General features: G+C 41.8%; 58 protein-coding genes and 1 pseudogene. 42 read left to right on the top strand and 17 right to left on the bottom strand.

Annotation, left to right across the window (positions count from 1 at the left end):
- Positions 1-615: 615 nt before the first annotated feature.
- From ACERC6_RS05065 to ACERC6_RS05055, 3 genes and pseudogenes are all read right to left on the bottom strand, one after another.
- Positions 616-2,226: pseudogene (locus ACERC6_RS05065) on the bottom strand (SNF2-related protein); the annotation flags it as partial.
- Positions 2,226-3,236, bottom strand: a complete 1,011-nt coding sequence (locus ACERC6_RS05060; protein WP_373628028.1) for a hypothetical protein — start codon at positions 3,234-3,236, stop codon at positions 2,226-2,228. The gene ACERC6_RS05060 and the pseudogene ACERC6_RS05065, both read right to left, overlap by 1 nt.
- A 62-nt stretch (positions 3,237-3,298) precedes the next feature.
- Positions 3,299-3,613, bottom strand: coding sequence for a hypothetical protein (locus tag ACERC6_RS05055; RefSeq protein ID WP_373628027.1), 315 nt, complete (start codon positions 3,611-3,613; stop codon positions 3,299-3,301).
- Positions 3,614-4,052: 439 nt separating this feature from the next.
- Between ACERC6_RS05055 and ACERC6_RS05050 the strand changes: the two genes are divergently transcribed.
- Genes ACERC6_RS05050 through ACERC6_RS05035 form a run of 4 tightly spaced genes read left to right on the top strand, consistent with a single transcriptional unit; the run spans position 4,053 to position 7,145 of the window.
- The gene (locus tag ACERC6_RS05050) at positions 4,053-4,214 is read left to right on the top strand and encodes an AAA family ATPase (RefSeq protein WP_373628026.1); all 162 of its coding nucleotides are present in this window, start codon (positions 4,053-4,055) and stop codon (positions 4,212-4,214) included.
- Between the two features lie 60 nt (positions 4,215-4,274).
- Positions 4,275-5,777: an ATP-dependent endonuclease gene (locus tag ACERC6_RS05045; RefSeq protein WP_373628025.1), complete on the top strand. Its 1,503-nt coding sequence runs from the start codon at positions 4,275-4,277 to the stop codon at positions 5,775-5,777.
- Positions 5,770-6,687 carry a UvrD-helicase domain-containing protein gene (locus ACERC6_RS05040; RefSeq protein ID WP_373628024.1) on the top strand — a complete coding sequence of 306 codons (918 nt, stop codon included), beginning with the start codon at positions 5,770-5,772 and terminating at the stop codon, positions 6,685-6,687. Before ACERC6_RS05045 ends, ACERC6_RS05040 begins: the two co-directional genes overlap by 8 nt.
- Positions 6,630-7,145 carry an ATP-binding domain-containing protein gene (locus ACERC6_RS05035; RefSeq protein WP_373628022.1) on the top strand — a complete coding sequence of 172 codons (516 nt, stop codon included), beginning with the start codon at positions 6,630-6,632 and terminating at the stop codon, positions 7,143-7,145. The genes ACERC6_RS05040 and ACERC6_RS05035 overlap by 58 nt, the downstream gene beginning before the upstream one ends.
- A 66-nt stretch (positions 7,146-7,211) precedes the next feature.
- Here the strand turns inward: ACERC6_RS05035 and ACERC6_RS05030 are convergent, their stop codons facing one another.
- The 4 genes from ACERC6_RS05030 to ACERC6_RS05015 all read right to left on the bottom strand — a co-directional run bounded on the left by ACERC6_RS05030 (position 7,212) and on the right by ACERC6_RS05015 (position 9,889).
- Positions 7,212-7,874 carry a DUF4113 domain-containing protein gene (locus ACERC6_RS05030; protein ID WP_373628021.1) on the bottom strand — a complete coding sequence of 221 codons (663 nt, stop codon included), beginning with the start codon at positions 7,872-7,874 and terminating at the stop codon, positions 7,212-7,214.
- Between the two features lie 39 nt (positions 7,875-7,913).
- Positions 7,914-8,477 (bottom strand): hypothetical protein, encoded by a 564-nt coding sequence (locus ACERC6_RS05025; RefSeq protein WP_373628020.1) that lies wholly within the window; start codon positions 8,475-8,477, stop codon positions 7,914-7,916.
- Positions 8,440-8,898, bottom strand: a complete 459-nt coding sequence (locus ACERC6_RS05020; protein WP_373628019.1) for a LexA family protein — start codon at positions 8,896-8,898, stop codon at positions 8,440-8,442. Before ACERC6_RS05020 ends, ACERC6_RS05025 begins: the two co-directional genes overlap by 38 nt.
- A gap of 61 nt (positions 8,899-8,959) precedes the next feature.
- Complete coding sequence (locus tag ACERC6_RS05015) at positions 8,960-9,889, bottom strand: LysR substrate-binding domain-containing protein (RefSeq protein ID WP_373628018.1); 930 nt, start codon at positions 9,887-9,889, stop codon at positions 8,960-8,962.
- Between the two features lie 334 nt (positions 9,890-10,223).
- On the opposite strand from ACERC6_RS05015, the gene ACERC6_RS05010 reads away from it, so the two are divergent.
- From ACERC6_RS05010 to pcaD, 17 genes are all read left to right on the top strand, one after another.
- A complete protein-coding gene (locus ACERC6_RS05010) occupies positions 10,224-11,567 on the top strand; it encodes an MFS transporter (protein WP_373628017.1) in 1,344 nt (447 codons plus the stop codon).
- 205 nt (positions 11,568-11,772) lie between these two features.
- On the top strand, positions 11,773-12,885 hold the full coding sequence (locus tag ACERC6_RS05005; protein WP_373628016.1) for a muconate/chloromuconate family cycloisomerase: 1,113 nt from the start codon (positions 11,773-11,775) through the stop codon (positions 12,883-12,885).
- 37 nt (positions 12,886-12,922) lie between these two features.
- Positions 12,923-13,213, top strand: a complete 291-nt coding sequence (gene catC / locus ACERC6_RS05000) for a muconolactone Delta-isomerase (RefSeq protein WP_373628015.1) — start codon at positions 12,923-12,925, stop codon at positions 13,211-13,213.
- Between the two features lie 126 nt (positions 13,214-13,339).
- Positions 13,340-14,263 (top strand): catechol 1,2-dioxygenase, encoded by a 924-nt coding sequence (catA, locus tag ACERC6_RS04995; RefSeq protein ID WP_373628014.1) that lies wholly within the window; start codon positions 13,340-13,342, stop codon positions 14,261-14,263.
- A gap of 147 nt (positions 14,264-14,410) precedes the next feature.
- Entirely contained in the window at positions 14,411-15,439 is a 1,029-nt protein-coding gene (locus ACERC6_RS04990) for an MBL fold metallo-hydrolase (RefSeq protein ID WP_373628013.1), read from the top strand.
- 53 nt (positions 15,440-15,492) lie between these two features.
- The gene (benA, locus tag ACERC6_RS04985; RefSeq protein WP_373628012.1) at positions 15,493-16,878 is read left to right on the top strand and encodes a benzoate 1,2-dioxygenase large subunit; all 1,386 of its coding nucleotides are present in this window, start codon (positions 15,493-15,495) and stop codon (positions 16,876-16,878) included.
- Entirely contained in the window at positions 16,875-17,375 is a 501-nt protein-coding gene (benB, locus tag ACERC6_RS04980) for a benzoate 1,2-dioxygenase small subunit (protein ID WP_373628011.1), read from the top strand. Before benA ends, benB begins: the two co-directional genes overlap by 4 nt.
- 208 nt (positions 17,376-17,583) lie before the next feature.
- Positions 17,584-18,594: a benzoate 1,2-dioxygenase electron transfer component BenC gene (gene benC / locus ACERC6_RS04975; RefSeq protein ID WP_373628010.1), complete on the top strand. Its 1,011-nt coding sequence runs from the start codon at positions 17,584-17,586 to the stop codon at positions 18,592-18,594.
- A 116-nt stretch (positions 18,595-18,710) separates the two neighbouring features.
- Entirely contained in the window at positions 18,711-19,907 is a 1,197-nt protein-coding gene (locus ACERC6_RS04970; protein WP_373628009.1) for a M20 aminoacylase family protein, read from the top strand.
- Positions 19,908-19,926: 19 nt separating this feature from the next.
- Positions 19,927-21,321 (top strand): MFS transporter, encoded by a 1,395-nt coding sequence (locus ACERC6_RS04965; protein ID WP_373628008.1) that lies wholly within the window; start codon positions 19,927-19,929, stop codon positions 21,319-21,321.
- 77 nt (positions 21,322-21,398) lie between these two features.
- The gene (locus ACERC6_RS04960) at positions 21,399-22,199 is read left to right on the top strand and encodes a 1,6-dihydroxycyclohexa-2,4-diene-1-carboxylate dehydrogenase (protein WP_284673835.1); all 801 of its coding nucleotides are present in this window, start codon (positions 21,399-21,401) and stop codon (positions 22,197-22,199) included.
- 44 nt (positions 22,200-22,243) lie between these two features.
- Positions 22,244-23,425: a benzoate/H(+) symporter BenE family transporter gene (locus ACERC6_RS04955; protein ID WP_373628007.1), complete on the top strand. Its 1,182-nt coding sequence runs from the start codon at positions 22,244-22,246 to the stop codon at positions 23,423-23,425.
- 55 nt (positions 23,426-23,480) lie between these two features.
- Positions 23,481-24,887, top strand: a complete 1,407-nt coding sequence (locus tag ACERC6_RS04950) for an SLC13 family permease (RefSeq protein WP_373628006.1) — start codon at positions 23,481-23,483, stop codon at positions 24,885-24,887.
- A gap of 19 nt (positions 24,888-24,906) precedes the next feature.
- Entirely contained in the window at positions 24,907-25,593 is a 687-nt protein-coding gene (locus tag ACERC6_RS04945; RefSeq protein ID WP_373628005.1) for a 3-oxoacid CoA-transferase subunit A, read from the top strand.
- 11 nt (positions 25,594-25,604) lie between these two features.
- Positions 25,605-26,255: a 3-oxoacid CoA-transferase subunit B gene (locus tag ACERC6_RS04940; protein ID WP_284673839.1), complete on the top strand. Its 651-nt coding sequence runs from the start codon at positions 25,605-25,607 to the stop codon at positions 26,253-26,255.
- 23 nt (positions 26,256-26,278) lie between these two features.
- Entirely contained in the window at positions 26,279-27,484 is a 1,206-nt protein-coding gene (pcaF, locus tag ACERC6_RS04935) for a 3-oxoadipyl-CoA thiolase (protein WP_373628064.1), read from the top strand.
- Positions 27,485-27,494: 10 nt separating this feature from the next.
- The gene (gene pcaD / locus ACERC6_RS04930; protein WP_373628004.1) at positions 27,495-28,271 is read left to right on the top strand and encodes a 3-oxoadipate enol-lactonase; all 777 of its coding nucleotides are present in this window, start codon (positions 27,495-27,497) and stop codon (positions 28,269-28,271) included.
- 114 nt (positions 28,272-28,385) lie between these two features.
- Here pcaD and ACERC6_RS04925 read toward each other — a convergent pair whose 3' ends face one another.
- Together ACERC6_RS04925 and ACERC6_RS04920 are read right to left on the bottom strand one after the other, a co-directional pair.
- A complete protein-coding gene (locus ACERC6_RS04925) occupies positions 28,386-29,195 on the bottom strand; it encodes an IS3 family transposase (protein ID WP_373628063.1) in 810 nt (269 codons plus the stop codon).
- Positions 29,195-29,503: a transposase gene (locus ACERC6_RS04920; RefSeq protein WP_373628003.1), complete on the bottom strand. Its 309-nt coding sequence runs from the start codon at positions 29,501-29,503 to the stop codon at positions 29,195-29,197. The genes ACERC6_RS04925 and ACERC6_RS04920 overlap by 1 nt, the downstream gene beginning before the upstream one ends.
- A gap of 1,106 nt (positions 29,504-30,609) precedes the next feature.
- On the opposite strand from ACERC6_RS04920, the gene ACERC6_RS04915 reads away from it, so the two are divergent.
- Positions 30,610-30,738, top strand: a complete 129-nt coding sequence (locus ACERC6_RS04915; protein ID WP_373630508.1) for a hypothetical protein — start codon at positions 30,610-30,612, stop codon at positions 30,736-30,738.
- Positions 30,739-31,226: 488 nt separating this feature from the next.
- Positions 31,227-32,771, top strand: a complete 1,545-nt coding sequence (locus ACERC6_RS04910; RefSeq protein WP_373628002.1) for a peptide MFS transporter — start codon at positions 31,227-31,229, stop codon at positions 32,769-32,771.
- A gap of 136 nt (positions 32,772-32,907) precedes the next feature.
- Here ACERC6_RS04910 and asd read toward each other — a convergent pair whose 3' ends face one another.
- The gene (gene asd, locus ACERC6_RS04905) at positions 32,908-33,747 is read right to left on the bottom strand and encodes an archaetidylserine decarboxylase (protein WP_284673846.1); all 840 of its coding nucleotides are present in this window, start codon (positions 33,745-33,747) and stop codon (positions 32,908-32,910) included.
- A gap of 150 nt (positions 33,748-33,897) precedes the next feature.
- Here asd and dtd point away from each other — a divergent pair, with 150 nt between their 5' ends.
- Positions 33,898-34,350 (top strand): D-aminoacyl-tRNA deacylase, encoded by a 453-nt coding sequence (gene dtd, locus ACERC6_RS04900; RefSeq protein ID WP_373628001.1) that lies wholly within the window; start codon positions 33,898-33,900, stop codon positions 34,348-34,350.
- A 57-nt stretch (positions 34,351-34,407) separates the two neighbouring features.
- Here the strand turns inward: dtd and ACERC6_RS04895 are convergent, their stop codons facing one another.
- Together ACERC6_RS04895 and ACERC6_RS04890 are read right to left on the bottom strand one after the other, a co-directional pair.
- Positions 34,408-35,802 (bottom strand): D-amino acid dehydrogenase, encoded by a 1,395-nt coding sequence (locus ACERC6_RS04895; protein WP_373628000.1) that lies wholly within the window; start codon positions 35,800-35,802, stop codon positions 34,408-34,410.
- On the bottom strand, positions 35,735-36,472 hold the full coding sequence (locus ACERC6_RS04890; RefSeq protein ID WP_373630507.1) for a folate-binding protein YgfZ: 738 nt from the start codon (positions 36,470-36,472) through the stop codon (positions 35,735-35,737). Before ACERC6_RS04890 ends, ACERC6_RS04895 begins: the two co-directional genes overlap by 68 nt.
- A gap of 164 nt (positions 36,473-36,636) precedes the next feature.
- Between ACERC6_RS04890 and ACERC6_RS04885 the strand changes: the two genes are divergently transcribed.
- The 5 genes from ACERC6_RS04885 to lysM all read left to right on the top strand — a co-directional run bounded on the left by ACERC6_RS04885 (position 36,637) and on the right by lysM (position 42,569).
- Positions 36,637-36,975 carry a zinc ribbon domain-containing protein YjdM gene (locus tag ACERC6_RS04885; RefSeq protein WP_284673849.1) on the top strand — a complete coding sequence of 113 codons (339 nt, stop codon included), beginning with the start codon at positions 36,637-36,639 and terminating at the stop codon, positions 36,973-36,975.
- A gap of 70 nt (positions 36,976-37,045) precedes the next feature.
- A complete protein-coding gene (gene hemL, locus ACERC6_RS04880; RefSeq protein ID WP_373627998.1) occupies positions 37,046-38,341 on the top strand; it encodes a glutamate-1-semialdehyde 2,1-aminomutase in 1,296 nt (431 codons plus the stop codon).
- Positions 38,342-38,500: 159 nt separating this feature from the next.
- Positions 38,501-41,299, top strand: coding sequence for a preprotein translocase subunit SecA (secA, locus tag ACERC6_RS04875; protein ID WP_373627997.1), 2,799 nt, complete (start codon positions 38,501-38,503; stop codon positions 41,297-41,299).
- 192 nt (positions 41,300-41,491) lie between these two features.
- On the top strand, positions 41,492-41,764 hold the full coding sequence (locus ACERC6_RS04870) for a hypothetical protein (RefSeq protein ID WP_284673852.1): 273 nt from the start codon (positions 41,492-41,494) through the stop codon (positions 41,762-41,764).
- Between the two features lie 322 nt (positions 41,765-42,086).
- Complete coding sequence (gene lysM, locus ACERC6_RS04865) at positions 42,087-42,569, top strand: peptidoglycan-binding protein LysM (protein WP_373627996.1); 483 nt, start codon at positions 42,087-42,089, stop codon at positions 42,567-42,569.
- A 62-nt stretch (positions 42,570-42,631) separates the two neighbouring features.
- Here lysM and ACERC6_RS04860 read toward each other — a convergent pair whose 3' ends face one another.
- Complete coding sequence (locus tag ACERC6_RS04860) at positions 42,632-42,970, bottom strand: hypothetical protein (RefSeq protein WP_373627995.1); 339 nt, start codon at positions 42,968-42,970, stop codon at positions 42,632-42,634.
- Positions 42,971-43,465: 495 nt separating this feature from the next.
- Here ACERC6_RS04860 and ACERC6_RS04855 point away from each other — a divergent pair, with 495 nt between their 5' ends.
- From ACERC6_RS04855 to ACERC6_RS04810, 10 genes are all read left to right on the top strand, one after another.
- Entirely contained in the window at positions 43,466-45,244 is a 1,779-nt protein-coding gene (locus tag ACERC6_RS04855; RefSeq protein ID WP_373627994.1) for an acetolactate synthase 3 large subunit, read from the top strand.
- The gene (ilvN, locus tag ACERC6_RS04850; protein WP_373627993.1) at positions 45,244-45,756 is read left to right on the top strand and encodes an acetolactate synthase small subunit; all 513 of its coding nucleotides are present in this window, start codon (positions 45,244-45,246) and stop codon (positions 45,754-45,756) included. The genes ACERC6_RS04855 and ilvN overlap by 1 nt, the downstream gene beginning before the upstream one ends.
- Entirely contained in the window at positions 45,756-46,043 is a 288-nt protein-coding gene (locus ACERC6_RS04845) for a putative quinol monooxygenase (protein ID WP_373627992.1), read from the top strand. Before ilvN ends, ACERC6_RS04845 begins: the two co-directional genes overlap by 1 nt.
- A gap of 36 nt (positions 46,044-46,079) precedes the next feature.
- Entirely contained in the window at positions 46,080-46,322 is a 243-nt protein-coding gene (locus ACERC6_RS04840; protein ID WP_373627991.1) for a hypothetical protein, read from the top strand.
- Complete coding sequence (locus ACERC6_RS04835; RefSeq protein ID WP_373627990.1) at positions 46,313-46,681, top strand: PIN domain-containing protein; 369 nt, start codon at positions 46,313-46,315, stop codon at positions 46,679-46,681. Before ACERC6_RS04840 ends, ACERC6_RS04835 begins: the two co-directional genes overlap by 10 nt.
- 45 nt (positions 46,682-46,726) lie before the next feature.
- Entirely contained in the window at positions 46,727-47,749 is a 1,023-nt protein-coding gene (ilvC, locus tag ACERC6_RS04830; RefSeq protein WP_373627989.1) for a ketol-acid reductoisomerase, read from the top strand.
- Between the two features lie 156 nt (positions 47,750-47,905).
- Positions 47,906-48,325, top strand: a complete 420-nt coding sequence (locus ACERC6_RS04825; protein ID WP_373627988.1) for a hypothetical protein — start codon at positions 47,906-47,908, stop codon at positions 48,323-48,325.
- Between the two features lie 319 nt (positions 48,326-48,644).
- Positions 48,645-48,857, top strand: coding sequence for a cold-shock protein (locus ACERC6_RS04820; protein WP_284673859.1), 213 nt, complete (start codon positions 48,645-48,647; stop codon positions 48,855-48,857).
- A 379-nt stretch (positions 48,858-49,236) separates the two neighbouring features.
- Positions 49,237-49,986: an electron transfer flavoprotein subunit beta/FixA family protein gene (locus ACERC6_RS04815; RefSeq protein ID WP_373627987.1), complete on the top strand. Its 750-nt coding sequence runs from the start codon at positions 49,237-49,239 to the stop codon at positions 49,984-49,986.
- Between the two features lie 45 nt (positions 49,987-50,031).
- On the top strand, positions 50,032-50,964 hold the full coding sequence (locus ACERC6_RS04810) for an FAD-binding protein (RefSeq protein WP_373627986.1): 933 nt from the start codon (positions 50,032-50,034) through the stop codon (positions 50,962-50,964).
- 115 nt (positions 50,965-51,079) lie between these two features.
- On the opposite strand, the gene ACERC6_RS04805 is transcribed toward ACERC6_RS04810, so the two are convergent.
- The 4 genes from ACERC6_RS04805 to ACERC6_RS04790 form a co-directional block, all read right to left on the bottom strand.
- Positions 51,080-51,940 carry a metallophosphoesterase gene (locus ACERC6_RS04805; RefSeq protein WP_284673862.1) on the bottom strand — a complete coding sequence of 287 codons (861 nt, stop codon included), beginning with the start codon at positions 51,938-51,940 and terminating at the stop codon, positions 51,080-51,082.
- A gap of 6 nt (positions 51,941-51,946) precedes the next feature.
- Complete coding sequence (locus tag ACERC6_RS04800) at positions 51,947-52,738, bottom strand: TrmH family RNA methyltransferase (RefSeq protein WP_373627985.1); 792 nt, start codon at positions 52,736-52,738, stop codon at positions 51,947-51,949.
- A 71-nt stretch (positions 52,739-52,809) separates the two neighbouring features.
- A complete protein-coding gene (locus tag ACERC6_RS04795) occupies positions 52,810-53,808 on the bottom strand; it encodes a class 1 fructose-bisphosphatase (RefSeq protein ID WP_284673864.1) in 999 nt (332 codons plus the stop codon).
- 473 nt (positions 53,809-54,281) lie between these two features.
- On the bottom strand, positions 54,282-55,163 hold the full coding sequence (locus ACERC6_RS04790) for a helix-turn-helix domain-containing protein (RefSeq protein ID WP_373627984.1): 882 nt from the start codon (positions 55,161-55,163) through the stop codon (positions 54,282-54,284).
- Positions 55,164-55,312: 149 nt separating this feature from the next.
- On the opposite strand from ACERC6_RS04790, the gene ACERC6_RS04785 reads away from it, so the two are divergent.
- The 3 genes from ACERC6_RS04785 (at position 55,313) to ACERC6_RS04775 (ending at position 57,598) form a co-directional block, all read left to right on the top strand.
- Positions 55,313-55,651 carry a carboxymuconolactone decarboxylase family protein gene (locus tag ACERC6_RS04785; RefSeq protein WP_373627982.1) on the top strand — a complete coding sequence of 113 codons (339 nt, stop codon included), beginning with the start codon at positions 55,313-55,315 and terminating at the stop codon, positions 55,649-55,651.
- A 69-nt stretch (positions 55,652-55,720) separates the two neighbouring features.
- Positions 55,721-56,584, top strand: coding sequence for a cysteine hydrolase (locus tag ACERC6_RS04780; RefSeq protein ID WP_284673867.1), 864 nt, complete (start codon positions 55,721-55,723; stop codon positions 56,582-56,584).
- A 75-nt stretch (positions 56,585-56,659) separates the two neighbouring features.
- The gene (locus ACERC6_RS04775; RefSeq protein ID WP_373627981.1) at positions 56,660-57,598 is read left to right on the top strand and encodes a dicarboxylate transporter/tellurite-resistance protein TehA; all 939 of its coding nucleotides are present in this window, start codon (positions 56,660-56,662) and stop codon (positions 57,596-57,598) included.
- Positions 57,599-57,671 lie beyond the last annotated feature (73 nt).

Raw genomic sequence — 57,671 nt, 5'->3', positions numbered from 1 at the left:
ATAATCAAATATCAAAGAAGCAATTGGCGTATCGGTATTTTGACACACTTGCAAACAATATTCGCCCAATGGGTGATTTAAGCGATAATCATAGCCTTGCTGCCCATTTTTGGCTTGCAAAATATAAGTACCAGCCTGAAAATCTTGTGGCGGTCTATGTAAATAAAATTGACGATTTTGTGTATCAAAATTGGCATTATCATTTAAAGCAAATAGCGTTGCCCACCAAAAATAACGACTGGTTTTGTCAAGCAGACTTTGGCTTTGTGATAATTGTAATTTGAGTTTTTCTTGCACATCTTCATCAAAATAATCCAAAATTTGACTGTTAGCTCGTTCTAAATTGGCTTGAATTTGGCTTTCTAACTCTTTTTGCAATTCATCAAAAGCGGTTTTGATTTCATCTGAAGTACAGCAATTTTCATAAATTTGATGAATGCGTTTTTCAAAATCCATACCATTTTCTATACGCCCCAATATTTCATCGGATACACCAAAGACGCCATCAAATAATTTGAATTTTTCATCTAATAATTGCAAAATGCGTTGGTCGGCTTCATTTCTTTGATTTAAAAAATTGATGACCACCACATCAAATAATTGCCCATAACGATGACACCGTCCAATTATTTGTTCCACCCTTTGTGGATTCCACGGCAAATCATAGTTAATTAGTAAAGAACAAAATTGTAAATTTACGCCTTCGGAAGCTGATTCTGTGGCAATCATAATTTGGGCGGTATTTTCAAATTCATCAATCAAAGCACTTCTAACATCTACTGCTTTTGAACCTGTGATTTTATGTTCATTGTTTGGATTGTTTTTCCATTGTTGGTAAATTCGCTGACTATTTTTGTCATTATTGCTGCCTGAAAAATAAACAATTTTATTGTCATAACCATTATGACTCAAAAACTCAAATAAAAAGGCTTGTGTACGCACACTTTCGGTAAAAATAATGGCTTTTTGTTTTGCACCCAATTCACGCATTTTATCAAAACCTGTTTTTAAAGCGTTTAATAAGGATTGGGCTTTACTGTCATTTTTTAATGCACTGGTTGCTTTGATAAAAGATTGAATTTGAGCAATTTCTTGATTTAAAAGAGAAACATCAGTTTCATCAAAAACATCTTGATTGTCATCATCATTTTCCCATTCATCAAATTCTTGAGTAAAATCTCCTTCAATTTTATCTAATTGTGATAATAAATCTTTTTGCGGTAATTGATTTTTAATTGCCAGCAGTCTATCTAAAATCACTTGCAAAGTATCGGCAATGGCATAAGGGCTAGATGCCAAAAGTTTTCTTAAAATCAAGCCAATCAAATGGCGTTGGCGTTTTGGTAGAGCAATGCTGTGTTCTTTACGAATAAAATCAGAAATGGCTTCATAAAGCTGTTGTTCATCGTCATTGGGATAAAAGTTTTGGGTAATGGTGTGGCGTTTGGTATAGCGAATGTATTCACTCACATCTTTTCTTAAAGTGCGTTTGACAACTGGTTTTAGGCGTGTTTTTAATTCAGCATTGTTGTGCCCATTGGCAAATTCACGGCGAAAGCCTTTTTCATCGCCAAATAATTCATCGTCCAATAAAGTGGATAAACCATATAATTCCATTAAACTGTTTTGTAGCGGTGTGGCGGTGAGTAATAATTTCTTACGCCCATTAAATGCCGTTTTTAAGGCTTGCCCCATTTTATTGCTAGAACGATGGGCATTTCTTAATTTATGAGCTTCGTCAATAATCACACAATCAAAATAATGCCCTGCCAAAGTATCGGCAAATTTACTGGCATATTGATAAGAAACAATGACAATTTCTTTGCCCACTTTATCAGACAAGAATTGAAAAACATCATTGCCAAACGATTTTAATATCGGCTTATCCAAAATAATGCTGGGCAAACCAAATTTATTTGCCAATTCATTTTGCCATTGTGTTCTTAATACAGCAGGGCAAACGACCAACAATCGCCGTTTGCATTCTGCCCATAATTGACACAGCACCAAGCCTGCTTCAATGGTTTTGCCCAAGCCCACTTCGTCCGCCAATAAAACGCCTCTGTCCAACGGATTGTGCAGGGCAAAAATGGCGGCATCAATCTGATGTGGATTTAAATCCACTTTGGCATTAAACAAACCTTGGCTAATGCGTTCTACACCAGTATCAGATTGACATAAAATGGCATTGGCAAAATATTTGGCTTGGTGTGGCGTAATGTTCATTATGTTTCCCAAGTAACTGTATTCAAATAGTTATCGTCCAAAATGGCATTGAATAAATGCTGTAAATAATCTATGCCATTGATATTTTCCATAAACAAAATATGTTTATCAGCAAAGTCTTGATAAGTTTTACCAAAATGATTTAATGCTCCTGTTTCTGCTGTATCGGTGCTTGGGGTAATGGATAAAATAAAACTATTTAAAGTCAATTTATCCAAATTTAGGCTGCCTGAAAATTTCTTTAATTCATCAAACAACATAAATTTAGGGTCATCAAATGACAACTGGCGTATGCCTTTGGGGTCAATAAAGCTAAGCCATTGTTCATTGCTGTTTTTATCCACCAGCCACAATAAAAAATCAGGATAAAAATCGCCCGCCAAGACAAATCCCAAGCCTTTGGCTTTATTAGACGCATTACGAAGCAGATACAGCTCTTTATCGCCTATCCACTGTTGTAATTTGCCTGTATTGCAAGCATTTTGCAGATCTTGCACAAATTTTCGTTCACTTTTTTCTTGCATTAGCAAAGGTTTTAATGAAAATGGCACATTGTCTTTATCGGCAAGACTGATGATTGGATAAAACAAATGCCTATCAAAACAAATGGCGTGTACATTACCGTCCTTCTCAAAGCCCATTACTTTTGCCAAATCTCCAATCTCTACGCAATCTTTTAATTGGTTTAATTTGCTTTCATAGCTTGGCACGCCATCATCTTCATTGGGGCGTATTTCAAACACATAATTTTCCAATAAGGCTTTATGATGATTGCCAATTTCTTGCATTTGATAAAATTGCCCTTCATATGCCCCTTTGAGTTTTTTATAAAAGGCTTCCACATAAATCAACAGCAAATCCAAAAGGATTTTCTCTTGTTTTTGAATGTCGGCAAAACTTTGTATTTGTAATTCACTTTGGGGAACATACAATTTATACCAGTCGGTTTGTTTGGCAAAAGTTTTTAATCTGTCTTTATCTAATTTTAAATTATTAAACGATTGCCACATTTTGTGGTTTAACAATGCCAAATAGAGTTTATCCCAATTCACAAAATCAAAAATAAACGCATTTAAATGCCCTTTTGTTTTTGGTTTTCGGTGATTTTTAAGGCATTATCACGACTGGTAATCGCTTGGATTTTGGGATATAAATCCAAAACCGCCACAGGCATTTTGATATTGGCGTATTTTTGGGGAATTTCAAATAGCGTTACCGTTTCACGGCGTTTAAAACTTTTTTCACGATTGCCTTTATAGGCTTCGTCCAATTGCAAAGTTTTTAGGGCAATATCTTTGGGCAAATTGGGCTTGGTATCAAAAGAGATGGTAATCACTTCGCTGGTATCTATGCCTTCATAGGATAAATAATCACGGAAAGTCTGCATATAAATCGCCCAAAAAAGGTGAGCAAATGGCGATACACGGCGTTTTGAATGTCGCTGTTTTCTTTGAGTTTTTTATTGGCGACTTGGGGAAGTGTGTGGTTGAGATAGTGCTCAATTTGCTCGTTTCGGCTGTTTAAAATGCGGTAAATGCCAAAGTCCAAATCGGCACGGTCAATTTGAAAGATTTCGGATAATTTTTGGGTGAGTTCGGTTAAGGCAGATATGGCGGTTCCTGTGTTTAGAGTAGTGGTATTTTATTGTACTATATAATGCCATATCTGTGAGATGCTATTCACTTATAGATTTTTCTGAGAACTTCAGCCCTGATCATGAAAGCCCTATTGTCGATGTTGTGCTATTTTTTATTCTGTGGTAAAAAAGTAAAATGATAGAATTGAAGATTGGCACACATTGATTTGTGGTAGATTAAAGGTGATGTATGAAGCTCAAAAAATTAAAAATTAAGAATTTTAGGAATTTTGATAATTGTGAAATTGAATTGTCAAATAAAAACCTAATTTTTGGCATGAATGATGTTGGTAAAAGCAATTTAATTTATGCTTTGCGCTTACTATTTGATCGCCGCACGAGAAATAGTTAAATTTTTGATACAGATTTCCATGCCTGTACTACATTTAAGCCTATAGAAATATCTTGTTATTTGGACATATCAGAAGAAAATGAATTTAATGATATTATTATTGCTAAGGCTGAAAATGCGAGTGCGGACGATAATCAATATTTTATTATCAAATTGTCTATTGAGTTAGAAGATAATAAATTTATTAGCAATTTGTACTGGGGTTCTGAGAATGAAAATTTATTAGCAATTCCCATGCGCGGATTAAATCGTACCGTGCTAGATGATATCTTTTATTGCGTATTTATTCCATCGCAAAATGACATGACATCTAAATTTAAAGAATTTAAAAAAGAATTGTTAGGCAGCCATGAGAAACATGTCGATGACAAAGATATTGAGCAAACAATACGAAATTTAAATAATTCAATCAATGCTGAGATATCAAAGCTGTCTACAGTAAAAACTATGGAATCAGATTTAAATGAACAGTTTGAAGTATTTGATAAAAATTATCAAATAAAGATATCACCAAATCATACTTTCGGTGATTTTCATAATAATTTAGATATTTATATGTTTGATGCAAAGCATGCAGAAGATGGGGTTGAAGCAAAAATATATCCCACATCAGGCGATGGAAGAGTCAGGAAGGTAATGTATTCTCTTATAAGTTATCTGCTTAATAAGGGCCAAGCTGCCGATGGCAAGATTCCAATTTTATTAATAGAAGAGCCTGAAAATCATCTTTTTATTTCATCACAGATTGAGTTATCCAAAACTATTTTTAATAAAGAATTCAGCCCTTATTTATTTTTGGTCACTCATTCACCACAATTATTTTTTAAAATTAGTGATGAGGCTAATTTAATTCGTTTGTTTAAGCAAAAACAAAAGATAGCAATTCATTCAGAAATTGCCAATATAGGAGCTCAATACAACAGCCTTAAAAATATTTTAATGGAAAACTTAGCACAATGTTTATTTGTTAATAGAGTTTTATTGATTGAGGGACCATCTGAGAAATTACTTTTTGAATGGGTATTAGATACATTAGGGTGCGATAGAACAGATATCATTGTGCAAAGTATTGCGGGCATCTATTTTGATAAGTATATTCAAATATTAAAAGGATTAGGTATTAAGATTATTATTAAAACAGATAATGATATTACTAAAGTTTCACGAAAAGATGAATTAACCGCATTAGGATTTAATCGTTGCATTGATTTATTCAATTTACTCTGTGATTGCGAAGAAAAAGAAAAGTTAGACAATATTGCCTTGGGACCTGATGCATCAGAATCTACCATTTTAGAAGCAAAAGAAGATTTTAGAAACAAAATTTTAAGCAATAAAAATTGTTTTGATGAGTTTTCTCGCTTAGGAATATATCTATCAAAAATTGATTTGGAGCATGATTTGGCAACATGCCTTGATAAAGACGATAAATTTGTTAAAGATTTGCAGGAGTCAAAATGGATAAATATGTGGGCATTTACCAAAAATGCCACACATGCTGAAGCCAAGAAAATTTTTTATCATGAGAACTTTAAATGCTTAAAGGATTTGGTTGATGAATAATTTTAATCTAACAGATGAGCAAAAAGATATCGTTGAGCCAGAACAATTTTCATCAGCCATGATTATTGCTAATGCGGGTTCGGGAAAAACCAATGCATTGGTTAGAAGAGCAATCAATCAGACCAAAGGAATTAAACCTTGGAAAAATATTGCAATTATTAGTTTTACTAACAAAAGTGCTGATGATATTTTGAAAAAAGTAAAAGAATTAAATGGAAGTCAAATTATTGCTATGACATTTCATTCGTTCTTGTTGCATCATGTTTTAGCGTTTAATGAATCTTTTAGAAGCCAAAAAATCTTATTTGATTTTAATCCAGATAATAGCTCAAGTAGTTTAAAAGAGTGGTTAAGTAAGGTTATTGATAGAAAAATTATGACATCTAGTGGTGGAAAGTCAAAAAATGATTACTTATTTGAATACGCAATCAAATGCCTTGAACAAAATAAATATATCAGAAGATACTTAAAAATAAAATTTGAAGCAATATACATTGATGAGGCACAAGATAATAATTTCTTGCAGTATAAAATTGTAGAGTTATTTTTATCTTATGGTATACAAGTTGTTTTGGTTGGGGACCCACAACAAGCTATTTATGGATTTAGAGGGGCTGATTCGCAAAAATTTAAAAGCATGGCAAACAATCCATATTTCAAAGACCAAGTTTATCAATTAAGCAGAAATTTTCGTTGCCATTCTTTAATTGATAGTTGTGCAAAAAGCTATGTTATCCCACAAGCAAATAGTATATCTTGTGAGGATGGAACTTCATACGGAGTATTTGCTGATATATCCGCTGAAAAACTTGTTGAGAAATTTAGCGAAGAAAAATTTAATAGTGAAGGATTGTGTTTTTATTTTGGAGTACAGGAAAAAGTCGAGCCATTATCAAGGAGCTTGATTTAGCTTTAGTAAAAATTCCTGATTTTATTGAAAGCCAACAAGACCCGCAGTATCAAAATTATTTAGATTCATTATTTAAATTGTATTTCTCAAAATCAATAGAAGAAGTATACTTTAAGGAGAAGTTTTTATCCCATATTCATACAAGAATAGCTAGAAAATTAATACAAGACTTTAAAAACGATCTATGTATTGATACACTAAAATCATTAAATGATCATGTTGGAATAATAAATCCCAGTCATTTTTCAGAAATTATAGATTGCATCAACCTTGATACTACAAAACAGTTTTATCAGTTGGATAAAACACAGAATATTGCAATGACCATACATTCTGCCAAGGGGTTGGAGTTTAGAAATGTTGTTTTGCAGGAAAATGATTTTGGGGGGATGGATAGAAATGCCGAAATGTTTTATGTAGCGTGTACTAGGGCTGAAAAACGCTTGTTTTTTGTATAAAAATATATCTTAATAAAGAGTTGTCCGGCTCTGAAAAATAGTTAAGCTAGAACGCAATAAAGAGACTTATCTAACCACAAGCAGCCCATTAATATCCGTTGTAAAGCAAGGACTCAAATGATCTCTTCTCATCTGCCAGTCTTTGTTTAATAATCCTGTGCCAAGGGTGATGCTGTTCTTTCCAAAGCGTGTCATCACCCCATCCCAAGCTGTTATTAATCTATCATCGTCAGATGCTTCATCAAACAGCAATGACTGCTCAAAAGGTCCTTGGCTTAATCCACCAAGCATAATGCCGCACTTTTTATAACGATATTGAGGTTTGTATATCTGCTTTAATAATTCTTGAGCTGCTTGATGAAGGCGTATCACATCATCACTGGCATGAGGCAATCCGATGGTTTTTAACCCACTGTACTGCTCATCTTGTCTAAATCTGTCTGTATGGATAAACACACTGATGGTATGAGCTTTGCTGTGCTCTTTTCTAAGTGCTTGCACACCGCTTTTAACATGATGCGTCACTGCTGACTGTAAAGCTTGTAAATCACCAACCAACTTACCAAAACTTCGACTGCGCACAATATGACGTCTGCTTTGTGCTTCTTCTAATGCCAAGCAGGATAAGCCTTTCATCTCTAAATGTATCTTTGCCACAGTGATGTTAAAGTGATGTCTAATAAAGCTTTCGTCTGCTTGTACAAAATCCCAAGCTGAATGGATGTTCATTGCTGCCAATTCCCCAGATTTCACCCACAGGCTCGCTTTTTAAAGCGCGCTGCTGCACTCAAAAGACCAATCAGTCCACACCACAACCTCGCCAAAGTGCTTAGGGTGTTTTTTAGCAAGGTGATTGCAGAATTTGGCCAATGTCTTGGTCGGAGCAATGCCAACACAGGTGGGTATGCCCACCCACTGCATGACACGCTGTTTGATCTGTCTGCCCAGCCCTTGTAAGTCTTTGATGCCGCTTAATTGCGCAAAGCATTCATCAATCGAATAAATCTCAACAGCAGGCACCATACCCTCAATGGTTTTCACCATGCGATTAGACATGTCGCCATACAGTTCATAATTGCTGCTAAAAGCAAACAATGAGCCTTGAGACACCAGATGCTTAACCTGAAAGTAAGGCACGCCTATCTTAATGCCCAAAGCTTTGGCTTGTGCGGTGCGTGATACCACACAACCATCGTTATTGGATAAAACAACAACCACTTTATCTTTTAAGGCAGGTCTAAATACTTGCTCACAAGAACAATAAAAACTGTTACCATCAATCAAGGCATACATTCTAGCGACCCCATGCGCCCCGTGTTTTTTTAATGACATGAGACACCACGCCCACAATGGACCATTCATCACCATCACTGGGTATGAAGTTAGGATAATCGCCACTGTTGTTCTCAGAATGTAGCTCAAAGCCATGTGCACCTTTTACCAAGCGTTTAATGGTAAACTCATTGTTCACATTTGCCAGCACAATGTCATTATGCTCTGCCATGGGCGATCGATCAACAATAAGCAGATCATCTAAATCAATGCCTGTATCTAGCATGGACAAACCACCACAGCGAATCATGATGGTTGCAGGTGGGTTAGTCACCAAAAGCTCATTTAAGTCAATCTCATTGGATAAATACCCTTCAGCAGGACTGGGGAAGCCTGCAGCAACTTTCTCTTGATACAAAGGGATGTCTAATTTGCTTGGTGTGTTTGATAAATAAAGCACATCATCAGGCAATCTGCCCATGTACTTTGATGGCTTAAGGTGATAAGAGGCTCTTTTGGTAGCCAATTATCATGGAAGGATTCTAAGGGTTGGGTGGGCAGTTTAAAGTTATTTGTTTATTAATTCCGATTTGTTGGTAGATTATTTCAATAGTTTTTAGTAATAACTGAATGAATTCACCATCATCCCCATTTCGGAAAGACAAAAATATAGGGCTGACTGCACCGGCATCTAGTATGGGTAGATATTTTAGGTTTGCCATTGAGATGGCTTTACTGTTTTGTGGCACAATGGATATACCTTCGCCAGATGCTACCATCCCAAGTGCGAGTTGGATGTTGGAAATATAACGAATGCCTTTTGGACTAAGACCGTGTTCAGCAAAAACATTTTTAATGTAGTTTGCGAAGGTGTGGTCGCCAACATTTGGATAGCACCAAAGCACTTCATCAGTGACATCACTCAAATATACCCCGTCAAAACCGATAAAACGTGGTTCGCGTTCATTGACTGCTAGCACCAAGGATTCATCTCTGAGCAAAATTCTTGCGATGGAAGGATCGCTAAATTTTAACCGACCAAAACCTACATCAATTTTTCCCGATTTGAGCGCCTCGATTTGTTCTAAAGTGCCCATTTCAACGAGTTCGATATTGATGTTGGGCAGCAGTTTTCTGAATTCAAAAATAACTTGTGGTAATAACCCTAAAAGCAGCGAGCCGACAAAACCTACCTTTAAGGTTTTATCGGCTTGTCCAACTCTTCTTGTCATGGAAACCATCTGCTCCATATTGCCCAAAATTCTTTTGGCATATTGATAAAAAAATTGCCCTGCTTCAGTTGTCTTAATAGGTCGGCTACCGCGTTCTAATAGTGGCAAGCCTAACTCATCTTCTAGATTTTGGATTTGTCGACTTAGCGGTGGTTGAGCGATGAATAGTCGTTCGGAGGCCTTAGTAAAACTTTGCTCTTCTACAACAGCAACAAAGTATTTAAGATGACGAATATCCATGTCTTAATTCCATAATTTTGTATTTATATCTATAAGATATCAAAAATATTATATTTTTAAAGTATTTTTTTATAGGAGGTTCATCTTAAAATTATTGAAAAAAATAAAAAATTAATAATTTCAATTAATTACATAATATATTTATTTTTTCTTGTTTAAACAAGTATGGTTTTATACCAAAATAGTCTAAATCCATATTTATTTGATTTTGCAATTTGTTTAAAAATCAAATAAATTTGCACCTACAGCTAGTCAAAATTTGACAAAATTTAGCTAGTTGAATTGTAAAGAGATTTTTTGAAAATTTTACCATATTTTTAACTAAGGAGTGGTTATGAGTGAACAGGTTCTCCAAACAGTAGCCAATACACCCGAGCGGGTGAGTATTGATGATTTTATTGACCATGCTAAATTTACACCATTTCATTGGAAGGTGTTGTTGTGGTGTTTACTTATTATTATTTTTGATGGATATGATTTGGCTATTTACGGGGTGGCACTACCCTTGTTGATGGAGCAATGGAGTTTGACATCGGTGGAAGCTGGATGGCTTGCCAGTTCTGCATTGTTTAGTATGATGTTTGGAGCGATTGGCTTTGGGACATTATCCGATAAGCTGGGGCGCAAAAAAACGATTATGCTGTGCATTTTGCTTTTTGCAGGGTTTACTTTTTTGGGTGCATTTGCTGAGACTCCCGTACAGTTTGCTGTATTGCGTTTCATTGCTGGGCTAGGGATTGGTGGTGTTATGCCTAATGTGGTTGCGCTGACAACCGAGTTTGCTCCAAAGCGCATGAAAAGTACGCTAGTGGCGGTGATGTTTAGTGGTTATGCCATTGGAGGCATGGCATCAGCTTTGCTTGGTAAGGCTCTTGTGCCAGTGCATGGTTGGCAGATTGTGTTTATGCTGGCCGGTATTCCTGTGCTTTTATTGCCAATCATTTGGGCGATGTTGCCAGAATCGTTATTTTATCTAAAACGCAAGGGGCGTGATGCAGAGGCTAAAAAGATCATTGCTAAAATAGACCCTGCGTACGCTAATAAAGATTATGAGATTGAACCGATTGTTGTAACTTCAGAGGATTCTGCTCCTTTAAAAGCTTTGTTTCAGCAGGGCAGAACGGTCAGCACCATCATGTTTTGGGTTGCTTTCTTTATGTGCCTGTTAATGGTTTATGCGCTTGCGAGCTGGTTGCCTAAGCTGATGATTGGTGCAGGGTATTCATTGGGGGCGAGTATGCTGTTTTTGTTTGCTTTGAATATCGGTGGTATGATTGGCGCGATTGGCGGCGGTGTTCTTGCTGACCGTTTTCATATCAAGCCTGTATTGGTATCGATGTTTGCGCTAGGTGCGGCCTCACTTATTCTGTTGGGGTTCAATAGTCCAGCTCCTGTATTATATACACTTATTGCCATTGCTGGTGCAGCGACCATTGGTTCTCAAATTTTACTTTATACTTTTGTTTCGCAATACTATCCATCTGCGGTACGTTCGACAGGCATGGGATTTGCCTCTGGTGTAGGAAGGATTGGAGCAATCGTTGGTCCTGTGCTTACAGGTGCTTTGCTTGGCTTGCAGCTTGCTCATCAAATGAACTTTATGGCAATTGCAATTCCTGGTCTAATTGCAGCAGTGGCGATATTCTTGGTGGACATCAAAAATTCTAGCACTAAGTAAGACTTGGATGCTAAAAAAACCGCTTTTAAAGCGGTTTTTTGTTGGTGAAAAATTGAGTGTTTATACTCAATAACTATACTTATAAAGTATAAAAAAATGCAAAAATGATATTTGTTTTTTTATTTATATTCTTTTAGAGTATAAATATGCCCATCCCAAGCAAGGAAGGCAATATAAATTGAGTTAAAAAATAATCGGGAATACTGTGTATCAATTAGAAACGTTCATCTTGGACATACCAACCATTCGTCCACATAAGATGTCAGTGGCAACCATGCAAAAGCAAACCCTTGTGTTAGTGAAGATAACCTCTGCTGAAGGGATTGTGGGTTGGGGTGAGGCGACAACCATTGGTGGTTTGTCCTATGGCGAAGAAAGTCCTGAGAGTATCAAAACCAATCTGGACATGTATTTCGCTCCCTCATTAACCAGTATCAGCGGCGAGATGAACATTGCTCAAATTACGCAGATGCTTAATAAAAACATCATTGGCAATCGCTTTGCCAAATGCGCGGTACAAACAGCATTGTTTGATATTTGGGGTAAAAAATTAGGTTTACCTGTTAGTGAGTTGTTAGGCGGTCGTTTGCGTGATAGTTTGCCAGTATTGTGGGTCTTGGCATCTGGAGATACACAAAAAGACATCACTGAGGCAAAAAAGATGATTGAGCTTAAACGCCACAATGCCTTTAAACTCAAAATTGGTTCGCGTTCGGTAGAAGAAGACGTGGAGCATGTGGTTGCTATCAAAAAAGCACTTGGGCGGGATGTAAGTATCCGTGTGGATGTTAATCGTGCGTGGAGTAAAATGCAATGCATTAAGGGTATACAAGCATTGCAAGATGGTGGCATTGATTTAATTGAACAACCCTGTGCTATTTTTGATACCGAACTTTTAAAATATCTAACCGACCGTTTTGATGTGGCGATTATGGCAGACGAAGCAGTTATGGCACCACAAAACGCCTACACACTTGCCAAAAATCGCTGTGCTGATGTGTTTGCTGTCAAGATAGAGCAAGCGGGCGGACTAATGGAGGCATGTGATATTGCCAAAATCGCTCAATTTGCAGGAATTGATTTGTACGGTGGTACAATGCTTGAAGGTGCAGTCGGCACAATAGCGTCCGCCCATGCATTTAGTACTTTTGACAATTTGGCATATGGCACAGAGCTGTTTGCACCGTTGCTTTTGACCGAAGAAATTCTAAAAACTCCTCTGGCTTATGAGAATTTTGAATTAAAAGTACCAAAGGGTGTAGGGCTTGGCATTGAGCTGGATGAGGAAAAAATATTGTCATTAGCACGACATTCGTAAGATGTTAATATAGTTAGACAAAACATAAGGAGGTATTATGCTTTATCATGTAAAAATGGATGTCAACATTCCACTTGACTTTGACAAACAAAAAGCTGATGAGATTAAGGCAATCGAAAAAGCCTACTCGCAGGAGCTTCAAAGACAAGGTAAATGGCGACATTTATGGCGAATCTCTGGCCAATACTCCAATATCAGTATTTTTGATGTGGAGAGTAATGAGGAGTTGCACACCATCTTACAGGGATTACCACTCTACTCTTTTATGAACATAGAGGTTATGCCTTTAAACCGTCATCCGTCATCTATTCGTGATGATGATAGCTAAGGATAAAAAATTGTTGTAAAACAATGTGGCTATGCACTCTCATAGCAAGCAGTAAAACAATCATTTCACCAATCGTAGCTAGCCTAAAGCCAGCTACAAAACCCATCAACATACAAGGAGTTATGTATGAACCGTGAACAAATTGACGCTTTGGTCAAAAAGATGAATGTAGATACCGCCACAGGCGAAGTGGATGTTCGTGTACAGCAAATTGTTGTGCGTCTACTTGGCGATTTGTTTGAAGCGATTGTGGACTTGGGTATTAGCCAAACCGAGCTTTGGAAAGGTATGGAATACCTATCTGATTTGGGTCAAGCTAACGAAGTAGGACTTTTGGTGCCAGGGTTGGGTCTTGAACATTTTATGGATTTGCTTGAAGATGAAAAGGATAAGCAAGCAGGCGTAGAGCAAGGTGGTACACCTCGCACCATTGAAGGCCCCTTATATGTGGCAGGTGCACCTGAATCAGTTGGTTTTGCCCGCATGGATGATGGCAGCGAAGAGGGCGTGGTAGATACGCTTATCATAGAAGGCGTAGTTACTGATGTGGACGGCAACATTATCCCCAATGCTAAAGTAGAGATGTGGCACGCCAACGGTCAAGGCAATTATTCATTTTTTGACAAATCGCAGTCGGAATTTAATTTACGCCGTACTATTTTTACCGATGAAAATGGTCGTTACAAAGCCCAGACCACAATGCCTGTTGGCTACGGCTGTCCGCCAAATGGACCGACCCAAGCATTGTTGAGCAAGTTGGGTCGCCACGGTCAGCGTCCATCGCATGTGCATTATTTTATCAGTGCAGACGGATTTAGAAAATTGACCACACAATTTAACATTGAAGGCGACAAATACCTGTGGGACGATTTTGCCTTTGGTACACGAGAAGGCTTGGTTGCTACTGCTACCGACAAATCAAGTCCAGAAGAGCTTGCCAGATATGGACTAGACAAGCCATTTAAGCACATCAATTTTGATTTTAAATTGACAAAAGACACCAGTCAATCTCCAAGCACCGAAGTTGACCGTCGCCGTGCACAAGGCTAAAAAGTAAATTTAGTGTGAGTGGTGCGATGATTTAAAAGGGCTAAAGGGCTTGCTCTATTATAAGAGTAGGTCTTGCCTAAACATAGTCCAACAACTCATAACTTTTTAGCCAATCAATCAAATAATTAACCTAAGCAAGGAGCAATTATGGTTTATCAAATTGTAAAGGGATGTTGTATTGGCGTGCTATCTTTGAGTGTGGCCGCTTGCACAACCCTTAATCAATCCACCGAAACCAAAGTCCAAAATTTCGAGTATTTACACGCCCCAAGCAATCACCCTGCTAGTAGTAACCTGCAAGCTGACCAAATGCGTGTTACCCTGCTAGGCACAGGCAGTCCCGTTCCCAGTCCCACGCGCTTTGGTATGTCCACCTTAGTACAAGCAGGCGGTTATAACTTTGTGTTTGATGCAGGGCGTGGTAATGTCGTGCGTTTGACCCAAGCTGGCGTGCCACTGGGTAAAATTGATGGCGTGTTTTTGACCCATTATCATTCCGACCATGTCAATGGACTTAGCGACTTGTGGATGACAGGCTATATTCCTGCTTTTGGTGGACGAGAAGGTGGCTTACATATTTATGGCCCAAAAGGTGCAAGACAGCTGGTAGAAGGTCTTAAAATCGCTCACGAGGACGATGTGCGCGTCAGAGTGGCAGACAAAGAGCTAAAAAGTGATGCCACACACATCATTGCCCATGAGTTTGACGGACAAGGTGTGGTCTTTAATAAAAATGGCGTGGTGGTAACCGCCTTTGATGTAGAACACGACCATAATGGTGCGATACAACCTGCCATGGGTTATCGTGTAGATTATGCAGGTTTGTCGGTGTTACTAAGTGGCGATACCATTCCTACTGCCAATGTCATCAAATACGGCAAAGGCGTGGATCTGCTCATTCACGAAGTAGCGGAGTTTGAAGATATTAATGCTTTGCCACAGGTGTACGCTCACCATACAAACCCACGCCAAGCAGGTGAGATATTTAGCCAAACCAAGCCAAAAATGGCGGTATATAGCCATATTGTTAATGGTGTATCACCCAAGGTTGTTGGTGTACCTGATGATGAACTCATTCGTCGTACTCGTGCCAATTATCAAGGCGAGCTTAAAGTTGGATATGATTTGATGAGTTTTTTAATCACACCCAAAGGGGTGGAAACTTACGAGCCTTAAAAATCAACTTGTCTTTTTAATAGTAACCCCAGCAATTATGCAAGGAAAAAAATATGCCACGCATTCCTGTTATCAACACCAGTCATTTAGACCGTATTCACGAATTTTTGGTAGAAAATCCTAACACGGGTGAGTACAAAGTTCACCGTTCGGTCTTTACCGATCAGACCTTATTTGACCTTGAAATAAAATACATTTTTGAAGGTAATTGGGTATATTTGGCACACGAAAGCCAAATCCCAGAAGTTAACGACTACTACACCACCCATATCGGTCGTCAGCCAATCATTATTGCTCGCAATAAAGACGGTGAACTCAATGCTATGATTAATGCCTGCTCACACCGTGGTGCTCAGCTTTGCCGTTACAAAAAAGGCAATAAATCATCTTATACTTGCCCCTTTCACGGTTGGACTTTTAACAATTCAGGCAAACTCTTAAAAGTCAAAGACCCTAAAGACGCAGGCTACCCAGACAGCTTTAACAAAGATGGCTCTCATGACCTAAAAAAAGTTGCCAGATTTGAAAGCTATAAAGGCTTTTTGTTTGGCAGTCTAAACGCTGATGTTTTGCCATTAACAGAATATCTTGGCGAAACCACCAAAATCATTGATATGATTGTGGATCAAGCATCAGACGGCTTGGAAGTGCTTCGTGGCTCATCTACTTATACTTATGAAGGCAACTGGAAGCTGACTGCCGAAAATGGTGCAGATGGCTATCATGTCTCGGCAGTGCATTGGAACTATGCTGCCACCACCCAGCAACGCAAAGAAAAGCAAGCTGAAGCAGACGGTATCCGTGCAATGAGTGCAGGTGATTGGGGCAAACAAGGCGGTGGCAGTTATGGCTTTGACAACGGTCATATGCTTCTTTGGACACAATGGGCAAATCCAGAAGACCGCCCAAACTTTGCCAATTATGACAAATATCGTGAAGACTTTGGCGAAGCAACTGCCAAATGGATGATTGAGCGTTCTCGAAATTTGTGCCTATATCCCAATGTCTATCTTATGGATCAGTTCGGCTCGCAAATTCGTGTACTTCGTCCGATTGCAGTAAACAAAACAGAAGTTACCATTTACTGCATTGCACCAAAAGGCGAAAGCCGTGAGAATAGAACTCATCGCATCCGCCAATACGAAGATTTTTTTAATGCATCAGGTATGGCCACTCCAGACGATTTAGAAGAGTTTCGCTCTTGTCAAATTGGCTATGCAGGCATTGAGCTTGAATGGAATGATATGTGCCGTGGTGCAACGCATTGGGTGCAAGGTGCTGATGAAGTTGCCCAAGAAATTAGTTTAAAACCAAAACTAAGTGGTGTCAAGACCGAAGATGAAGGCTTGTATCTTACTCAGCACGAACATTGGTTAGAAGTGATGAAAAAAGCTATCGCAACCGAACAAAAATTAGCCGAACAAGGAGAGATTGTATGAGCTTAGTCAATGAACAATTGCAGCATAAAATCAGTCAATTTTTGTACCAAGAAGCCCGTTTTTTGGATGATGAACAATGGGATGACTGGCTAAATTGCTATGCACCAACAGCTTCGTTTTGGATGCCTGCGTGGGATGATGATGACACACTCACCATCGACCCTAGTACCGAGATCTCCTTGATTTATTACCCTAATCGTCAAGGGCTTGAAGACCGAGTGTTTCGTATCAAAACTGAGCGTTCATCAGCAACCATTCCTGACACTCGCACCAGCCACAATATCAGCAATATTGAGATAGAGAAACTGGATGATAATAAAGCAACTGTGCGATTTAATTGGCTGACAATGAGTTTTCGCTATAAGACTATCTATCAGCATTTTGGAATGTCTCGTTATGAAATTGATATCAGTACTGATGACTTTAAAATTTTAAGCAAATATGTCGTCCTAAAAAATGACTACATTCATCAAGTGATTGATGTTTATCATATCTAATCCACATACTTCTTAATGGTGCGTGGGTTTGACAAGAAGTGCAGTTAATTAAGTTGGACCCATTCACTCCAGAAGCATTTGATGTATTTAGACTGATGAAGCTGTTTAATTGTTTTAAAATAATTATTCTAACATCAGTCATCGAATGTTATTACCAAAACTAGCTAGTTGCCAGTTTATTAATTTTTTTAAGATAAGGATATTAGCCATGTATAATGTTGCTTTACAGTTTGAAGATGGGGTTACACGTTTTATTCAAGTGGGGGAAGGGGAAGTCTTATCTGATGCCGCTTATCGCCAAAAAATGAACATTCCGCTAGATTGCCGAGACGGAGCGTGTGGCACTTGCCGAGCTTTTTATGAGTCTGGGACTTATGACATGGATAGCGACATGTACATCGAGGACGCCCTAAGCCCTGAAGATGCTGAAAAAGGCTATGTTTTGGCGTGTCAATGTTATCCAACTTCAGATTCGGTCATTCAGATTTTGGCAAGTTCTGCTGTGTGCAAAACCCAAATCCATGCTTTTAGTGGTACGCTGACCGATTTACAAAAAGTCTCCGATAGCACCATTTGTTTTGAAATTGAATTGGATAACAATGAACCAGAAATCAGCTTTTTGGCAGGGCAATATGTTAATGTGAAAATTCCAAATACTGATGAAACTCGTTCTTATTCTTTCAGTTCAAAGCCAAACGACCGCAAAACCAGCTTTGTGGTGCGAAATGTCCCCAATGGCAAGATGAGTTCGTTCTTGGCAAATACCGCCAAAGTGGGCGACAAAATGAGCTTTACAGGACCTTTTGGCAGTTTTTATCTGCGTCCGATGGTTCGCCCAACGCTGTTTTTGGCAGGTGGTACGGGGATTGCGCCGTTTTTATCCATGCTTAAAGTGCTTGACGAAAAAGGTTCGGATTTTCCTATTCGCATGGTGTTTGGCGTGACCAATGATGAGGATTTGGTCGGCATTGATGCGCTAGATGACTCTAAGGCGAAACATGACTGGTTTGATTATCGTACAGTTGTGGTCAATGAGATGTCCACCCATGAGCGTAAAGGCTATGTCACTGCTCATATTGATGATGACTGGCTAAATGGCGGCGATGTGGATATTTATCTGTGTGGACCTGTGGCAATGGTTGATTCGGTGCGTGATTGGTTGGAAGTTCAGAACATCACGGCGCAAAACTTCTTGCTTGAGAAGTTCTCAGCCAATTAAGATGGCGGCAAAATGGATTGCTTGTAAATTTCATAAAAGTCATTAAAATCTTTTTTACCCCTAGTGGTCAGTACCTAATGGCTGAAATTTGTCATCATCTATCAAAAGGAGTAAATATGTCCCTGTCTAATACCATTGCTATAAACCCGCAGCATTTGAGTGATTTGATGAGCGAACAGGCGTTTTTTGCGAACATTCGCCAAACCATCCACCAAAATCCTGAGCTGGGTTTTGAAGAGGTTGAAACCAGTAATCTCATCGCCAAGTACCTGACCGAATGGGGCTATACGCTACATCGTGGACTTGCCAAAACAGGCATTGTCGCCACCCTAAAAAACGGTAACGGCGATAAAGTCATCGGACTGCGTGCCGACATGGACGCTTTGCCCATCGTGGAAAAGACGGGCAAACCTTATGCCAGCCAAGTCGCAGGCAAATTTCATGGCTGTGGGCATGACGGACACAGCACCATTTTGCTTGCTTGTGCCAAACAGCTTGCCAAAACTCGCAATTTTAATGGTACGGTGCATTTGATTTTTCAGCCTGCTGAAGAGCTGCTTTATGGCGGTCGTGTCATGTTAGAGGACGGCTTGTTTGACAAATTTCCTTGCGATGTGATTTTTGCCATGCACAACATGCCACGCCTAGCGACAGGCGAGTTTTATTTTAAAACTGGGGCGGTCATGGCGTCCTCCGACACTTTGCATGTCCATGTCAAAGGCGTGGGCAGTCATGGGGCGATGCCTGAATACGGCATTGATGCGACTTTGGTGGCGTGTCATATCGCCATTGCCCTCCAAAGCATTGTCTCTCGCAATGTCAGTCCGCTTGAGCAAGCGGTGATTACGGTGGGGCAACTCACCTCTGGCAATGTCCCCAATGTGGTCAATGATTCTGCCCTGTTAAAATTAAGCGTTCGCACCCTAAATGCTGAAGTGCGCAAAAAGGTGCTATCTCGCATTACAGAAGTGGTGGAATTTCAAGCCAAAAGTTTTGGAGCAAGTGCCGAAGTCGAACATATCAACGGCTGTCCGCCCACCGTCAATGGCAGTGATGCGACCGAATTTGCCGTCAAAGTCGCCCAAAATTTGGTGGGCGAGGACAAAGTGCATACAGGCATTGCTCCGCTTATGGGAAGCGAGGATTTTGCCTTTATGCTAGAGGCTAACCCCAACGGCAATTACTGCTTTGTCGGCAATGGGGGTGGTGATTCTGCGTGCATGGTGCATCACCCAGAATACGATTTTAATGATGAGATTATCGCTACGGCTGGGGCGTACTTTTGTGGTCTTGTGGAAAACTATTTGAAGTGATTTAAAAAAAGGATTTTTTATGACAACAACACAAACACAAAATGGGTTTCGTGGCAACGACAAACTGCTCATCGGCATGGTGCTGGGGGTTTTGACCTTTTGGCTGTTTTATCAGTCGATGTTTAATGTCGTGCCGTCCATTCAAAAAGATTTGGGCATGTCAGATACCTCACTCAATGCGGTGATTAGCTTAGGCTCGCTGTTTTCTGGCTGTTTTATCATTTTAATGGGCGGATTGGCGGATAAATTTGGGCGAGTGCGTTTGACTTATGTGGGCTTTACTCTAAACATCATCGCCTGTTTGGTGCTGTATTTTAGCACCAATCCTTTCATCTTTGGGCTTGGGCGAGTGCTTCAAGGTCTGTCGTCCGCCTGTATCATGCCAGCGACTTTGTCCATCATCAAAAATTATTATCACGGAGCCGAACGACAAAGGGCGTTTAGCTTTTGGTCGATTGGCTCGTTCGGTGGTTCAGGGCTTTCGTCTTTTGTCGGTGGAGCAATCGCCACGAGCATGGGCTGGAAAAGCATTTTCTTGCTGTCAATCGCCATTTCGGTGGTCGGTATGCTTCTCATCAAAGGCACGCCAGAGAGCAAATCGCACGAGGTTTCTACCAGTCGTTATGACTATGTGGGGCTGTTTAGCTGTGTGATTGGGCTTTTGTGTTTAAATTTGCTCATCACCAAAGGGTTTGGGCTTGGGTTTACGAATGGTTTTACGCTAACCATGCTCGCTGGGGCGGTGGTGATGGGGATTGTGTTTTTTCGCACCGAAATCAAGAAAAAACATCAGGCATTTTTGGATTTTTCGCTGTTCAACAGTCGTGGTTATAGTGGGGCGTGTTTGTCCAACTTCTTATTAAACTGCATGGCAGGCACGATTATCATTATCAATACCTATTTGCAAAAAGGACATGGCTTGACTGCATTTCAAGCAGGGGTCAAATCTTTGGGCTATGTCGTCATGGTCATGATTATGATTCGTGTGAGCGAAAAACTGCTACAAAAATTCGGCTACAAAACCCCAATGTGGCTCGGCACGGCAATCACGGCGGTTGGAGCATTGGGGCTGTCCATGACCTTTGTGTCGCATGAAGTGTATATGTGGTGGGTCATTGTGTCTTTTGCGGTGTTTGGCTTTGGTTTGGGTTGTTATTCTACCCCTGCGGCGGACTGTGCGATGGTCAATGTACCTCTTGATAAAGCAGGCGTGGCGGCAGGTGTGTTTAAAATGGCAAGTGCTTTGGGTGCGTCCTTTGGCATCGCCACAGGAGCGACTATTTTTAGCACCTTTAAGGATGCTGGCGTGCATTTGGCAGGTCAATATGCCCTCTTGACGATGGTGGCTTTTGGTGTACTAGCAACATTGGCAGTGCTGGTAATGATTCCTAAAAAGACTGCGCAATCGGTTTAACGCCGCTATGTAGGGATTTAAAAGACCCTTCTATTTTAAATCAAAGCATGACAACATGAAGTATAACAGGAGTAATCATGTCGAGAACCAAGCGTTTTAAAGATAAGGTGGTGATTGTGACAGGTGCAGCTCAGGGAATTGGGCGTGGCGTGGCTTTGCAAGTCGCCAAAGAGGGGGCAAATGTGGTGCTGGTGGATTTTTCGGATTTTGTGCAAGAAACCGCCGATGAGATTGCCAAATTACAAAAAACTGGCAAAAAGGGCGATCATCTCATCGTCAAAGCCGATTTGGAACAGTATGCAGGAGCCCAAGAAGTTGCCAAGCAAACCCTTGAAAAATTTGGTCGTATTGATGTGCTGATTAACAATGTCGGTGGGGCGATTTGGATGAAGCCGTTTGAGGAATTTGCCGAAAATGAAATCATCAAAGAAATCAACCGCTCGTTGTTTCCAACTTTGTGGTGTTGTCATGCGGTGCTACCTTGTATGATTAGCCAGCAGTCAGGCGTGATTGTCAATGTGTCGTCCATCGCCACTCGTGGCATTCATCGCATTCCTTATTCTGCGGCAAAAGGCGGGGTAAATGCCTTGACCGCAAGTTTGGCATTTGAACACGCCAAAGACGGCATTCGTGTCAATGCGGTGGCGACAGGCGGTACAGACGCTCCGCCACGCAAAATCCCAAGAAACACCAATCCCCAAAGCGAGGACGAAAAACGCTGGATGCAAGAGGTGGTTGAACAAACCATTGACCGCACCTTTTTGGGGCGTTATGGCACGATCGACGAGCAGGTTAATGCGATTTTGTTTTTGGCGTCCGATGAGTCGTCCTATATGACAGGCGCGGTCATGCCTGTGGGCGGTGGTGATCAAGGATAGCTTTTTACCCATCACTGGAAAAATATGGCTGACACGGAGTGTGGATGATGAGTGTATTTAGGGATTTTAAGCAAGATTTTTCTTTGTCGGCAATGGTGGCGGGTTTGCTTGCGGTAACGATTTCTTACGCAGGACCGTTGGTGATATTTTTTCAGGTGGGGCAGTCGGCAGGTGTGGATAACGCCATGATGATTTCATGGATTTGGGCGGTGTCAATTAGCTCGGCAGTTGGCAGTATTTTTTTATCTTTACGCCACAAAGTGCCGATTTTGCTCGCTTGGTCAATCCCTGGAACGGCACTTTTGGTCAGCCTGTTTCCCAGCATTAGCCTTAATGAAGCGGTGGGGGCGTATCTCATCGCAGGCGTGATGAGCCTTGCCATTGGCATGAGTGGCTATTTTGATAAGGTATTGCATTGCATTCCGCAGGGCATTGCAGGTGGTATGATGGCAGGGATTTTGTTTGGTTTTGGCGTGGGAGCGTTTTCGTCATTTAGCAGTGAACCGATGTTAGCCTGTGCCATGCTGGCAAGTTTTTTGGTTGCCAAACGCTTTTTGCCTCGTTATGCGATTGTGTGGGTGCTTTTGATAGGGCTTTTGGTGGCGTGGTTATTGGGACTCATAAATGGTAGCCAAGCTTTTGAATTGAGTGTTGCCAAGCCCATATTTATCGCCCCAGAATTCTCGTGGCAGGCAGTGTTTAATTTGGCATTGCCGTTGGTGATTTTAAATTTAACAGGGCAATTTTTACCTGGAATGGCACTCATTAAGCTTAATAATTATCAAGTATCCAGCCAGCCCATCATCAATAGTGCAAGCCTACTGTCGCTCGCTGTGGCGGTGTTTGGGGGCATTAGTATTGTGCTGGCGGCGGTAACATCGGCTTTGTGCATGGGCAAAGATTGCCACGAAAACTCTGACAAACGCTACATCGGCGGTGTGTTTAATGGCGTGTTTTATCTGGTGGGGGCGGTGTTTGCAGGTTCTTTGGTGGGCTTGTTTGCCATGCTTCCCAAAAGTTTAATCGCCATGCTGGCAGGCTTGGCGTTGCTTGGGGCATTATTGACCAATCTTGGCATTGCCATGCAACACAGCGAACAAAAAGAGCCTGCGTTAATCACCTTTTTGGTAACAGCCTCAGGCATGAGCTTGTTTGGGCTAAGTTCGGTGTTTTGGGGCATTGTATTTGGCATGGCGAGTTTTTATTTTTATAAGCTGAGATGGTAAAAATAAAAAGGATTGATTTATTGATGTGGTAAATGATTTGGCAATGGAGTGAATTATGGCGCAACAAAACGAAACTTTGTATCAAGGAGGTTTTGCCAAAACCCTAAAAAAGATCTATCGTGGCATTGGTATTATTTCCATAGCAGCAGTCGTTGCCTATCTTTTATATGCTGTGATTTTACCATTTGATGCTAATGCCAATAAAGGGCTTGCCATTTTGTTTTTTATTGGGGTGTTATGGTTGACTGAAGCAGTGCATATCACCGCAACAGCTCTGTTTGTTCCTGTTTTGGCGGTATTGGCTGGTGTGCCAGAATTTAATACCAAGTCGGCGTTTGCTAATTTTGCGGATCCAATTATTTATGTGTTTGTCGGCGGGTTTGCGCTAGCAGCAGCGTTAAGTGTGCAAAAACTTGACCGAAAAATTGCCCTTTGGATTATGCGTCTATCAAATGGACATTTGGGACGAGCGGTAATGATGATGTTTTTGGCGACCGCAGGACTGTCGATGTGGATTAGTAATACCGCCACAGCGGCGATGATGGTGCCATTGTCACTGGGGTTGCTTACACAGCTTGATAGAGAAAAAGACAGAAATACCTGCATTTTCATCTTGCTTGGTGTGGCCTATTCGGCAGGGATTGGTGGCATTGGGCTGCTTGTGGGTTCACCACCCAATGGCATTGCTGCCAAACAGCTTGGCATGGATTTTATGGATTGGCTAAAAGTGGCTTTACCATTACTTGTGGTGTTATTGCCCACCTTGATCGCTACCATGTATTTGATTTTAAAACCAAATTTGAATCAAAAAATCGTGGTTAGTGATGAAGAAATTCCTTGGACGCCTGCTAGAATTTTAACGATTGTTGTTTTTGTCATAACGGCGACCTGTTGGATTTTTGGTAAGCAGATTTCAGGGTATTTTGGTTTTGATAGCCCTGACACCATGATTGGTATGATGGGAGCCTTAAGTGTGATGGTACTTGGTCTTGCTACTTGGAAACAGGTCAGCGAGCGTACCGAATGGGGTGTTTTATTGTTGATTGGTGGCGGTTTTACCTTATCAAATGTGATGAAGCATTCAGGAGCTTCAGCGGTGCTGGGCGAACAACTTGCCACGCATTTGGCGGGTATGCCTGTGATTTTTATTATTTTTGTGACCGCTTGTTTTATGATTTTCTTGACTGAATTTACCAGCAATACAGGTTCAACCGCCTTGATGGTGCCAATTTTTGCGTCTGTTGCCACACAGCTTGGTTTGCCAAATGAGCTTTTGGTGATGGTTATTGCCATTGGTGCATCTTGTGCCTTTATGATGCCTGTTGCTGCCCCGCCTAATGGCATTGCTTTTGCTACTGCTACGGGCTATATGGCTCAAAAAGAGATGGTAAAGGTCGGTTTTTTCTTAAACTGGGTTGCTATTGGAATTGTTACGCTGTGGGCGTATGTGTTGTTGATATAATTTTTAAAAGGAGTAAACAATGATTGATAAATCCAGCCAATCACTCACCCAGGTGATGAGTCAAATCAAAGACGGCTTAATCATTCTCATCGGCGGTTTTGGACCGGCAGGTCAGCCTACCGAGCTGATTGATGCACTCATTGATTGTAATGTCAAAGATTTGACAATTGTGAGTAACAATGCAGGCAATGGCGATTATGGATTGGCACGCCTGCTAAAAACAGGAGCGGTGAAAAAAATCATCTGCTCATTTCCTCGTCAAGCTGACTCGTATGTCTTTGATGAGTTGTATCGTGCCGGTAAGATTGAGCTTGAAGTTGTTCCGCAGGGCAACCTAGCTTGCCGTATTCAGGCGGCAGGTATGGGGCTTGGGGCGATTTATACGCCAACAGGGTTTGGTACACTGCTTGCCGAAGGTAAAGAGACTCGTCATATTGAGGGCAAGGATTATGTGCTTGAATACCCAATCAAAGCCGATTTTGCCCTTATCAAAGCCCATAAAGGCGACCGTTGGGGCAATTTGGTGTACAACAAATCGGCTCGTAACTTCGGTCCTATCATGGCAATGGCGGCTGATGTTACCATTGCTCAGGTGGGTGAAGTGGTAGAGCTTGGTGAGCTTGACCCTGAACACATCATCACGCCAGGTATCTTTGTGCAGCATATCGTTGAGCTAACCTCTGTAACGCACGCCATGACAGAATAAGGGAAAATATCATGACTTATCAAAAACTAAGCCGGGACCAAATCGCAAGCCGTATCGCCAAAGACATTCCAGAAGGGGCGTATGTCAATCTAGGTATAGGACTGCCAACCAAAGTGGCCAGCCACTTACCCAAAGACAAAGAGATTTTTTTACATTCTGAAAACGGTTTGCTCGCCTTTGGTCCGCCCCCAGAAGCGGGGCAAGAAGACCCAGAGCTTATCAATGCTGGTAAAGAGTTTGTTACCATGCTCACAGGTGGTTCGTTCTTTCATCATGGCGATTCGTTTACGATGATGCGTGGCGGTCATTTGGATATTTGTGTATTGGGTGCTTTTCAAGTTGATGAAGATGGCGACCTTGCCAACTGGCACACAGGCGAGAGTGATGCTATTCCTGCGGTAGGCGGAGCGATGGATTTGGCAGTGGGAGCAAAACAGGTGTTTGTTGCAACCGAACATACAACCAAAAAGGGCGACCCCAAAATTGTCAAAAACCTCACCTACCCAGTAACGGGCAAAAAATGCGTGGATAGAATCTACACTGACCTATGTGTGATTGATGTTACACCGGAGGGTCTAAAAGTCATTGAAAAAATTGAAGGTTTGGCTTTTGGGGAATTACAACGACTCACAGGGGCAAGTCTGATTGATGCAACCATTTAAATAAAAAATTAAGGGGAATTATGATGCAAAACGCTTATATTATTGATGCCATTCGCACACCATTTGGGCGTTATGGTGGGGCATTGTCAGGCATTCGTGCTGATGACTTGGGGGCAACTGTTATCAAGGCAATCATGGAACGCAATGGCAATGTAGATTTTAGTCAGGTTGATGATGTGATTTTTGGTTGTGCCAACCAAGCAGGTGAGGACAACCGCAATGTTGGTAGAATGTCTGCTCTACTGGCAGGAATGCCAACAACGGTACCTGCAACGACCATAAACCGTCTATGCGGTTCATCACTTGATGCCATTGCAACCGCCAATCGTGCCATTAAATCAGGCGAGATGAATCTCATCATCGCAGGTGGGGTGGAGAGCATGAGCCGAGCCCCTTTTGTGATGGGTAAGGCACAGACGGCGTTTGGGCGGTCTCATCAACTAGAAGATACCACGATGGGTTGGCGGTTTATTAACCCTAAACTAAAAGAGCTTTATGGCGTGGATACCATGCCACAGACCGCAGAAAATGTCGCCGAGCAGTTTAACATCAGCCGAGCAGACCAAGATAAATTTGCTCTAAGAAGCCAGACACTTACCAAAACCGCCCAAGATAAAGGTTTTTTTGATAAAGAAATCATTTCGGTGTCTATTCCACAAAAAAAGGGCGAGCCAATTTTGGTGGATAAAGATGAACACCCACGAGCCGATACAACCCAAGACGCTTTGGCAAAACTCAAACCTGTGGTTAAGCCAGATGGCACGGTTACCGCCGGCAATGCCTCAGGTATCAATGATGGGGCGTGTGCGGTACTGATAGCCTCTGATGAAACGGTAGAAAGATTTAATCTTGTCCCACGAGCCAAAATTATTGCTAGTACAACCGTTGGTATTGAGCCACGCATTATGGGTTTTGCCCCTGCTCCTGCCATTAAAAAACTGCTTGCCATGACTGGGCTTGGTCTTGATGACATGGACGTGATTGAGCTTAACGAGGCTTTTGCTGCCCAAGCCCTAGCGTGTACTCGTGAGTTAGGTTTGGCTGATGATGATAGCCGTGTCAATCCCAATGGCGGTGCGATTGCCTTAGGACACCCATTGGGTGCGTCAGGGGCAAGGCTGGTAACAACTGCTTTAAATCAGCTTGAACAGACAGGTGGTAAATATGCTCTATGCAGTATGTGCATTGGGGTGGGTCAAGGGATTGCGTTGATTATTGAGCGAGTTTAAAGGGTGCAATATGCCAATTTTTACCAATAATGAAGTCAGTTTAAATTACCAAACTTTTGGTGATAAGACAAAACCGGTCTTGATTTTTTCCAATTCATTGGGAACAAATCAAAACATGTGGCAAGCCCAAATTGACGCTCTACAAACAGACTTTTTTATTGTCTGTTATGACACACGTGGACATGGCGACAGCTCCACACCAGAGGGGAGCTACACCATAGCACAACTTGGGCAAGATGTGGTGGATTTGTTGGATTATCTTGACATTAGACAGGCGAATTTTTGTGGTATTTCTATGGGTGGTTTGACGGGTATCTGGCTTGCCATTCATCACCCAAGCTACTTTAATAAGATCATCGTCTCAAATACCGCCGCCAAAATTGGCAACCAAACCGCTTGGCAAGAACGAGCAGACAGCGTACGTGCTAATGGCTTGCAAGGCATTGCTGATACCGCCCCCAGCCGATGGTTTACTGATACTTTTATCAAAAACAACCCTGAGAATGTCAAACATCTTAGCCAAAACCTTGCCAAAGGCGACAAAGATGGTTATGCCAACTGTTGTGAAGCATTGGCGATTGCCGATTTGCGTGATGACCTAAAAGATTCGCAAGTGCCAATGCTGGTCATCACGGGCAGTGCTGACCCTGTAACCACTGTCGCCGATGGTGAATTTATTGTGGAGCATGCCCCCAATACCAAACTTACCATTATTGAGGCTTCGCATATTGCTAATGTTGAGAAAGCAGAGGTATTTAATCAGACTATTAAATCTTTTTTAAATTAATTAAGGTTAGGTGAGGTAATTAGCATAGCTAAATTCAGCCTGTACCAGCCAGCTATTTTCAAACAACCTCTAAGAAGGTTTTGTTAAAAAACTGTCGTTCTTTTTCGACAGGGCTTAGGTAGTTATTAAAGCTGTGGGTCTGATTTGACTGTAATAGCCATGGATATAACTTGCCGCATCTACTTTTGCTTCATGAATGTTCTCATAGCCATGTTTTGGCATCCATTCGGTTTTAAAACTTCGAAAGAAACGTTCTGTTGGTGCATTATCCCAGCAATTGCCTTTTCTACTCATACTGTGTGTCATCTTACATCTGGCAATAGCATCGGCAAAGGTTCGACTGGTGTAATGCGTTCCTTGATCTGAATGAAATAACACACCAGTTGGTTGAAAGCGTATGGTATAAGCCATAGCCAATGCTTTAGTGGTCAGCTCAATGTTTGGACGATCACTCATGGCAAAGCCAATGATGTGTCTGGCATATAAATCCATCACCATTGCCAAATAACAAAATCCTGCTTTGGTGTGAATATACGTCACATCCGATACCCACACTTGATTGGGTGCAGCTGGTGCAAACTGTCGTTTTAGCAAGTTGTCATGCACTGTATGTGCTTGATCAGCCATACGATAGCGATGCTTGATGCTTTGGCGACTGATGAGTCCTTGTGCTCTCATTAATTGACGCGCTTTATAGCGTGTTAGTTTAATCTGATGAGCACGACCGACCATAGCAGCAATACTTCTAGATCCTGCCGATCCTTTAGAGCAATCAAAGGCTTGTTTTACCCATAAGCGTAGCTCAATCTCTTTGCGTGTTGGCAATCTGATTCTTTGCTTGGCATAATAAGTACTTCGGTAAATACCAAATAACTGACACAGCTTTGCTTTACTGATGCTGTATTGCCCCATCAATTGCTCTATTAGCGGGATAGTAAGTTGTCTTGAGCCAATAGAGCGGATGCCTTTTTTAAAATATCTCGCTCAAGTCTTAGCTGGGCATTTTCTTTACGAAGTCGTTCAAGCTCTCGTTGTTCTGGTGTTAGAGCATGACCTGTGGCTAATGGCTTGCCTTGAAGTTCAAGACGATAACGTTTAAGCCAGTTTTCTAAAGTAGATTTACCGATATCATATTGCTTAGCAACATCAACAACACGCTGATTCTGCTCTTCAATGAGTTTTACCATTTCTAGTTTAAATTCGGTGCTGTACTGCTTACGCTGTTTTGTCATGAGAGATTACTCCTAGTTTGGGGTAATATAACCTCTTATGGGGTTATCATTCTTAAGGGGGATGCAAATCCCCATGAATTCGACATTAGTCAGGGAGGCAAGTGCCAAAAAATATTCCCGTAATAAGTAAGCGTGACTATTGTTATTGGGCAATAAATGAGCCAATACGAATCGGATATCATGCTCATCCATGTAGACTCTCCTCAATAAGATCAGCAAAGGTGGGCATGGGGATGTTCTTTGGGGCTTTGGCTAGATAGTAATCCCAGCTTTTCCTGCTAATATTTTTTTGGTTAAAATTTTTTGAATGGTGGGCTTGCCACCGAGTATATCAATAACTGTACTAGAGGGGCATTCGGACAGTAATTTTGGGAAGATGTGCAAACTAACATTTGACACAAGAAACACGTCAAACAAATGATTCCAAGCCTTCTTATTGACTTCGTTATCGCTAAGCGTTACTTCCTTGACGTAGATTTTATCCCCATTCTTTATTTTTAGGCAGGATGAAAAATTGGTATAGAAGTAATAGCGACTCTCTCGGTGAACTACTTCGATATAGGAAGTGTCAGAGGTGGAGAGTGGTAGATTGGCAGAATTTTCAATACAAATTGATAGCACTTTTTTGCATGTTGATGGACTATCAGATTGTCGTGGACAATTATCGATTTGACGTGCGTTTTTTTGTTAGCGGGTTTTATTTTTTGTGCGCAATTAAAATTAGGTTGGTATAATTTTACCCTAAATTTAGGGTGTCTGCAACGACACAAAATTAAATAAATTATGTATTAGTAAATGAAAATATATTAAAAAAAATTCCATCAAGAGCCTTTAAAATACTAGCTTTACATATAATATAGGTTTATATAATTTAGGTGGCTGACATTGCCAAGGTTGGGGTCGCGAGTTCGAATCTCGTTTCCCGCTCCAAATTCTAAAAAGCCTAAATCAAAAGATTGAGGCTTTTTTGTTATTTAGCCTGACTAAACTAGAAAAATTAATAAGATGTAACTTGAGTGCCATCATTTGCTAGCAGAATAACAATCTGGTGGGTCTAGCATGGGCATTCTCCAATGATGATAACTTAAAATTCATTGGCAACGACAGTGATGGATAATAAATTGATGGATGGTTTGGCGGTATCCTTAGATTATGACGCCCTTGCTTTTATTAACAAAATGGCAAAAGTTACTGACTTTGATAATCATACTTTTATTGTTCATTGCCACCGCTAGGCTAAATGATGAGATTGAGCGAATGATGAATAACCGATAGATAAATACGATAATGTTAGCTTTGCTGATGCAATGATTAATCAAGTGCAAGTTTCCATCAAAACATCATAAAAAATACAGCAAGATTATCAGCTTGTCAAAGCATTAGTAAGATTGACTGAGGATGGTTTTGATGTATAAATACAATCTTGACGGCATGTTAAGATTTAATTGTGACAAAAAGTGTTTGTTGGAGTCAAAATTGCATTGTTATCGTAAATTAGGCAGTTCGCTTCATCTGCCAAGACCGGCTTTTAAAGCTGTTATACCCAAGATTATTAAGGATTTAATGCAAATAGTTATACAAAAGTAAGCCGATAACCATCACCAAATTTTTATAAAAATAAAAAGGAGTTACAGATTTTATTTTGGATTATGATACAATGTCTGGCATTCTTTTGCACCTTGCGTGCTTGTAATTCACCAACTGATTTAGGGATAAACAATTTATGAATGAAAATTCTAAATCAAGCGATTTTAAAACGCTTGACACCGCCTTTATGGGGCACCCAAAACCCTTGCGTTCTTTATTTTTCACTGAGATGTGGGAGCGTTTTTCTTATTATGGTATTCGTCCGCTTCTTGTATTGTTTATGACGGCGGCCATTGCACAAGGTGGCTTGGGTATTGACGATGCCAATGCGTCAGCGATTTATGGTATTTTTGCTGGGTCAATGTATTTGATGCCGATTTTAGGAGGTTGGCTTGCCGATAATTGGCTTGGGCAGGAGCGAGCGTTGTGGTGGGGGAGTATCATCATTGCGTTAGGGCATTTGTCCATTGGTATGTCAGCATTTTTGTCTATTCAGTTTTTCTTTTTGGGGCTTGTGCTTTTAGTCATTGGCTCAGGATTATTTAAAACATGTATTTCAGTCATGGTTGGGGCATTATATGATAAAAATGACGCTAGGCGTGATGCAGGCTTTACACTATTTTATATGGGAATTAATTTAGGGGCGTTCTTAGCACCTTTAATTACAGGGATTTTTAAAGAGCAACAAATGTGGCACGCAGGCTTTACAGTGGGCGGTGTGGGCATGCTGATCTCTTTGGCAATTTATAAACTTTTTGGTAAAAAAAATCTCACCGAATTTGCTAACGCTAAAAATACAGCCGCCAGTTGGGAGCAGCCCAAGCAGGTGAGAGCCAATGTTGGTAAATTTGTTGGGGTTGGCGTCATTGCTTTATCAGCATTTATCATACTGGTGATGATGGGTGTGATAACGCTAAATCCTGTTTTGATTGCATCTGTTATGACCTATGTGATTGCAGGGTCGGTAAGCCTTTATTTTGCCTATTGTTTTGTGTCGCCAGTTTTTACTAAACCTGAAAAATTACGATTGCTTGTGTGCTTTTTGCTTGTGGTTGGTTCAACCTTTTTTTGGTCAAGTTTTGAGCAACAGCCAACCTCTTTTAATTTATTTGCTGAGCGTTATACTGATTTAAATGCTTTTGGCATGAAGATTCCTACTGTATGGTTTCAGTCGTTAAACTCTTTGTTTATTTTGGTATTTGCACCGATTGTGAGTATCATGTGGGTAAGACTTGCTGCCAAAAAAATCCAGCCTAACAGCATGGTTAAGTTTGCCTTAGGTATGTTTTTTGCCGCTGCAGGTTTTGTCCTAATGATTATTGCCAGTCAAGGCGTGGTGAATAACGGTGGCTTAGCATCGCCTTGGTGGCTTGTAGGTAGCTTGTTTTTATTGACAATTGGTGAGCTTATGTTAAGTCCTGCGGGACTATCTAGCATGACCAAACTTGCTCCCGACCGTATGCAGGGTGTGGTGATGGGATTATTTTTTGCATCTATTGCATTGGGCAGTCTTGTGGCATCATTCTCTGGTGGCTCGGTATCGGCAGATACGATTGAAAACTTGCCAAAACTATTCACCACACTGACCATTTTCTTAGTGGTGTGTGGCGTAATTTTAATAGCGGTAAGTCGTCCTGTAGCACGAATGTTGAAAGAAGCTGATAATAATGTAGAAATATAAAATATTAAAAATCCGCCTGAAGGCGGATTTTTTTGATTAATACTGGTGTTATATTGATTAAGTATTATTAATAAATACTTGTGGGATTTATCATCTTATATGGTTAAGATGAAGACAGCAAAAAAAGATAATAAAACTAGTATAAGCTGTTCACCCGCCCAATCTTTTGCCCCATTTTTACGACCGACCTATGAATGAATTCATCGCCCCATACGGCATGGGCAGACTTTGGTAAGACGATGATGGCGGTAGAACCCAAGTAGAATCGTCCAAGTTCATCGCCTTTTTTTAGGGCGATGTCATGTGTGCGGTGCTGAATATAAGGCGTGCGTTTGATGTCGCCTGTTGCTACTGAGCTAATCCCTGCAACAATCATCGCTCCAACCAACACGACGAATGCACGCCCAAATTTGGTCTCAAATTCACACACCAAGCGTTCATTGCGAGCAAATAGGTCGGGTACATGTAAGGCGGTGGTGTTATTGACCGAAAACAGTGTTCCTGGCACATAGCGTGTGGCGACTAGTCGACCATCAAAAGGCATATGCACACGGTGATAGTTCGTTGGGGCAAGATAAATGGTGGCAAACGAGCCATCGGTAAACGCCTTGCCTACTTCAAAATCTGCCAATAACTGACCGACATCATAATCACGCCCCTTAGCTTGAATCAGCTGACCATGTTTGATGGCTCCAATCTGGCTGATTTTGCCGTCAGCAGGGCAAGCAATGCCATCTGGTGTGCTGTCTATGAGACGAGCACCTGCCTTTAATTCACGAGTAAAAAAGTCGTTGAAGCTGTCATAATCATCAAGACTGCCACGCTCGTATTCTGCCAAATCAATACCATAAGCACGGGCAAAGCCATGCACAAAGGCTTTTTTGATGATGGGGTTGTCGCTTTTGGCAAGATGACCTGCTACTTTAGATAATGTTTGTTGTGGGACGATGTTTTGGGCAATCGTAAATAGGTTCATGGTATTTCCAACTGGTTAAATTGTTTTATTTTAACCGATATTTGCTATAATGGATATTTTTATTTGTATCACACCAAGCTAAGCGTCTAGGTATGCCTATCAGTGTCAATGATTGCTTAACCAAATATTTTTAACTGACAAGGTGAAAACATGAAAGCCTTAATTCAACGAGTCAAGTCTGCTCATGTGGCGGTAGATGGTCAAATCATCGGTAAAATTGATGCTGGCGTGCTTGCCTATATCGGTATTGGCAAAGAAGATGATAATGAGACAGCACGCAAGCTCATTGATAAGATTTTGACCTATCGAATTTTTGAAAATACCACCGAAGCTGACAAATTGGGCAAAATGGATAAATCCGTATCTGATGTTCAAGGTGGTTTATTGCTGGTTTCGCAATTTACGCTGATGGCTAAGACGGATAAGGGTCGCCGTCCTGATTTTGCTCCTGCCATGCCACCAAGTGATGCCAAAGCATTATTTGAACAATTGGTGGATTATGCCAGATCGGTTTACCCTAATGTCCAAACTGGTGAATTTGGGGCAATGATGGCGGTCAGTAGCATCAATGATGGACCAATTAACTTTTTGTTGGAAGTGTAGTCTCTTTGGTTTGTCTCGCCCCAATTCGCTTAGCTGTCATTGTTTTGGTTGTTTGTGCTATTTATGACCGACAAAAGCAAAATCTACAGGCGGTGTTTGCCCTGTCATTAAGTGCGATAACGCCCTTGCTGAACCGCACGCATGGGTAAAGCCAAGTGTGCCATGCCCTGTGTTTATCCACAGATTATCAATCAGATTATCAGAAGTCCTGCCGTGCCAAACATTGCCCAAATAAGCACGCCCAATCAGTGGCACATTTGATGGGGTCATCGGACGCAGACCCGCCCAATAGTTCGGCTCGTCATAGTTTAGGGCATCACCAAACAGTGCTTGTACTCGCTGAGTTAGTGCCTGACAGCGAGTCGGGTCAAGGTCGGTATTATAGCCATTAAACTCTGCCGTGCCTGCCACACGCAAAACATCACGCTCATAAGTAGTAAAGCGACTCATCACCAGTTTGTATTCATCATCAATTAGACTAATCTGTGGCACTCGAGTGCCATCACGCACCGCATAAGTCGCTGAATAACCCTTAGCAGGAAAAATGGGCAGGTGTACGCCAATTGGGTCAAGTAGGCGTTTACCATAGCTTGCCAGACATATAACATAGTGGTCGCTTTGATGGGTCTGTTGGGTGATGCCTTGGCGAATTGTGATGTGGCTGACGTGTTTGTCATCTAAAGCGATGTTGTCAATGTGGGTGTCATAAAGAAAAGTTACGCCACGACTTTGACAATAGCTGGCAAGCTTATTGGTAAAAATATGGGCATTGGCAGACAGGTCGGCATCTGTATAAGTCGCTCCAACAAGGGTACTGCCCAGTGCGGACAAGGAAGGTTCTAGAGCGACCGCTTCATTGGGCGAGATGAGTGTGCGATGACAGCCTAGCGTTTGCATGCGTTTGGTGGGAGCGATGGCGGATTGGTATTCGCTGACACTGGTATAAAAATGCATGATGCCCTGCAACCGTTGTTCAAAATCTAGTGGTAGGTTTGCCATCAGCTCTTTTAGAGTGCGTCTAGAATATAGCCCCAATTTGACCATTTGCTGTAAGTTGGCATCGGCACGGCTGGCACGACATTCTTGCAAAAATCGCCAGATAAAGCGTAGCTGTTCAGCATTGGTATTTAGTCGATATAATAGCGGTGCGTTTGGTTTGCTAAGCCATTTTAGTGCTTTTATTGGAGTGTTAGGGTTTGCCCAAGGAGTTGCATGGCACACTGAAATTTGCCCTCCATTGGCAAAACTCGTCTCCATTGCAGGCTGACTTTGACGGTCAATGACTGTAACATCAAAACCCGCCTCTAACAGATACCATGCACTTGCAACGCCTGTAACGCCTGCCCCGAGTACCGTAACACTGGGTTTGGCTGTCTGATGGGCATTAGCCACGAGATACACCACCTGTGAGTGGCTTGGGCAGGTCGAGCAGTTGCCCTGCCTGGGCAACATCTGTTGGTGTACCGATGACTAGGCAGTCGTAACCGCCATCTACCGCAATGCCATTAACGATGTGTACTTTGCCGATTTTTTCGCCAGATATCACTGTGTTTGTTGTGTTGTCTAGGGTGTTAGCTGTTAGTAGCACACGGTGCAGGTATGCCTTGGGGCTGGCTTTAAAGTACAGTCGAGCGATGATTTCTTGTCCTAAGTAGCAACCTTTATCATAGTCCACTCCCCCACGCTGATGCAAGCGAAGCTCTTGGGGTTGAAACAGCCCTTGGGTAAAGGTGGTTATCCAGTAGTTGCCTGTTTTGATGCTCAAGCTTGCCCAAGCATCAAAGTCGGCACAAGATGGATTGTCATCAAAGGTTGGTAAATTGTCTATGATGGCAGGATAAATGGCGATGGGCTTGGTTGTGGTAAATTTGGAGAAGACGCCGTATTTGTTGATATGGGCAACCAAATCTTCCATACAATCAGCACCAGTGATGAGCGTAAAGGTGTCATCACTGGTGCGAGCGACCCACAGTCCAAACCTAACTCTCCCCTTGAGATCGCTGATGGCGCAAGCTTGGTATGCCTTGCTTAGCGTATCAACATTGACGGTCAGTTGACCTTGTAGGAATTTAGCAGCATCTTGACCTGCTAGGGTGATTGCTTGAAAATGTGTGGTTGTCATGGTGTTATTTCTGCGATGATGAAAATTGGAAAATATTAAAATCATGGTTTTTGTGCTTATTATTGTAGCATTTTTAGGTTAAGATTAACATTTTGTATTAACAAAAAACCGCTAAAGTCTGCTATACTAAACGATTATTTTTTTATGATGATTTAGGAATGACGATGAGCCTACCTACCTGCCCAAAATGCAATGAAGATTATACCTATGCCGATGGAGAGCTGTTGATTTGTCCAATGTGCAGCCACGAGTGGATCGCAGGGGAGTTACAAGCTGATGTACCTACCATCAAAGATGCGGTGGGTAATGTGCTTGCTGATGGCGATAGCGTAACTGTGATTAAGGATTTGAAGGTTAAAGGTTCGTCCACGCCAATTAAGGTTGGTACGAAAGTTAAATCCATTCGCCTGATTTATGATGCACCTGATGACCATGACATTGATTGTAAGGTTGATGGCTTTGGGGCGATGAAATTAAAATCATCTGTCGTAAAAAAGGCTTAATGCCTAACCATTATTTTATATCGCCTTAGAAATTCACTCGTGGAAGTTGAATCAGCCATAAGGAGACGCAATGACTCAAGTAACTGCCGACCAAATATTATTTGAAAAAGCCAAACGCCATATCCCAGGGGGGGTTAATTCTCCTGTTCGTGCCTTTACTGGTGTGGGGGGTACGCCTGTTTTTATCAGTCGTGCAAAAGGGGCGTATATCTATGACACCGAAGATAAGCCCTACATAGATTATGTTGGTTCATGGGGACCTATGATTTTGGGTCATGCTCATGATAGCGTCATTGAAGCGGTTAAGATGGCTGCTGCTGATGGCTTGTCGTTTGGTGCACCAACGCCGTTTGAGACGACAATGGCGGATTTGATTTGTGAGTTAATTCCGCACATTGAACTGATTCGCATGGTGTCATCTGGCACAGAAGCAACCATGAGTGCCATTCGTCTGGCTCGTGGCTATACAGGGCGAGATAAAATCGTTAAATTTGAAGGCTGTTATCATGGTCATTCTGATAGCCTGCTGGTAAAGGCTGGTTCTGGTATGCTAGATATTGGCGAACCGACATCAAAGGGTGTGCCTGCCGATTTTGCTAAGCATACCGTTACCTTGCCCTATAATGATGTAGTGGCATTAAAACAAGCCTTTGCAAAGTTTGGTGGCGAGTTTGCCTGCGTTATTTTAGAGCCGATTGCAGGCAATATGAACATGGTCATTCCATCTCAAGAGTTTCATGATGCCTTGCGTCAGCTGTGCGATGAGCATGGTGTGGTATTGATTTTTGATGAGGTTATGACAGGTTTTCGTGTGGGATTAAAAGGGGCAAGTCATCATTTTGGCATTACGCCTGATTTGACCACCTTTGGCAAAATCATCGGAGCAGGTCTGCCTGTTGGAGCATTCGGCGGAAAGCGTGAGATTATGGAACATATCGCCCCTTTGGGTGGAGTGTATCAAGCAGGTACGCTCTCTGGAAACCCACTTGCCATGCGTGCAGGCAAGGCGATGTTTGATGAGCTTGTTTGCCCAAACTTCTATGAAGAACTGACCGCTAAAACCAAGTATCTACTAAAGGGCTTGCAAGAAAAAGCAGACAAACATGGCGTTGTCTTTACTACTTGTTCGGTAGGCGGCATGTTTGGTATGTTCTTTAATGATACCTTGCCAAAGAATTTTAACGATGTGGCAGGTGCAAATACCAAGCGGTTTAATAAGTTTTTTCACGCCATGCTCAAGCAGGGTGTGTATCTTGCTCCATCTGCTTTTGAGGCGTCGTTCATGTCATCTGCTCATACTTATGAGGATTTGGACCGAACCATTGAATGTGCTGACAGGGCGTTTGGTGAATTGGCATCAGTTTAAGAATGAGCTACCAAGTCAAGCAGTCTGGTGGCTCATCAATGATAAAATGAGACTTATATCTGATGGATGTATGTAGAGTCTCCCTTGATTTTTTATCATCAATAACCATCAATCATTATTATAAAAAATTTTGCCCTATGCAATTTGGAAAGATTAACCATGTTAAGTAAAATTATTGGTAGTGTTATCGGTACTAAAAATGAGCGTGAACTAAAGCGTATGCGTAAGGTTGTGGCGACAATCAACGCCCTAGAGCCTAGTATTTCTGCGTTATCTGATGATGAATTACGCCAAAAAACCACCGAGTTTAAAGAGCGTCATGCTAACGGTGAAAGTTTAGACAAGCTACTACCAGAGGCGTTTGCGGTGTGTCGTGAAGCATCTAAACGAGTCAATGGTATGCGTCATTATGATGTACAGCTCATTGGTGGCATCACACTCCATGAGGGCAAAATCGCTGAGATGAAGACAGGTGAGGGTAAAACCCTGATGGGTACGCTAGCCATGTACATCAATGCCATCAGCGGTAAAGGCGTGCATGTTGTTACGGTTAATGACTACTTGGCAAGCCGTGATGCGGAGCTAAATCGCCCGTTATTTAATTTCTTGGGGTTAACGGTTGGCGTGATTTATAGTCAGCAGCCGCCACATGAGAAGTTTGACGCCTATCGTGCTGACATCACTTATGGCACAAACAACGAATACGGCTTTGATTATCTGCGTGATAACATGGTATTTAGCCTTGATGAGAAAAAGCAGCGTCCTTTGAACTACTGTATCATTGATGAGATTGATAGTATTTTGATTGATGAGGCTCGCACACCACTGATTATCTCAGGTCAGGCAGAAGATTCTGCCGAGCTGTACTCACTAATCAACACCATCGTGCCACGCTTGATACGCTCAGAAGATGAAGAGGCGAACAAGGAGAATAAAGATGGTGATTTTTGGATTGATGAGAAAAACCGTGCCATTGAGATTAGCGAAAAAGGCTACGAGAAGATAGAGAAATTTTTAATAGAGGTGGGTGAGCTTGGCGAAAAAGAAAGTTTGTATAGTCCTGCTCGCCTACCGCTATTGGCTCATGTACAAGCTGCCATCAGAGCACATCATATTTTCATCAAAAATATTCACTACATTGTCCATGAAGGTGAGGTCATCATTGTTGATGAAAATACAGGCCGTACCATGCCAGGGCGTCGTTGGAGCGAAGGTCTGCATCAAGCGGTAGAAGCCAAAGAAGGGGTTGAAATACAAGCTGAAAACCAGACGATGGCAACCACCACTTTCCAAAATTACTTCCGTCTATATGACAAACTATCAGGCATGACAGGTACGGCAGATACCGAAGCGGCAGAATTTAAGTCTACTTATGATTTGGATGTGGTCATCATTCCAACGCATCGTCCGATTGCTCGTATTGACATGGATGACCAAATTTTCTTAACCAAACTGGGCAAATATCAAGGCATCATCAAAGAGATTCAGCAAATCACTGCCAAAGGTGCTCCGGTACTGGTAGGTACGGCGACCATTGAAGCATCTGAAGAGCTATCACATCTACTTGATCAAGCAGGCATTGTCCATAATGTCTTAAATGCCAAGCAACACGAACGAGAAGCGGAAATTATCGCTCAAGCAGGCAGACCCCGTGCTGTTACCATCGCCACCAACATGGCAGGTCGTGGTACGGATATCATTTTGGGTGGCAACTGGCAAGCTCAGGTTGAAAATCTACACGAATTGACTGAGAATCAAAAAGCTGAGCTACAAGCTGACTGGCAGATTAAGAATGAGCAGGTGAAAGCAGCAGGCGGTCTGCATATCATCGGTTCAGAACGCCACGAATCTCGCCGTATTGATAACCAGTTGCGTGGTCGTGCTGGTCGTCAGGGCGACCCTGGTCAGTCAAGGTTTTTCCTATCTTTGGAAGATGACTTGATGCGTATTTTTGCAGGCGAGCGTGTGGTTAATATGTTCCGTGCGATGGGTCTAAAAGAGGATGAAGCGATTGAGCATAAGATGGTTTCTCGTTCCATTGAGGGTGCTCAGGGCAAGGTTGAGGCACGAGACTTTGATGCCAGAAAAAACCTACTCAAATACGATGATGTTGCCAATGAACAGCGTAAAGTTATTTACTCGCAGCGTGATGATTTACTTGGTCAAGCCAATCTAAAAGAATCCATCAAAGAGATGCACCATGAGGTATACAATGCTTTGATTGCACAGTTTGTGCCACCTGGCTCGGTTGATGACCAGTGGAATATTGATGGGTTAGAAGATGAGATTGAAGACGCATTTCGTTTTTATATGCCAATCAATGATTGGCTTGATGCCGACCGCCGTCTTGATGAAGAGGGTTTGCGTCAAAAAGTGGTGGAGACGGCAATCGCTCGCTATGAGGACAGAAGAGCTCAGATGGGTGAGGACAGTGCGGTTCAGCTTGAGCGTCATTTTATGCTACAAAGCCTTGACCGCCATTGGAAGGAGCATCTTACCCAGATGGATCAGTTGCGTAAGGGCATTCATCTTCGTAGTTATGCTCAAAAGAATCCAGAACAAGAGTATAAGCGTGAGTCTTTTGAGTTATTTCAATCCATGCTTGGTGCGATTAAATCAGATGTGGTGCAGGACTTGGCTCGTATCCATGTGCCAACACCAGAAGAATTGGCTGCTTTAGAAGAAGAACGCCGCCGACAAATTGAACAGATGCGAATGCAGTTTGAACACGAAGTGGCGGGTGCGAGTGATGAGACGGCACGCAATGTATCTAATGAAGGACAGCCTGTCTTTACTCAAAATATCACCTTTGTGCATACGCCTACTGCCATTGATGAAACCCAAGCAGAGCGTATGGCAGATGAAGATGTCATCATTCCGCCAAACATCAACCGTAATGCACCTTGTCCGTGTGGCAGCGGTCTAAAATATAAGCAGTGCCATGGCAAGATTTCTTAATGGGCTGTAAAAAGGGCGTTTGGAATGATGGTTACAATCTTTTTGATTACCCATAAATAGACGGGTGTTCGCCTGTCTGGTTTTTATTTTTTGATGTGCTGATTTAAATAATAAAAGCCATCTTTCCATATGGGCTGTGATATCATAAAATAGACGCCTTAGTGATGATAGCGATTGGTTTTGGAGAGGGTGATGCAAAAGTTTGTTTATGCGGTATTAAGTTTGGTGGTTATGGTGAGTGCCTGTTCAAAAACAGAAGAATCGCCGATAGAAAAAGCAGAAATGATGGAGGTTGTGCCAATGTCTGCCGAGCCTGCCGAGCCGACTGTACGACCTGCTACTGATGATGAGACTGTAGATATTGATACGAACAACCAAGCATTAACAATGACCGATCAAGATGAGATGGAGCAGGAAATCATAGAATCAGTGGATGGGGAAATCCCATCGGAGCTGATTCGGTAAGCAGTGAGATTGACTTAATAAAACCAAAAGACTGCTTGCTGTAAACCACACCCCAAAAGTTAGATGCTAAACTAACCTTTGGGGTGTTTTTACTGGCAAATACATATTAGTTTTTACCATGATGGACACCGTGAGGTAAGCTCAAATACATTTTATAACAATTTCATAGCAAAACTTGGTGATTTATGTGATGAAATTGAGTTAAGATGACAGTGTAATTCTTGCTGACAGTCTTTTTTGACTGATAGATAGATAATTTTAATTTAGACTGCTTTAAGTTTGGAATTTATCAGTGGTCTTATCAATAAATGGGAGTTTTATCATGAGTATTTTTAGTTTTGCCAAAGAAATCGGCGACAAGATTTTTAATCGTAATAAACAAGAACAAGTATCTACTGATGCTACACCAGCAACCACCGAACCAACCGCACAAGAAATTGCTAACTTGCTACTTGCTCGCATACAAGCCAATGCTAATATTAACGCCCTAAAGGTCAGCTACAATGGCGATACTGACACGGTGGTACTGACAGGTGAGGCAGCATCACAAGCCGACCGTGAAAAAGCAGTGCTAGCAGCAGGTAATGTACAGCATGTTGCACAAGTGGACGACCAGCTGACTGTGGCAACGCCAGAGCCTGAGTCTCGTTTTTATACCGTACAATCTGGCGATACACTATCTAAAATCGCCAAAGAAATGTACGGCAATGCCAATGAATACAATAAAATCTTTGAGGCAAATCGCCCACTACTTACGCATCCTGATAAAATTTATGTTGGTCAGGTGCTTCGTATTCCTGCATAAGTCGTAGATTAAAAAGACCGTTATAGAACGGTCTTTTTTATGAGTATTGTGAGCGGTTTTGATTATTGGCAGTGAGCTTGTAAGGCTTGTTCGGTTTGGGTTTTTCTGTCATGTATTTGTTTGGCAGTCATCTCGTGGCGACTGCCTTTAGCGTCAATCTCGTATATTACACCATTGGCACTAAGTGCAGCTAAGTTATCACGCAGGGTCTGGCATTGTTGCTGTTTGATGGGGTTGTGAGTGATTGGAGTCTTGTGATGAAAGTGCAGAACCTGAAAGCTACCTTGTGGCGGTAGCTGACTATAACGAGGCTCGCCATGCGTGCCAATGCTATAATAAATCGGCAGGGCGAATGTGTGCATGGACAGGCAGATAGCAAGCAGTGATAGATATCTTATCATAAGGTCTGATGAGTAACTAGATGGGTTTATTGTAGCATGATTAGCTGGGAGTATGATGAAATAGTGGGTATTCTTTGACCTTAATCTGGCATTTAAAATGGAAATCATGTATTCAATAATTGTTAAAAATAGATAAAAAAGCAGTTGGCAAAATGCTCATTTTAGGGTAATATACTCAAATTGATTTTTAATAACTTATTATTCAAGAAGTTATTTATTTTATAAACAATAGTTATTGATTGATAATTATCGAACAATTCAATAAAAGTCGGCGTAGCTCACTCAACAGCTCCGTTTGTTATCAAACCATGAACAAATTACCGTTTGCTTGTGCGTTTTTTAACATTGCTTGGACTTATCGGTCTGCAAGACAGTAGAAATTCATCCTTTCTTTGCCCTGTGGGGCTGTCTTTATATGCCTTTTGTCCTTTTGGGTCTGTATCGAGCCATGTCTATTTGGTAAATTTATCCCATGTTGGATAAAAAGGATACACCATGACATACAGTGCATTTCATGAAAATCAAGCCAAACTTGCTCGTGGCGAAACCGTTACCATGAGTGGTGGCGAGTTACTTGTACAAGCCTTGGTAGATGAAGGCGTAACACACATTTTTGGCTACCCTGGCGGGGCGGTACTGCATATCTACGATGCCCTGTTTAAGCAAGATAAAATCGAGCATATCCTAGTTCGCCATGAGCAGGCAGCAGGACATATGGCTGATGCCTATAGTCGTGTAACAGGGCGTACTGGTGTTGTGCTTGCCACATCAGGACCTGGTGTAACCAATACCGTTACCGCCATTGCCACTGCCTTTATGGATAGTATTCCGATGGTTGTTTTGGCAGGACAAGTGCCAAGCACGCTGATTGGTGATGATGCTTTCCAAGAGTGTGATATGGTCGGCATTTCTCGCCCTATTGTCAAGCACAGCTTTGTGGTGAGAGACCCAAAAGACATTCCTGCCATCATCAAAAAAGCCTTTTACCTTGCAAGCTCTGGCAGGCCCGGACCTGTGGTTGTTGATATCCCTAAAGACATGACCAATCCTGCCGATAAGTTTGATTACTTCATGCCAGAGTCGGTCAATCTGCGTTCTTATCAGCCCAACCTTAAAGGTCATGCCGGTCAAATCAAAAAGGCGGTGGATTTACTGCTATCTGCCAAACGCCCTATACTGTATTCAGGGGGTGGTGTGGTTCAAGGTGGTGCTTCTGATGAGCTTCGTGAGTTTGCCAATCTATTAAAACTACCTGTAACCAGCACCTTGATGGGGCTTGGGGCATATCCTGCCACGAGCGAGCAGTTCGTTGGTATGTTGGGTATGCACGGCACCTATGAAGCCAATATGACCATGCATCATGCTGATGTTATTGTGGCGGTAGGGGCAAGATTTGATGACCGTGTTACCAATAATGTCAAAAAATTCTGCCCAAATGCGACCATTATCCATATTGACATTGACCCAACTTCTATCTCAAAAACCATTACCGCTCATATCCCTATTGTCGGTGATGTCAAGCCTGTCTTGACAGAGATGATGAATGTCATCAAATCAAGCGACAGACGCCTTGATGAGCACGCTCTGAATGATTGGTGGAAGCAGATTGGTGAATGGCGTAAGCGTCATGGACTGCGTTACGGTGCTGACACAGACGCACCCATTCACGCCATCATGCCGCAGCGTGTGGTTGAGACGCTTTATAAACTGACAGACGGCAAGGCAATCATTACATCTGATGTTGGTCAGCATCAGATGTTCGCCGCTCTTTATTATAAATATGACGAGCCACGCCAATGGCTAAACTCTGGTGGACTTGGCACGATGGGCGTGGGCTTGCCTTATGCGATGGCGGCCAAACTTGCCCGCCCCGAAAAGACGGTAGTGTGTATCACAGGCGAAGGCTCAATCCAGATGAATATCCAAGAGCTGTCCACCTGTTTGCAGTACAATCTGCCTGTTAAGATTTTGAATTTAAATAATGCTCAGCTTGGCATGGTAAAACAGTGGCAAGATATGCTCTATGAGGCTCGCCATGCCCAAAGCTATATGCAATCGTTGCCTGATTTTGTCAAACTTGCCGAAAGTTATGGGCATAAAGGCGTCAAAATCACCAATCCTGCAACGATGGAAGCCGAGCTAAAAGCAGCCTTAGAGATGGACGGCTTGGTGTTCATTGATGTCTATGTGGATAAGGCAGAGCATGTCTATCCAATGCAAGTGGCAGGGCAATCCATGCGTGATATGTGGCTATCAAAAGGGGAGCGTACCTAATGGCACAAGTACAAAAACATCTGATTTCTGTGTTGATGGAAAACGAAGCAGGCTCGCTGTCTCGTGTGGTTGGGCTATTTAGCCAGCGCGGTTATAACATTGATACGCTCAATGTGGCGGCGACCGAAGACCGTACGCTATCACGACTAACCTTGACCACGATTACCACCGCTGATAAGATTGAGCAGATTACCAAACAACTGCACAAACTCATTGAAGTCGTTAAAGTCCAAAACCTATCTGAGGTCTCTGGTGGTAATCAGATTGAGCGTGAGCTGATGCTTATCAAAGTGCGAGCAACTGGGGCATACCGTGAAGAGGTGTATCGCACGGTGGATATATTCCGAGCCCAAATCGTGGATGTGTCCGCAAACCTTTATACCATTCTTATCACAGGCGATGCAGGCAAGTTGGACGGCTTTATTGAAGTTGTTGGGCGTGATAAAATCCTAGAAGTAGTACGCTCTGGCGTGATTGGCATTGCACGGGGCGAGCGGACGCTTTCTTTGTGATGGCAAAAGTTGTCTTAAAAGGTCATATCATCATTCCTAAAACCAATCGGCAAGTTATTTTAGATGAACTTAAAAAACATATTGACTTAACACGTCAAGAAAGAGGTTGTTTAATATTTCAAATCACACAAGACAACAGCGATGCCGATAAGTTTTGGGTTTATGAAGAATTTGTGAACAAAGAAGCCTTCGACTTTCATCAAGCTCGTGTGCGTTTGTCTGCGTGGGGCGTGGTATCTGCTGATGTAGAGCGACATTATGAGCCGTTAATCATGATAGATGATTAGTATTGATTATCTATTAAAATGATTTAAGGAGATAAAATGATTATAGAGCTTGCCAGCCTACCGCCAATGGTGCAGGCATACATCAAAGATGAAAAACAACTACAAGTCATTGTCAAAGATGAGCAGGTGCATTTAATGCCCTTACATCAATTTGTATCACAACCAACCAAAAAATCCGATTTTGCAGGGGGGGGGTTGGCACAATTTGCGAATTCTGACTTAATACCAAAAGAAGAACAAGCGGTAGAGATGGCAATCAGGAAAAAAATATGGCATTGATTGATACAAATATTTTGTTGCGTTTTTTATTGCAAGACCACGATATATTAAGCCAACAAGCCAAGCAAATCATTGATGATAATGATGTGATTTGTTTAAATGCCGTCATTTATGAAGTCATTCACGTATTACAAAGCGTTTATAAAATTGACGGAGCATTGATTGCTGATAAACTTTTGATACTATTTGAAAATGATGTGATTGAAAGTGAAAATAAGTCAGTTATCCTAAAATCCTTATCAATTTTTAAAGAAACTTCTGTGGATTGCTTGTTAATTGCTTATCGCATCATTGATAATAGCGTAATTTTTTCTTTTGATAAAAAAGTCAATAATTATCTAAACAGAATAAGTTTTTAATTAACCCACGCCCTTAAATTACGGGCATTATTTAAGGAAACTCGTATGAGCTTAAATATCTATTATGACAAAGATTGTGATTTGTCTATCATTCAAGGCAAAAAAGTTGCCATCATCGGTTATGGCTCGCAAGGTCATGCCCACGCCCTAAACCTAAAAGACAGTGGCGTTGATGTTACTGTGGGTTTGCGTGCAGGATCTGCGTCTTGGAAAAAGGCTGAGAACGCTGGTCTAAAAGTTGCCGAAACTGCCGAAGCGGTCGCTGGTGCTGATGTGGTGATGATTTTGACCCCTGATGAATTTCAGCGTCAGCTTTATAAAGAAGTGATTGAGCCAAATATCAAACAAGGTGCAACGCTTGCTTTTGCTCATGGTTTTGCCATTCACTATAACCAAGTGGAGCCTCGTGCCGACCTTGATGTGATTATGGTTGCACCAAAAGCTCCTGGTCATACCGTGCGTTCTGAATTTGTCAAAGGCGGCGGTATTCCTGATTTGATCGCTATCTGGCGTGATGTATCAGGTCAAGCCAAACAAGTGGCGTTGTCTTATGCCTCTGGCGTGGGTGGTGGTCGCTCTGGCATCATTGAAACCACCTTTAAAGATGAGACTGAGACCGACCTATTCGGTGAGCAAGCCGTTCTGTGTGGCGGTGCGGTTGAGCTTGTCAAAATGGGCTTTGAGACTCTAGTGGAAGCAGGATATGCTCCAGAGATGGCGTATTTTGAGTGCTTGCATGAACTAAAACTGATTGTAGATTTGATGTATGAAGGCGGTATTGCTGACATGAACTACTCAATCTCTAACAATGCAGAATATGGCGAGTATGTAACAGGTGTAGAGGTCATCAATGACCAATCTCGTGAAGCCATGCGTCATGCGTTGAAGCGTATCCAATCTGGCGAATACGCCAAGATGTTCATCGCTGAAGGTCAACTAAACTACCCATCAATGACCGCTCGCCGCCGTAACACTGCCGAGCATGAAATTGAAAAAACAGGTGCCAAATTGCGTGCGATGATGCCTTGGATTGGCGGTAATAAAATCATTGATAAAGAGAAAAACTAATCTTTTTTGATTGATTGACAAAACAGCTGTCCTTTAAGACGGCTGTTTTGTTTTGGTTTTTTTGATTAAAAATTCTATGTGCTGTGTTAAATTTTAATAAAATTCATGTAAAATAATGGCTTTTTGGGTGTAAATGTATGAGTAAAGGGGTGTGCGGTGTTGGTAAGTTTTGAGCAGATGTTTGTCATGGCAAGTGCTGTTGTGGCGGTGTTGGTGTGGATTGAATCAAGCTGGACCTTAAAAAATGCAGGCAAACTTCCTGAAGTGAGTGCGTTTGCCATCATCAGTCTGATCAGCTCAGCATGGTTTGCGGCATCTGGCTTGGCGTTGTTTTTCTTGGAGCTGGACAACCTGCAAATGAGCGTGGCGGCTGTTTATGGTCTGCACTGTGTGGCAGGTTGGTTTTATAGTGCCAAACTCATCTCGGCAACGGATATTGATGACCCTAGGGATTTGGTTATTCCTGAAAAGTATCTTAATTTTAGCCGTTCATTTGCATTGGTTTTTTTGGCGTTGTGCATCTTTGTGCTTTTGGTGCCAAAACTGCCCATTGCCACCGCCTTTGGTTACAAATAAATATGCAATCGGTAAAAATAATCCCCAATTTCCCCGCAGAATCTGCTATAATTAAATTTGACTTCGGTCGTGGTATTTATGTATCTTTGTTTTTACCAAACGCTTAGGCGAGTGTTAAAACGACTTTGAAACTTGCGGACAAGTGGGTTTTAGGGCGTATTTGAACCATCTGTGAACTTGTTGAACTTAGTGATAGCTTGATTTATTGTATTGGTTGAGTAAGCGTCTTTCTACATTTAGGCTTATTTTGCAGTTTTGGCAACATAAATATTTATTTTCGGTAATTTTGCCATTTTCAATCATATATAGGAAAGTTCTCATGTCAAACAAAGTTCAAGGCACAGTAAAGTGGTTCAATGAAGCCAAAGGTTTTGGTTTTATTGCCCAAGACAATGGCGGTCAAGATGTTTTCGCTCATTACAGTGCTATTGTAGACAGCGGTTTTAAAACCCTAGCTGAAGGTCAAAAAGTTGCTTTCATTCTAGGCGAAGGCAAAAAAGGTCTGCAAGCTGAAGAGATTAAAAAACTTTAATCTTATAAAGTAATCTTTATAAAACACCCAAATATTTTTTGGGTGTTTTTTTATGGATATTGTTTGCGAGTGATTTTTGGTATGGAGATTTTATGTGTTGGTATTGCTTGATGGCTATGGGACGGCTTTAGGTGCTAAGATGTATTTGGGGCTATCTTGGCGATTGGTGCTTTAAGAGATGATGGCGTAAGAGACAATAAGACAAGAAATAATAAGATAAAAATCTTGGTGCGTCATTTATGAATCATGACCGCCCATTCACACGAACAATTTGACCAAAAATTATAAATTTTAGATAATCTGTCATGGCACAAAGCTAATAAATGTGATATATTCTTAGCAGTTATCATTTCTTAAACGACTAAAAACGGAGTGAACCATGAAGGTATTAGTTGCTGTAAAGCGTGTGGTTGACCACAATGTGAAAGTACGAGTTAAGGCAGATGAATCAGGTGTGGAATTGACCAATGCCAAGATGAGTATTAACCCATTTTGTGAAATCGCCATTGAAGAGGCGGTGTGCCTAAAAGAAAAAGGCATTGCAACAGAAATCATCGCCGTGTCTATTGGGGCAACTCAATCTCAAGAACAGCTTCGCTCGGCATTGGCACTGGGTGCAGATCGTGGCATATTGGTTGAGACTGATGCCAAGACCTATCCGCTACAAGTCGCCAAAATCCTAAAAGGTGTGGCGGAGTCTGAAGGTGCAAGCATCATTTTGTTGGGTAAACAAGCCATTGATGATGACAACAATCAAACAGGTCAAATGCTGTCGGCACTTATGAATGCTTCTCAAGGTACTTTTGCTTCAGAGGTGGTGGTGAATGGCGATAAAGTAACGGTAACTCGTGAGATTGATGGAGGATTGCAGACGGTTGAGCTGTCTTTGCCTGCCATCATCACAACTGACCTGCGTCTAAACGAACCTCGTTTCCCAAAACTGCCAAACATCATGGCGGCCAAGAAAAAACCTTTGGATATCAAAACGCCTGCTGACTTTGGGGTGGACATGAGTTCAAAATTAAGCACTCTAAAAGTAGTAGCTCCTGCTGAGCGTAGTGCAGGCGTGAAGGTGGCGAGTGTTGATGAGCTGATTGATAAACTTAAAAATGAAGCCAAAGTCATCTAAGATGGCGTATGATTATCACAAAGTCGGTCAAAAAAGGATAAAAATATGAGTATATTAGTCTATGCTGAACATGATAATAATGAACTAAAATCTGCAACCTTATCGGCCATCACGGCAGCTGGTCAAATTGATGCTGATGTGCATGTTTTGGTGGCAGGTGCAAACGCACAAGCTGTCGCTGATGCCGCCACTCAAGTGGCAGGCGTGAGCAAGGTGCTTTTGGCGGACAACCCTGCTTTTACTCATCAACTGGCTGAGAACATTGCACCATTGGTGGTAGAGCTATCAGGTGTGTATAGCCACATCATCGCCCCTGCAACCACAACAGGCAAAAACTTTTTGCCACGCACGGCAGCCCTTTTAGATGTCAGTATGGTATCAGACATCACGGCGGTCATTGATGCCAAAACCTTTGAACGCCCAATTTATGCAGGCAATGCCATCGCGACTGTACGAAGTGAAGAAGAGAAGATTGTCCTAACTGTGCGTACAACTGCCTTTGATGCCGCTGCTACCACTGGCGGTAGTGCAAGCATTGAGAATGTCGGTGTTGGCAATGATGCAGGCAAATCGCTATTCATTAAAGAAGAGCTTGCCAAATCCGACCGACCAGAGTTAACCTCGGCAGATATCGTGGTATCTGGTGGTCGTGCCTTAGCAAGTGGTGAGAACTTTACCAAATATATCGAGCCACTGGCGGATAAATTGGGTGCGGCAGTGGGTGCAAGCCGTGCAGCGGTAGATGCAGGATTTGTACCAAACGATCTACAGGTTGGTCAAACAGGCAAAATCGTTGCACCCAATCTATACATCGCTGCAGGTATCTCAGGTGCGATTCAGCACTTGGCAGGCATGAAAGACTCTAAGGTCATCGTGGCGATCAATAATGATCCAGAAGCACCGATTGCTCAAGTAGCGGATTATTTCTTGGAAGCTGATATTTTTACTGCACTGCCAGAGCTGACTGAGAAGCTATAAACCGAGAAGTTACAATAAGCTAAAAATGCCAAGCCATTAAGATGTTAGATCATCAATATGGCACGCATGAATCAGTAACAAAAATCCCTATCTTGGATGATGGGGATTTTTTTGGTTAGTCGTTAGGTATGGTCAAAAATACTAATTCTGGACGATTAAAGATTCTGGGGATAAAGCGTGTGGATTTTGTGGCAAGTCCACGACTGACGATGAACTGGCTGTGTTGGCTGTAAGATTGGCTGTTGTCAAAGTGATATTCACCGCCTGCGTATTTTGGAAACAAGCCTTGATTTGGGGCGAATAAGCCATTTAGCACATAAGGAATACGCCATTGACCACCGTGTGCATGACCGCTAACGATAAAATCAAAGGGGTACTGTAGATAGCTATCAATATATTCAGGGCGATGAGCGAGTAGGATATTGATGTTGCTTGGATTGGCAGACTGTCCAACCGTGCGTAAGTCTTGATGAAATTTTTCTATCAGAACAGGGTCTGATACGCCATGAATGCGTAAATTACTGGCTTTGCCATCAATCGGCACAACCGCACTTTCACCGTGTAGAATCTTAATGCCGTAGCGTTGGATTTTTTGTTCTATCTTGGCATACTCGCTAGCTGGCAGATATAGCTCGTGATTGCCATTGACATAGTACACATTCGGTGTGATGGCGGTGAGCTGACTAAGCAGAGTATCGGTGTGCGTTTGTGGCATTTGATCATCATAAATATCGCCACCCAATAAAATCATCTCAGGGCGTCTGTCTTTTAGTGGTTTAATCAACTCAATCTGCCCATCGCCATAAAAATTACCATGTAAGTCGGTGATGATGGCGACGGTGATGCTCTGATCATCTGGCGTGCCTTGATGAGCGTGGTATTCTTTGATGATGAGTCTATCATCGATGGCGATGAGTGTGATGACGGCTAAGATAACAAAGCTCATCAGTAATCTTGGGGTTAGTCTGTATTTCATGATGTTTTATGATGAGATGGGTGGCTTGGCAAACTGACGCTGACGCAGTATCTCATACAGGCATACACTGCCTGCTACGCCGACATTTAGGCTTTCTTGTCCGTATTGGGGTAGGGTGAGAGGGGTGGCACTCTCTAGTAGTAGCCTGTCCACGCCAGAACCTTCATGCCCCATGATTAGTGCCAACGGCTGGGTCAAGTCTTTATGGTAGATCAGTCCATCTGCGTGCGAGGTCGTGGCGTATAATGGCACTTTGACGAACTCAAAAATCTCATCAATACTCACATTGTCATAGATATCTAAGCTAAAATTCGCCCCCATACCGGCCCTAAGCGTCTTAGGATTATAGGTGTGGGCTGTGCCTGTGGTGCAGATTACAGTATCAAAACCTGTGGCACTGGCTGTTCTAAGTAGTGTGCCTAGATTGCCTGTGTCTTGAATGCCATTGATGATCAAACAGTCTTTGATTATCTTTTGGTGTAGTGTCAAATTTGGTATCGTGATGACCGCCATGATTGGCAAGCACTCGCCTAGCGTGCGGATGTTTTTATATAGAGTGTCGCTGATGATGACAGGCTGTTTATTGAGTCTGCTTATCAAATCTTGGATTTCGGCATTTGCCAAACCGCTTTCGCTGATGATTGTGGTGATGGGTGTTTTATTTGCTTTTAGGTAAGCGTCTAATAAATGCACTCCTTCAATGACCGTTTGAGCTAATTTTTTGCGTTTTTTTGGGTCGGTGAGTAGGGTGTGGGCGGTTTTGATTAGGGGGTTGTCTTTACTTGTGATTAAGTTCATTGTGATGACCATTTTTGAAAAAATAAAAACCGACAAATTGATGGTTTTTATTTGTATGAAGTTGATTGCAATTATGCAGGCTCACCATTTGCCAAAATTCCTGCCTGATCGTGTAGTGCCTTGACATACGACACTTCTTCTTTTGCACCCAGTACCACAGGGATACGCTGATGGATACTGGTAGGCGTGATGTCCATGATACGCTGTACACCATCTCTACTGGCACCGCCTGCTTGTTCTATGATGAAGCTCATGGGGTTGGCTTCGTACATGAGACGAAGTTTGCCAGCTTTGCCGGCAATCTTGGTATCAAATGGATACATAAATACCCCGCCACGCATCAAGATGCGATGCACATCGGCAATCATCGCTGCCACCCAACGCATATTATAATCTTTGTTGCGTACACCTGCATCGCCTTGAGTTAGCTCTTCAATGTACTGTGCAATGGGCGGTAGCCAATATCGGCGATTAGAAGCGTTGATGGCGTATTCGGCGGTATGTACGCTGATTTGGACATCATCGTTAATGAGTATGTAGCTTTGGGTGGCAGGGTCTAGGCTAAACATCGCCACACCTGACCCAAAAGTTACTGCTAGCATGGTGGAAGTGCCATAGATAAAGTAGCCAGAGGCGACTTGGTGTTTGCCTGCTTGTAAAAAGTCTGTCTCTACTGCTTGTTGTCCTTGATTATGATAAGGCAAGATAGAAAAAATCGTACCAACAGTCATGTTGATATCAATATTGCTTGAGCCATCTAGCGGATCAAAAGCGACTAATAGTGTGCCACCAGCATTGGCAGGGCTAATCTCGTCAAGCTCTTCACTTGCCACACCTGCACAGTTGGGGTTGGCAAGTAGGGCATCGAGCAGTAGATCGTTAGAGATGACATCAAGTTTTTTTTGGGTTTCGCCCTGCACATTCATGGCATCTGCTTCGCCATGAATACCCGCCAATGCCCCTTTATCAAGCAGGTGGCTGATGGCGATACTGGCTTTAGCAAGCGTAGTCATGGTGCTAGCAATCGCTGAAGTGGTGTGGGTTTCTAGGTATTGGGCAAGGGTGGCCATGTAGTGTCCTTTATATAGATACATCAGTATAAATGCTCACAAGCATTCGCTTATGAAAGACTGGATATTTGTTATGTTTAGGGTTGGTCTTAGTTGGACAATCAGGTTGTTTGAATGTGATTATTTTAACATGATTTGGCAGGCTTTGGCTAATGTTTCAAGGTTTTTATCCAGTCAGTCAAGCCAAACACGGATACCAATTAGGCAAGGATAAAAACTAAGCTAAAAAACTAAGCCTTGTTAGTCAAGCAATCTAGTTCTTAGCCTTAGTTTTGCGACCTAACCTTTAATGTGCCATCTAAGATTGTGAGGTGCGGTTCATGGGTGTGGTTTATTGATGTGCAATCATTTTAAGTTTTTGCTAAATGTATAATAACATCTTGTTGGTTGTAAAGATAAAATACAAATGGACTGTGTTCTAGATGTTAGTCTAGCCAAAGACCTATAAGTGGTAATCTGTGAGAAGTGCCACACTATGTGAGCCGATAAGTACTTGGAGAGACGCCATAGTGTGCCTTAAATGCACGATTAAAATGTGTCTGTGAGCCAAAACCTGTCTCAATGGCAATTTGTAAGACCGACTGCTGACTGGTACGCAAAAGCTTTGCGGCATATTCAAGACGCATGGTTTTGACAAAGGTATGTGGTGCTACTCCCAATGTTTTTTGAAATAGCCTAACGAGTGTTGAGCGAGATAAATGCAATTGTTCGCACATTGCAGATATACTAAAATCATCGTCAGGTTTGCTAGCAATCTTTGCAATCAATTCTGATAATCTAGGATGCTGATATGCCCTTAATACACCGCCTAGTTTTTCGGCAGGCAAGGCACGCAAAACATATACGAGTATTGACTGAGCTAAATTATCAACCAAAAACGCATTACCCATTTGCTTGGGATTTTGAGATTCGTCAATCATCAATGCTACTAACGGATGTAGCGTTTGTTCATTTAAAGTTACAATAAAAAAATCTGGCAGGCTTGCCAATAAGGTACTGTGCTTATCTGCATAAAAGTTTAAGCAAAGCATTGTACAATCGGTCTGATTGCTAATTTGATTGACCAAAAACGCCCCTGACATACTTTGAATGGCACAAGTGGTATCAACCAAACGATGCGTACCAGTATTGACATTTTGTATGCAGTGGTTTATTCCACAAAATAAGGCGATATCACCAGCTTTTAAGATATAAGTTTTGTTTTTTACCACAAGCTGTACTGTGCCTTTGGTTACGATGTGTAGCATGGTTTGCCCTGCTGTGGGCTGTTGTTCTATTTGCCACTCACCCCCCAAACGACAATCTATATGTACGCCTGCATGAAGTTGTGCCAGCGTTAATAAGCTATCTAACATAAACCTTCCTAATGAATTAATTGTACTATTTTTTGAAACAAAAAGATAAGTACAACAAATAAATATCTTTATAATAGCACCATCGCAACGCAATTATACTTTAATATTGCGACCAATCAAAAACTAATTTTTAATAAAGGAGACTGCCCATGTCTTTTGCTGACTGGAAACACATCACCAACCACACCAAACAATCTTTTGGCAAACTGGGTAAAACCAACCCAAAAATGCTAGAAGCCTATCAGGCTTTAGATAGTGCAGCTGCCGCTGAAGCTCTGGACGAAAAAACTCGTGAGCTCATCGCAATCGCTGTTGCCATAACCACTCGTTGTGAAAGCTGTATTGGTGTACACGCTCAAAAAGCTCTAGCTGCAGGAGCAACTGATTCGGAAATTGCAGGGGCATTGGCAACAGCCATCTCATTGAATGCAGGTGCTGCTTATGCTTATTCACTGCGAGCCTTAGAAGCGATAGAATCCCACAAATAAGATGTCTTGTCATTGATTGTTTTTTATCAACATTGTTTAATTTAAAAAGTAGTTATTTTAGAGGTAGTCATGCAAAATACAGACATCAACCAATCGCAATTACCAGATGATGGAGCAAAAATTGATCAAAACCGCCGTGATGCGTTGGGTTTTGGTACAGTCGCAATGGCAGCTGGTGTGATGGGTGCATTGGGTATTGGTGGTCATGCTCACGCCAAAACAGCTGCGACAATAGTGGCCGACCCTTATGCTGAACCAAAGCAGTATGGGCTAGAGCGATCTGGTATGACCATCAATCCTAAGCGAGTGGCTTTGGTGGTTGTGGACCCACAAAATGATTTTTTGAGCCCAAATGGTGTCATGTGGGAAGTCTTAAAAGACAGTATCCAACAAAACAACACCGTAGAAAATATTGAAGCTCTGTTTCAGGCTGCAAAAAAGGTTGATATGCCTGTCTTTGTTTCGCCACACTACTATTACCCCACCGACCATCAGTGGCAGTTTATGGCACCGGGCGAAAATTTTATGCACACAACCAATATGTTTGCTCGCAAAGGTGCTTATACCATGGAAGGTTTTGAAGGTTCTGGTGCTGATTTTGTTGAGCGCTATAAAAAATATATCTATGACGGCAAAACTGTCATCGCATCGCCACACAAAATTTTTGGTCCAGAGACTAATGATGTGGTGTTGCAATTACGCAAGCATAAAATTGACCAAGTCATTTTGGCGGGCATGGCAGCAAATTTATGCATTGAATCGCATTTGCGTGAACTTGTAGAGCAGGGTTTTGAGGTCGCTGTTGTTAAAGATGCTACCGCAGGACCACGCATTCCTGAAGGTGATGGTTATTTGGCGGCATTAATTAATTATCGTATTATTGCCAACGACCTTTGGACAACCAAAGAAGCTGTTGCCAAAATGGGTGCATGATATTCTTTTATCAAAAACGCACAAATCTTTTTGTGCGTTTTTGTTTTTGGGTTATTGGCTAATAAAGAGAAGTGTATGCACACCAATCATGGGTTTTTTGATAAGTTATTGCTACCACCTATCGCTTTTTTTGGCATACCAATGGGTCTAGGGGCGTTAAGTATTGCGTGGTATCGTGCCGAAAATGTATTTTTGGTTAGTCATTATGTTAGCGCTGCATTAGGTTTGGGGGCGTTTGCCATTTGGCTGTTTTTATTCATTTTATATGTTTGCAAAGCAGTTTCTTCTCCCAAGTATTTTTTGGGTGAATTGCATTATTCAGCACGATTGTCATTGCCAGTGCTGATACTAATTGGTGCAATGGTTGTGGGTGAAATTTGGGTTTTATGGGGATATGTTAATATTGGTCAAGCGTTTATTATTGCTTCAATTCTACTACAGCTAAGCTACAATGTTTGGCAGATTGGCTCTTTATGGCGTGGCGATACATTTACTCAAAATACCACACTGCCACATTTTTATTTGCCCACCATTGCAGGTAATTTTATTAGTGCTAACGCATTAGCATTACTGGGTTACAAGGATTTGGCATTGCTATTTTTTGGTGCAGGTATGTTTGCATGGATGATGTTTGAGCCTGTGCTATTGCAACATATTCGCACTCAAAGTGTTGTGAAAGAATTGCGTGCTACTTTTGGTATTATTTTGGCCCCTGCTTTTGTAGGAGCAAGTGCCTACATATCGGTGGTGGGCACGGTAGATATTTTTGTAAAAATGTTGTTTGGTTACGGTATTTTGCAGTTGTTGTTTTTGTTGCGATTATTACCATGGATTGCTAAAGGAGGTGTAGGACCAAGTTTTTGGAGTTTTTCATTTGGTTTGGCATCTATGGCTAATGTCTCGGTATTGCTTTATCAGCACCAAAGTTTGTATTTTCTTGATATGGTATTATTTGCATTTGCCAATATGGTTATATTAATACTGATGGGAATTAGCATCAGGGCGTATCGGTAATTTATAAAAAAAGGTCTGTAAATTTGACCGGTAAATCTGGTAATCTGGTAATCTGGTAATCTGGTAATCTGGT

This window comes from Moraxella sp. E33BD (genome assembly GCF_041807865.1).
Taxonomy (GTDB): domain Bacteria; phylum Pseudomonadota; class Gammaproteobacteria; order Pseudomonadales; family Moraxellaceae; genus Moraxella; species Moraxella haemolytica.
Note: the sequence above shows the minus strand (reverse complement) of the source record. Positions and strands in the feature narration are given on the sequence as shown.

Coding starts and splice junctions, on each gene's coding strand:
- ACERC6_RS05060 (WP_373628028.1), bottom strand. CDS start 3,236: ATGTGGCAATCGTTTAATAATTTAAAATTAGATAAAGACAGATTAAAA.
- ACERC6_RS05055 (WP_373628027.1), bottom strand. CDS start 3,613: ATGCAGACTTTCCGTGATTATTTATCCTATGAAGGCATAGATACCAGC.
- ACERC6_RS05050 (WP_373628026.1), top strand. CDS start 4,053: ATGAAGCTCAAAAAATTAAAAATTAAGAATTTTAGGAATTTTGATAAT.
- ACERC6_RS05040 (WP_373628024.1), top strand. CDS start 5,770: ATGAATAATTTTAATCTAACAGATGAGCAAAAAGATATCGTTGAGCCA.
- ACERC6_RS05030 (WP_373628021.1), bottom strand. CDS start 7,874: ATGAACATCCATTCAGCTTGGGATTTTGTACAAGCAGACGAAAGCTTT.
- ACERC6_RS05025 (WP_373628020.1), bottom strand. CDS start 8,477: ATGTCATTAAAAAAACACGGGGCGCATGGGGTCGCTAGAATGTATGCC.
- ACERC6_RS05020 (WP_373628019.1), bottom strand. CDS start 8,898: ATGGGCAGATTGCCTGATGATGTGCTTTATTTATCAAACACACCAAGC.
- ACERC6_RS05015 (WP_373628018.1), bottom strand. CDS start 9,889: ATGGATATTCGTCATCTTAAATACTTTGTTGCTGTTGTAGAAGAGCAA.
- ACERC6_RS05010 (WP_373628017.1), top strand. CDS start 10,224: ATGAGTGAACAGGTTCTCCAAACAGTAGCCAATACACCCGAGCGGGTG.
- catC (WP_373628015.1), top strand. CDS start 12,923: ATGCTTTATCATGTAAAAATGGATGTCAACATTCCACTTGACTTTGAC.
- catA (WP_373628014.1), top strand. CDS start 13,340: ATGAACCGTGAACAAATTGACGCTTTGGTCAAAAAGATGAATGTAGAT.
- ACERC6_RS04990 (WP_373628013.1), top strand. CDS start 14,411: ATGGTTTATCAAATTGTAAAGGGATGTTGTATTGGCGTGCTATCTTTG.
- benA (WP_373628012.1), top strand. CDS start 15,493: ATGCCACGCATTCCTGTTATCAACACCAGTCATTTAGACCGTATTCAC.
- benB (WP_373628011.1), top strand. CDS start 16,875: ATGAGCTTAGTCAATGAACAATTGCAGCATAAAATCAGTCAATTTTTG.
- benC (WP_373628010.1), top strand. CDS start 17,584: ATGTATAATGTTGCTTTACAGTTTGAAGATGGGGTTACACGTTTTATT.
- ACERC6_RS04970 (WP_373628009.1), top strand. CDS start 18,711: ATGTCCCTGTCTAATACCATTGCTATAAACCCGCAGCATTTGAGTGAT.
- ACERC6_RS04965 (WP_373628008.1), top strand. CDS start 19,927: ATGACAACAACACAAACACAAAATGGGTTTCGTGGCAACGACAAACTG.
- ACERC6_RS04960 (WP_284673835.1), top strand. CDS start 21,399: ATGTCGAGAACCAAGCGTTTTAAAGATAAGGTGGTGATTGTGACAGGT.
- ACERC6_RS04955 (WP_373628007.1), top strand. CDS start 22,244: ATGATGAGTGTATTTAGGGATTTTAAGCAAGATTTTTCTTTGTCGGCA.
- ACERC6_RS04950 (WP_373628006.1), top strand. CDS start 23,481: ATGGCGCAACAAAACGAAACTTTGTATCAAGGAGGTTTTGCCAAAACC.
- ACERC6_RS04945 (WP_373628005.1), top strand. CDS start 24,907: ATGATTGATAAATCCAGCCAATCACTCACCCAGGTGATGAGTCAAATC.
- ACERC6_RS04940 (WP_284673839.1), top strand. CDS start 25,605: ATGACTTATCAAAAACTAAGCCGGGACCAAATCGCAAGCCGTATCGCC.
- pcaF (WP_373628064.1), top strand. CDS start 26,279: ATGCAAAACGCTTATATTATTGATGCCATTCGCACACCATTTGGGCGT.
- pcaD (WP_373628004.1), top strand. CDS start 27,495: ATGCCAATTTTTACCAATAATGAAGTCAGTTTAAATTACCAAACTTTT.
- ACERC6_RS04920 (WP_373628003.1), bottom strand. CDS start 29,503: ATGACAAAACAGCGTAAGCAGTACAGCACCGAATTTAAACTAGAAATG.
- ACERC6_RS04910 (WP_373628002.1), top strand. CDS start 31,227: ATGAATGAAAATTCTAAATCAAGCGATTTTAAAACGCTTGACACCGCC.
- asd (WP_284673846.1), bottom strand. CDS start 33,747: ATGAACCTATTTACGATTGCCCAAAACATCGTCCCACAACAAACATTA.
- dtd (WP_373628001.1), top strand. CDS start 33,898: ATGAAAGCCTTAATTCAACGAGTCAAGTCTGCTCATGTGGCGGTAGAT.
- ACERC6_RS04895 (WP_373628000.1), bottom strand. CDS start 35,802: ATGTTGCCCAGGCAGGGCAACTGCTCGACCTGCCCAAGCCACTCACAG.
- ACERC6_RS04890 (WP_373630507.1), bottom strand. CDS start 36,472: ATGACAACCACACATTTTCAAGCAATCACCCTAGCAGGTCAAGATGCT.
- ACERC6_RS04885 (WP_284673849.1), top strand. CDS start 36,637: ATGAGCCTACCTACCTGCCCAAAATGCAATGAAGATTATACCTATGCC.
- hemL (WP_373627998.1), top strand. CDS start 37,046: ATGACTCAAGTAACTGCCGACCAAATATTATTTGAAAAAGCCAAACGC.
- secA (WP_373627997.1), top strand. CDS start 38,501: ATGTTAAGTAAAATTATTGGTAGTGTTATCGGTACTAAAAATGAGCGT.
- ACERC6_RS04870 (WP_284673852.1), top strand. CDS start 41,492: ATGCAAAAGTTTGTTTATGCGGTATTAAGTTTGGTGGTTATGGTGAGT.
- lysM (WP_373627996.1), top strand. CDS start 42,087: ATGAGTATTTTTAGTTTTGCCAAAGAAATCGGCGACAAGATTTTTAAT.
- ACERC6_RS04860 (WP_373627995.1), bottom strand. CDS start 42,970: ATGATAAGATATCTATCACTGCTTGCTATCTGCCTGTCCATGCACACA.
- ACERC6_RS04855 (WP_373627994.1), top strand. CDS start 43,466: ATGACATACAGTGCATTTCATGAAAATCAAGCCAAACTTGCTCGTGGC.
- ilvN (WP_373627993.1), top strand. CDS start 45,244: ATGGCACAAGTACAAAAACATCTGATTTCTGTGTTGATGGAAAACGAA.
- ACERC6_RS04845 (WP_373627992.1), top strand. CDS start 45,756: ATGGCAAAAGTTGTCTTAAAAGGTCATATCATCATTCCTAAAACCAAT.
- ACERC6_RS04840 (WP_373627991.1), top strand. CDS start 46,080: ATGATTATAGAGCTTGCCAGCCTACCGCCAATGGTGCAGGCATACATC.
- ACERC6_RS04835 (WP_373627990.1), top strand. CDS start 46,313: ATGGCATTGATTGATACAAATATTTTGTTGCGTTTTTTATTGCAAGAC.
- ilvC (WP_373627989.1), top strand. CDS start 46,727: ATGAGCTTAAATATCTATTATGACAAAGATTGTGATTTGTCTATCATT.
- ACERC6_RS04820 (WP_284673859.1), top strand. CDS start 48,645: ATGTCAAACAAAGTTCAAGGCACAGTAAAGTGGTTCAATGAAGCCAAA.
- ACERC6_RS04815 (WP_373627987.1), top strand. CDS start 49,237: ATGAAGGTATTAGTTGCTGTAAAGCGTGTGGTTGACCACAATGTGAAA.
- ACERC6_RS04810 (WP_373627986.1), top strand. CDS start 50,032: ATGAGTATATTAGTCTATGCTGAACATGATAATAATGAACTAAAATCT.
- ACERC6_RS04805 (WP_284673862.1), bottom strand. CDS start 51,940: ATGAAATACAGACTAACCCCAAGATTACTGATGAGCTTTGTTATCTTA.
- ACERC6_RS04800 (WP_373627985.1), bottom strand. CDS start 52,738: ATGAACTTAATCACAAGTAAAGACAACCCCCTAATCAAAACCGCCCAC.
- ACERC6_RS04795 (WP_284673864.1), bottom strand. CDS start 53,808: ATGGCCACCCTTGCCCAATACCTAGAAACCCACACCACTTCAGCGATT.
- ACERC6_RS04790 (WP_373627984.1), bottom strand. CDS start 55,163: ATGTTAGATAGCTTATTAACGCTGGCACAACTTCATGCAGGCGTACAT.
- ACERC6_RS04785 (WP_373627982.1), top strand. CDS start 55,313: ATGTCTTTTGCTGACTGGAAACACATCACCAACCACACCAAACAATCT.
- ACERC6_RS04780 (WP_284673867.1), top strand. CDS start 55,721: ATGCAAAATACAGACATCAACCAATCGCAATTACCAGATGATGGAGCA.
- ACERC6_RS04775 (WP_373627981.1), top strand. CDS start 56,660: ATGCACACCAATCATGGGTTTTTTGATAAGTTATTGCTACCACCTATC.